The sequence below is a fragment of the Marinobacter sp. genome (genome assembly GCF_048259445.1).
GTDB lineage: Bacteria > Pseudomonadota > Gammaproteobacteria > Pseudomonadales > Oleiphilaceae > Marinobacter.
Window position 1 is genome coordinate 229,352 of sequence record NZ_JBLXHQ010000001.1, and the last position, 57,671, is coordinate 287,022.

Sequence of the window (57,671 nt, forward strand, 5' to 3'; positions counted from 1 at the left end):
TTCGTCGGACATTTTCTTAGGTTTCAACCTCTGGGTATATATCAGTTCGAGTGATTGGTTAGTGTGCGAATTATCCCCCGAACAGCCCCGGATATCTGTACGAGTTAGTGGCTACGGACTTTCCACTACCGAAAAAAAACGCAGCCATATAGGCTGCGTATAAAGGAGAGATCCATTGGTTATCTGGCTGGCAGGTAACCTGGATTGCACAACGTAAAAACACGTGACTGTTGAATTATGAGGATGCTCCCTTCATGCGTCTGTACGGGTTTGCCGAAGCGCCCGACCTATTGCAAACACTGGGCTAATGGATACACTATCCATTCAATTGAAACATCAAAGCCGACTATGACCCGAATGATTTCACAACACATGATGAACACCGCAGCAAATTGCCTTGAAGGGCAGTGCATGCGTGCGCAGGTAAAAGACATCTAACGGCTTTCGGTCAGTTCCCGGGAGCCTTCGCAGCAACCGGGTCAGCATCTCCGCAAAACCCCGGTTGCCCTCGGCTCCGGGGTTTTGTTTTTGCCGTCGCAACACGACAAGGAGATCACCATGAGAAGACAAACGACAGCGCGTGCTGCCAACCAGCCCATGAATACCCGGCCAGGGCCCATCCGTCGCCCGGAAAAATTGCCGTTGCTGGATGCTATCTGCAAAAAACTGAACCAGCGCGTTAACCTTGATGACGAACAAAGGGTGCTTGGCGTCTATGAGCGTGGCTGGATCTTCAACGGCGTGCTGGCCACGCTCGGGGCTGCGGAAGCCCGTTACGTTCGCGCTTTGGCTACGCGCCACAACTCCTGGATCGCGCGCCAGGTGGCCTAGTATGCGCGAGGCTATATAGAAACGTCTGAACCGGTCAATGGTGCCGGTTCAGACCCTGCATTGTTGCCGGGTCGCCGCCATGCACCACCGCATAATTGCTGACCACATCGTGAATTTTTTCCTGGGAATAGGGTTTGACCACATAGCCGTTGGCTCCAGCGCTGATTGCCCGCTGAATGCTGTCGATAGAATCATCCGCTGTAACCAGCACAATATGCTGTCCATCCCGGGCCGCCTTGAACTCCTTCATTAATTCATGCCCGTCACCATCCGGTAAACCGAGATCCAGCAGTACAATCTGGAATTTGCCGGCATCAAATGCCTTGCGGGCTGAAGCCGCACTCTCGCAATCTGTTACGTCAGTAGCTCCTGCCTTGTGCAGCATCTCAACCAGCCGTTCTCGCATCACCGGCTCATCCTCAACAACCAGTACGGTCAGATTACCCATCCATCATCTCCTTTTTTCGCCAGACGTATTGCTACCCGGGCTCCTTGCAAAACCGGAATTACCAGGAGTCGGCACCAGTATGGCGAGGCAGGTCCAGTGGTGCATGCCCGACTCTCGAGGCGCGGGCGATATCCGGCGAATCTCCCTCGATATTAGCGGTATTGGATTCCCGTTCACTGTCACGGGTCAGTATATTGCTGATACTGACCGCTGTTGAATAGAGAGAGATCGCAATGATCAGCAGCACCGGTTGTACAAACGCCACAAATCCCGGCACCTCAGCGCCCCCCGCGATACTCAGCATCAGGATAATGGCGGGCCCCAGAACCACAAAGAGTGTCAGGGCAATAAAGAATACAATACGCTCCTTATAACGGCCAAGATCCCGGTTAGTGACCAGCCCGAGCACAAACTTGCCAATTGCAAGACCGGCAAGAATAGCGGCTGCTATGCTCAAATCTGCATTCATCAGGGTCTCGTAAAGCCGGCCATCCCAAAGGCGTTGCATGCCGATGACAAGAAACGGGAAAAGCACGAACAGAATATCGGCATAGGTGCCGTACATCATGCTCATGGACTGGTTTTCACGGTGTAACTGGCGCTCACTCATTGGCCCGATCCTGTTTTACTCTGTGTTTGTTCACGCTCTATCATCTCATCCAGTATCGCAAGTTCAGTGCGCACCTGGTTCCATTGCGGGCTTGTGACTTTTACGAGTGCCTCCACAATGCCCGCCTGGCGGGTCATTGCTGGATAGCCCATAGCACCCGCAGAGCCTTTAATCTGGTGCGTTTCCGTTTCGAGTACTGCCTGATCACTGCCTGCCAGTGCCTGGTTCATGCGCTGCCGGCGCTCACCCAGCCCGGACAGGAATCTGGCCGCCAGGCGGTCGATATCCTCATCGCTATCAACACCCGTCTCGACTTGCGGCACAGACGTCAGAAAGCGCTCCAACAGCGCTTGCAGACGTTGCTCATCAACCGGTTTATCCAACACCTCGTCGCAACCTGCGTCACGCAATGCATTGATTCCCTGCTGGTCACCGGCGGTGAAGGCGATGATCGGGTGTCGGAAACCCGCCTGCCTGAGCAGCTGTGTAGCCTCCACACCATTCATTTCGGGCATATGCCGATCCATGAGCACCAGCTGCACAGATTCTGAAAGCGCTTTCCGGACAGCTTCCGCACCCGAGGCAACCGCTACAGCATCCAGGCCCAGACGTTTCAGCATCTGTTCTACCTGCTGCCGGTGTTCTTCGTTGTCTTCTGCCACCAGCACACTTCCGTGGTATTGCTGTCGGAGCTCCCCGGCATTGCCGGGCTGAACCTTCAGATAACGGGCCAGAACCTCATAGAATCCGTGCTTGTCGATGGGCTTTGCAAGGTGTTCGTTGCAGCCTGCAAGCCGATAATCAGCAATGTCTTCAGACATGACATTGGCTGTCAGTGCAATTACTGGCGTATTCACCCCCGCCTCTCGCAGTGCGGCGGTGGCATCACGACCGTTCATGACCGGCATCTGAATGTCCATCAGGATCAGATCAAAAGGCTCCCTGACAGCCATCTCAAGAGCTTCTGCGCCGTTACCCACGTGCACAAGCTCAGCACCGGTGCGCCCCACCAGCAACGAAACAAGGCGGCGATTCACATCGTTGTCTTCAGCACAGAGTATTCGCCCTGAAAGCCGAGGCGCCACAACTACCGGCATGGTTCTCCGTCGCCGGCTGAGCTCTGACTCGTTCTGCAGAAAGTGCACATCTTTCAGGGCACCCGTGTGAATCGACAGTTCAAACTCACTGCCTTCACCGTATGTGCTTTTGACCCGGATACTGCCACCCAGCATTTCCGTCAGCCGCCGCGAGATACTCAGGCCGAGACCCGTGCCGCCATACTGTCGGGAAATAGCGGTACTGCCCTGGGCAAAGGGATCAAACAGCCGACCAATCTGCTCCGGCTTCATACCGATTCCCGTATCGACCACCCGGGCAACCAGCAGTTGTTGATCGCAATCACAACGGACGGAAAGGGAGATCGATCCTTTTTCGGTGAACTTGAGAGCATTTCCGCACAGATTAATAATAATCTGGCGCAGACGCGTCGGATCCGTCTGGATCTGTTCGGGCAGCGGGAATTCACAGTCAATGTTGAAGGCCAGACCCTTTTCCCTGGCCCGAGGGGCAAAAAACGCGCGGATTTCATCCAGCAGCTCCGGCAGATTCACCGAAACTACATCCACGTCCAGTTTGTTGGCATCTATTTTAGAGTGATCAAGAATATCATTCACCAGATCAAGGAGATGTCGCCCGCTCCGGACAACGGTCTCCGCGCTACTGCGTTTTTCCTCCTCATCAAGGTCAGGATCCATGAGCGTTTCGCCGTAACCGATTATGGCCGATAGCGGCGTCCGTATCTCATGGCTCATATTGGCAAGGAACTGGCTCTTGGCCTCCGCGGAGTTGCGCGCCAGTTCTTTTTCCAGCCGCTCCTGCTCCCGCTCGCGCTCGATGCGCTGGCGCCGGTGACTTTCTGTGGAATCAACACAGGTCCCTTCCAGGTGCGTAGGCTCACCATCGGCATCGTAAGCCGTATGGAGAGAAATAATGGCCCAGCGTTCTTCCCCTTCATTCGTCAGGTAACGGGCTTCCACTCCTTTTACCGTGCCCCGCGCCTCCAACTGCTCAACTACCAGTTCCCGGAGCTGATTATCTGCAATGCACGCCTCCAGCACATCCAGGTTGCTTTCAAGAAGCTCCTGGCTGTTGCCAAACCCCATCAAACGCGCCATAGCCGGGTTGGCCGTAACAAACTGTCGCCCGGGTGACATCTGGAAAAGGCCTTCAATCGCATTATCAAACAATGACTGGTATCGCTGCAGGTTGGATAACGCCCTCCGGCTCCAGTTCAATGCCTGGCCCTGAACCTGCTTTATCCGATCAGCCAGAGCAAAGGAAAACAGGATAATCTGCGCGGTGAGTCCGACCTGGGGCGCATAGCTGGTAAACGTATTGAGCGGCAGATAGCCCATAACCGTCAGTGCGTATATACCAAAACCTATAAGTGCCAGCGTCCAGGCAAAAAAGTAGGAGCGTGCAGCAGGATTGTAATAGCGCCAGGACAGATAGCTCACCACGATCAGAATAAGGCAAAGCAGCACCGAGCCGATGACAATCCATTCCATGGCAACGTGATACGGAAGAAACAGCGACAACACAAAGGTAAGAAGCACTGAAGAGATGCACATCTTTATTACCCGGTCCAGATCCACAGACCGGGCGCGGGTTTCAAGCAGCGCCCGGGCCATCAACAGGCCCCAGAACCAGGTCGTGATAATCTGAAAGTGCAGGTATTCCTTGTTAAAGATCGCCGGACGACTATCCAGCAACTGAATGCCGTGTACCTGTTCAGTAGCGATAAACACCGCTGCCGATACGAGATAGAGCACGTAGTAGATGTTACTGCGTTCGCGAACCGAAACTGCCACAAACAGGTTATAGGCCAGAATAGCGAGCAGGCTGCCCAGAAGCGCCCCCCGGACAACTTCATCCACGGACACCTTTTCAATATAGCTATCCGGGCTCCAGAGACTGACCGGCAAACGGAATGTGTTGGTATTGATAATACGCAAGTAAACCGAGGTAACACTGCCCGGCTCCAGATGCAGGCGGAACGTGGGGTTGGGCACAGCAAGATCACGTTCTGCCCAGTTGTCCTGATAACCTGCCTTGCGCTGGTCGACCAACTCACCATCGCGCACCAGGTACAGCACCACTTCGTCTACCAGCGGCAAAGCCAGCTCGAGAATCCACTCCGAGCCCGCCTCTTCGGTATCCGCACGCAAGTCAAAGCGCGTCCAGTAAGCAGATTCGGTATAGCCGAAATTCAGCACGCCACTTTCATGCCGGGTAAACCGCTCAGGCTCCATGGCAAGAATATCGGGCAAAAAGTAAAGTTGACCGGCATCCTCCAGGTACGAGATGCAGCCGCCAAAATCACGCACACTCTCGGTGCCGTTTTTCAGAACGATCTGACCATCCCGGCACTGCTCGCGGGCGCTCGCAAGATCGGGCGCCAGAACCGTTACCAGAAGTATCGCGGCAAGCAGCCATTGCGCCACTTTGCCTGAAGCCGATTTGCACCGTTGCTGCAAAATGTGATCTCCGCGAGGGTAGATGCCTGTCTTATGGTTTATTGTCAGCAGTCGGATCGGGGCGGAGCACCCCGCGGGGATTCACTTTAGCCGTTTACGCACAATTGCGCACCTCAGGGCCTTCTGAAATGAGACATTCCTGCTTTTTCGCTGCCATTTCACTCACACTGCTGAACCTGAGCGGTTGCGGGCTGGAGGATACCGGAGAATCGGCGTTTAACCCGGCAACCAATGTCGATCTGGCCTTTTCGACATTTGATCTCGAGAATACAGAGCAAGTGCCCGACAACCTTGAATACACCCGGTTCCGGGATTTCTACCAGGGCATCCAGCCAAGCGGTCCCGACGACAGTGCTGACAATCGTGAAACAGCAGACGAGATTCGCACCCACATAGACAGGTTCATCCAGGCAACCCGTGCCGAAAACAGCAACCGCTATGAAAAAGTGCGCAACCCGCTGGATCTGATCAATCAGGTAATTGCATCCAATCAGGTTACCAACTTCCGGGAAGGCCGAACGTATATCAGCCAACGCATTGCCGCCGGACAGGCAGGCACCTACAACACCAGGGGAAACGGGGCGCTCATCAGATTTACAGATCAGAACGCTGTATTGAACGATACATCACTTAACGAAAAACTGTGGATTTTCCCGACACTGGACTGGAGATACCTTCCAGTCGGCCCTGAAGGCAGCGATCTGGATGCCAAAGTCTATAGAACCGTTCAGTACGTGAGCCGGAGCGTTGAACCTGAAGCAGCTGAGGCCCAGCCGGAATTGATCAGTCTGCTGGCAGGGAGCCGGTTTGATGCCAACAGCTTCGTCACTCTCGGCTATAACAGCGCGGAGTATGCTACTGCAGATTATCTCAGCAGGAACTTCGGCAGTATCGAGCTGAGGCAGGATTTCATTCAGAACAAGGTCGACACACTGTTTATCAAGAATGCAGATAAAACCACACTGAACCTTGACCGGTATGACAGCATCAGCCTGAACGACTCAAGCCCCGATTGTCTGAGAGTCGAGCTGAATTACGCTAACTCTATACTGAGAATATTCTATTCCAATGGGGAACCCGCTGTGCTCAGTACACCAACCGAGGCAGATCCTGAAAAAACCACCGCTAATCAGGCCCATTGCAGCAACCAGCCAGACAGCGACGCAGCTGTCAGCTGGATTGCGACCGGTGCATACGTGCGTCAGTAGCCGCGGCGTTCATCCAGACCCCAGTTCTGTAAAAAGCCTTTTTTGTGACTGATAATTCGCTCATAGGCTGAAATCATGACGGCAACATGGGGGGCTCTGGTCAGGCGCAGAATCTCGATACGGCGCTCCAGCCGTTCTACTTCTGTGCTGACTTGCTGATGTATGTGGCTTCGGACACTGTCGTGGTGATCGAGCCGGACGTTTCTGACCGTCGATGGGTATTCATGATGGGGGTATCCGGGCTTATCCATTGTGTATCTCATCCATTGAGTAGCGGCAGTTCCTTTACCAGAATGCAGTTTGCACAACTGTCTGACAAAGCGCAACAAAATGAATAGAGTTTCATTTTTACACTATAATCACGTGACGAACCCGCCCCCGGAGAATCCCTGTGAATCCGCTGCTATAGTGCCACTTACTGTTTCATTTCCAGCCACCGGGATTGATTATGAGCCAGACATCCGTTGCCGATACACTCAGAGAATACCTCTCGCTGCTTGAACTCCTGGACGATGCCTACTGGGAAGCCGCCAGCATCCAGCACAAAGACATGCTGTACGACATCATCAGTATTTTCAGTCAGGAAGTATCCGAGATAAACAAGCTCAGCATTCAGGACCACCATTACCCCTATGAGGTGATCACTGAAGGCATTCGCCGTGTTGTGCCCAAGCTGGAGCGGTTAGACGAGAGCCGCGAGGAAGTCGTTCAGCGCACTCAGACGCTGACAGACTTTCGCGACATTCTGTCATCCGTGCTCGGCATTCTGGAAGCTCAGCTCAGAACGCTGTAAATCGCTGCCTTCTCAGGCAGCGACCACTGGGCGCTCGCTTTCCGGGCGAAGCGGGAACTGCCGGGCGATGGTATAGACGAACTTGCCGAGTGCAGGTATGTGGTGCCCGACGATGGGAATCCCGGTGTTAAGAAGGCTTACGGAGATATCCCTCGCCGCATCTGCCCAGCAGAGCTTGTTAATCAGCCCTACATGCCCGAATGCATAGCGGCTTTGTTGACCCCACAAGCCAACCGGGTTGCCGCCCAGCATCATCCCGGCACTGAAACGCATGGGGATCATCATAGTGCGATCAATCTGTAACGAGCCGAATTGCTGGATTGCGCGTCGAACGGTGATCTCACTGCAGATACGCTTGCCTTTCCACATGCCGCCATTCAGCATCATCTGGAAGAAGCGCCCCATTTCCTCAGCTGTTCCGCAAAGGTTACCCGCCGGAATCACGGCTTCCTGAAAACGGGGATCGTTGGTTACCTGCTCCACGGTCGCGATATCACCGCCAAGTGCACGGTTGACGATCCAGGACACAGGGAAGCGTGGTGTAGGACCGGTAGCGTAGTTGGTAGCCAGCTCATGAAGGTTCTCCGACTGAATTCCATAGGTAAACCATTTCATGCCCATGGGCTTTCGCAGGTGTTTATCGAGATAGTTTTCAATGGAGTCGCCGGTCACCTTTTCCAGCACTCGCTGCAGGACATAACCACCGGTTATTGCATGGTAGGCTACCTTGGCGCCATTTACCTCAACCGCTCTGGCCTCACAGAGCAGTCGCCAGATCTCGTCCTGATTCCACAGAACATCAATCGGGGTTTCGTTCGGAATAGCAGGAATTCCGCCCCGGTGTGACAGGATCTGGTGCACAGTAATGGTACGCTTCCCGTTTGTCGCAAACTCGGGGCAGTAATAGGACACAGGATCCATCAGGTTAACCAGCCCCTGTTCAACCAGCATATGCATCAGCAAAGCGGTAACCGCCTTGGAGGCCGAGAAGTAACAGATGGGCGTATCTGTGGTCATCGGTACTTTGGGCACACCTGCGGCGTCATGGGGGCCATTACCGCTCGCATGGCCAATTGCACGATGCAGGATCTGCTCACCCTTGTGGCGCACAGATATCTGGATACCGGGGTGGACACCGGTGCGATACAGGGCTTCGACGCTTTTCCAGATAGCATCAACGGTTCGGGTATCAACACCAACCGATTCCGGTCTTTCACCGGCGGCATCGCGGTGAGTAACGGTAGATAGATCTTTAGGTACCTTACAACTGTGCAGTGCACGGCGGGCTATTGGGTTCATCGGGTGCGCCTTGGTAATGGTGGCTGTTTTTATTCTGTATCCGGGTTAGTTAACTCTGAAGTTATCATAGACTGTTGAGCATGAAAAAAACCAATGGTTTCAGGAGCACTCTATGACGCCCGGTATCAATGCGGCCTGTAAAGCCGGCATTACCCACACCATCCACGAGTACCACCACGATCCCGCCAGTACGGGTTACGGCAACGAAGCGGCCGAAAAAATGGGGGTTGATCCGGCACGGGTATTTAAAACCCTGGTTGTCACCGTTGATGGCAAATCACTCGCCGTGGGCGTGGTGCCTGTCACCGACATGCTGAGTATGAAGCTGATTGCCAAGGCTGCAGGCGGCAAGAAGGCCAGCATGGCCGATCCACAGGAAGTCCAGCGTCGCACCGGCTACGTGCTTGGGGGTGTGAGCCCGCTGGGCCAGAAAAACCGCCTTATGACCTTGATCGACGTTTCCGCACAGGACTTCGATACTATCTACGTCAGCGCTGGCCGCCGGGGGCTGGAAATTGAACTTTCACCCGGAGATCTGGCGCGGCTGACCGGGGGCCGTTTTGCCCCACTGCGACAGGAGTAAGGCGTGTCTCACGCAATGGATCTGCTATTGATCGGCGGTATCATGCTGCTGGCCCTGGGTGCTCATACCCTTGGCCAGCGCCTGCACGTGCCGAGAGTAACCCTGCTGCTGGTCGGCGCCTTAGCGGGCCCCGAAGTTCTGGATCTGATGCCTGCCAATTTCAGTGACGGCTTTCGGCTCGTCACAGAACTGACTCTTGCCATGGTGGGCTTTTTGCTCGGCGAACGGATGTCCTTCCGCGATCTGCGCCAGGGCCGTGAAGCACTCATCGTCAGCCTTACGGTGACGCTGGTTACGGCACTACTGATTTTTCTGGCCGTCTGGCTGGTCACCCGAAACATACCGGCTTCATTGCTGCTAGCCGCCATTGCTACCGCTACCGACCCGGCCGCTACGCTGGACGTAATGCGACAAACCGGCTCACGGGGGCCACTGACCCGGGTCGTGGCTCAGGTTGTCGCCATTGATGATGCCTGGGGCGCCATTCTCTTCAGCATTCTTCTGGTAGTTGCCGAGCGCCTCGCCGGAAACGGCGCGAACCTGATCGAAACCCTGGGATATGGTCTCTATGAGGTGGCCGGCGCCCTGGTACTCGGCGTCGTTCTGGGCCTGCCCATGGCCTGGCTGACGGGTCGCCTGAAGCCGGGCGAGCCGATGTTACTGGAGGCCGCCGGTTTCGTGTTTGTGGCTGCCGGGATTGCCGGGGCACTGGAAGTATCCTACCTGCTGACCTGCATGACCCTGGGCGTGGTAGTGGCCAATCGCGCGCGCCACCACGTCCGCCCCTTCCGTTCCATTGAGGGCATTATCGAGCCCTTTCTGGCGACGTTTTTCTTTCTGGCGGGATATGGGCTGGACTGGGAACTATTGCCTACCTTGGGCATTCTGGGCGTGGTGTATGTTATTGCCCGGATAGCCGGTCGGGTTCTGGGTGGTTATGCGGGCGGAGTTCTGGCAGGCTCCGAGTCGCTGGTGCGAAAGCGTAACGGTGCCTGTCTGTTGCCCCAGGCAGGCGTGGCCATGGGCCTGGCATTGGTGGCTACCGACCGTCTCCCGGAACTCACCTTCATACTGCCATTGATTATCGCATCGACGGTGCTGTTCGAGCTGTTCGGCCCGCCAATCACCATGTACCAACTGAGCCGCGCCGGGGAAACCGGAAAAGGCTATGAAGAAGCGGTGGACGAGGACGAATAGCGGCCACAAAAAACCCGGAAGGCCGCAGGCGGCGTTCCGGGTTTTTGTTCAGGACTGCAACGCGGATTACTTCACCGATGCGCGGGCATCTTCCATAATCCGGTTGAGGGTTTCACTTGGCTGCATAACCGCCTTCACCTTGTCTGCAGGTGGGTGGTAATAGCCGCCGATATCCGCTGGTTGACCCTGGATAACGCTCATTTCCTCCAGGATCTTGTCCTTGTTTTCTTCCAGTTGTGCCGACATTTTGGCAAAGAACTCTTTAAGCTCCTTGTCGCTGTCCTGATTTGCCAACTCCTCTGCCCAGTAACGGGCCAGGTGGAAGTGACTGCCACGGTTATCCAGCTCACCGGTCACACGAGAAGGCGACTGGTTGTTTTCCAGCAGGCGCTCGGTGGCTTTGTCGAGAGTCTGACCCAGCAGACGTGCACGATTGTTATCGTGCTTCTCACCCAGCTCATCCAGCGACACGGCAATCGCAAGGAACTCGCCCAGCGAATCCCAGCGCAGATGGTCTTCCTGCAGCAGTTGCTGCACGTGCTTGGGTGCAGAGCCGCCAGCGCCGGTTTCGTAGAGGCCACCACCGTTCAGCAGAGGAACAATCGACAACATCTTGGCGCTGGTCCCCAGCTCCAGAATCGGGAACAGGTCGGTGAGGTAATCACGCAGTACGTTACCGGTTACAGAGATAGTATCCAGGCCACGAATCAGGCGCTCCATGGTCCACCGAATAGCGCGAACCGGCGACTCGATACGAATATGAAGGCCTTCGGTGTCATGATCTTCAAGGTAGGTACGAACCTTCTTGATCAGCTCAGCATCGTGAGCACGCTCGTCGTCCAGCCAGAACACTGCCGGCGTGCCGGTAGCGCGGGCGCGGTTGACGGCCAGCTTGACCCAGTCACGGATTGGCAGATCTTTGGTCTGACACGCGCGCCAGATATCGCCCTGTTCCACGTTGTGCTCGGTCAGCACGGTGCCATCTTCGGCTACAACACGCACAATACCGTCTTCCTTGATTTCGAAGGTCTTGTCGTGGGAGCCATATTCTTCGGCTTTCTGCGCCATCAGGCCCACGTTTGGCACTGTGCCCATAGTGGTGGGGTCAAATGCGCCGTGAGTCTTACAGAAGTTGATCGCTTCCTGATAGATGGTGGCGTAAGTGGACTCCGGCATAACGGCCTTGGTGTCCTTGAGCTTGCCATCGCGGGCCCACATTTTACCGGAGTTGCGGATCATCGCAGGCATGGAAGCGTCAACAATTACGTCGCTCGGCATGTGCAGGTTGGTGATACCTTTGACTGTATCCACCATGGCGATTTCCGGGCGGTGCTCGTAGGTTTTGTGCAGCGCTTCCTGGATTTCTTCCTGCTTGGATTCCGGCAGCAACTTGATCTTCTCAAGTACCGAAGACAAGCCGTTGTTCGGGTTTACCCCGATCTCTTCAAACAGGTCGCCGTACTGGTCAAACAGCTCCTTGTAGTAAATCTTCACCGCGTGACCGAACACGATCGGGTGCGAGATCTTCATCATGGTGGCTTTGACGTGCAGGGAGAACATCACGCCGGTCTTTTCGCAATCTTCGATAGCATCTTCGAAGAATTTGCAGAGCGCTTTCTTGCTCATGAACATGCCGTCGAGCACTTCGCCTTCCAGCAGTGGCAAATCAGATTTCAGTACCGTCTGTTTGCCGCTTTTGTTCTCGAAAACGATTCGGGCGTTGGTCGCCTTGTCGATGGTGAGTGACTGCTCGTTGGAGTAGAAATCGCCGCCATGCATGTGCGCCACGTGAGTGCGTGAAGCCGGGCTCCATTCACCCATGGTGTGGGGGTATTTACGTGCGAAGGCTTTAACGGCCGCGGGTGCCCGACGGTCGGAATTGCCTTCACGCAGAACCGGGTTCACGGCGCTACCCAATACCTTGGCATAGCGGGCCGTGACATCTTTTTCTTCGTCGGTTTCAGGGTTTTCCTTGTATTCCGGAACCTTGTAACCCTGTTCATTCAGCTCCGTTATGGCTGCGCGCAGCTGCGGTATGGAGGCAGAAATATTCGGCAGCTTGATGATGTTGGCGTCGGGGTCTTTGGTATATTCACCCAGTTCTGCAAGGGCATCGGGAACCCGCTGATTCTCTTCCAGGTACTCGGGGAAGGTCGCCAGAATTCTCGCCGCCAGGGATATATCGCTGGTTTCGAATTCAATGCCAGCCGGCTTGGCGTAGGTTTCCAGGATCGGAAGAAGAGACCGTGTTGCGAGGGCAGGCGCCTCGTCGGTCAGTGTGTAGACAATCTTTGCTTTGGATGATGTCATTTTCGTCCTCAGGCTATTTGGTGGATTCAGGACGGTCATGGCGAGTTCCGGCGTCTTGTGGACGACTGACCTGCGCTATGACTGATTTTGGAACTTTTTATAGACCTACTAAGATACCATTTTTTTGTAATCTCTGGTTACGATCTTAGTATAAGAACGGAGTAAAAACTCCTGATCTTCGGTGAGAGTGCGGATATGTGGCGGGAATTTACGAAACTTTCTAACATTTTGCTCTTCGGTCATGGGAGTAAAGCGTCGAAATTAACGCCTCCCAAAACCCGCTCAAGCACATCCTTGTGGCGCTTGGGCTCCGCCATCCATGGCTCCGCACAGTTTTGGGAGGCGTTAATCCCGCTGCTTCTCAAGTTTCCAAGCAGTCCTCCACACTTGAAACTAGCCTTTCGGCAACAAGTTCTCCTCGGCAAGCCGATCCCGAATCTGGTCCAGTGCTTCCGGGTTGCCCAGTGCATCGCGGTTGTCTGCTTTGCTGGAGCCATTGATCAGGCGGGCGACGGCCAGTTCCACTTTTTTGCCGCTGCGGGTGTAGGGAATGTCTGGCACCTGCACGATATGTTTGGGAACGTGGCGTGGGCTGGCGCCTTTGCGGATTCGGACTTTTAGCTGGTTCAGCAGTTCGTCGGTGAGTTCCTGGCCTTCGGCAGGTACTACAAACAGCACAACTTCTACGTCGCCATCAATCTGGCGCCCGACTACCAAACTGTCTTTGATAGCCGCTTCGGTTTCTACCTGACGGTAGATTTCTGCGGTGCCTATGCGCACGCCGCCGGGGTTGAGTGTGGCGTCGGAGCGGCCATAGATTATGGCGCCGCCATGTTCGGTAAATTCAATGAAATCACCATGTGCCCATACGCCGGGGAAAGTGTCGAAGTAGGCGGCGCGATAGCGTTCGCCGTCGGCGTCGTCCCAAAAGGCCACGGGCATGGAGGGTAAAGGCTGACGGCAGACGAGTTCGCCGCGGCCCTGGTCAACGGGCCTGCCGTCGTCTCCGTATGCGACAGCATCGACGCCCAGCAAGCTGCACTGGATCTCGCCCCGGCGCACGGGTAGCAACGGAGTAGAGCCGACAAAACAGCCGCAGATGTCTGTACCACCGGCGATGGAGCCAAGCAGTGCGTCAGGAGCGCCATGACTGTACATCCAGTCGTAGTCTTCCGGAAGCAGGGGCGAGCCTGTTGAGAACACAACTCTCAGGTTACTGAGATCCAGGGTTTCAGCAGGGGCCATTTCAGCCTTGCGACAGCCCGCTATAAATCTTGCGCTGGTGCCGAAGTGGGTAACGCGCTCTTCGGCTACGGTTTCCCACAGGAAGCTCAGGCTGGGGTAGCCCGGTGAGCCGTCTACGGTGATAACCGCTGCGCCGGTGAGCAGGGCGGAGGCCTGCCAGTTCCACATCATCCAGCCACAGGTAGTGAAGTAGAGGAAGCGATCTTCCGGGCCTACGTCGCCGTGCAGCATGAGTTCTTTGGCATGGTTTACCAGCAAGCCGGCGGTTCCGTGCACGATGCACTTGGGCTTGCCGGTGGTGCCGGAGGAATACAGGATATAGACCGGGTGGTCGGGCTCTACCGGGGTATACGAGGGCGTCTGGCCTGTGCAGGAAGCGATGGCCTCGTCCCAGGTGGTCACCAGCTCACCCGGAATCGCTGTTTCTCCCGGGAGTTGCTCAACGCTGACAACGCACTTGAGTGTTGGCAGACCGGCAATCAGTTCCGCAAAGTCGTTCTGGCGGGCGAAGGTCTTGCCTCCGTAGCCATATCCGTTTACTGCGATCAGTGCAGAGGGCTCAATCTGGCCAAACCGGTCAAGAATTGCGCCTATACCAAAGTCCGGCGAGGCGGAGCTCCAGATGGCACCCATACTGGTTGCTGCAAGCATGCCAGCGAGAGCCTCGTAGCCGTTGGTAACAACGCCGGCTACGCGGTCGCCTTTCTTGATACCCTTACCGCGAAGAAACGCTTCCAGAGCACCGACGTCGGCTTTCAGTTCACCGTAGGTGCGGCGCAGAACCGGTCTTGTTTCACAGTAAGTAACGATTGCTTCCTGGCTGGCGTGTTCGCCTTCTGCCAACCGAAGCAGGTTGGCAGCAAAGTTCAGCTTCATGCCCGGGAACCACTCGGCACCCGGCATATCACGCTTGCCCAGCACGGCGCGGGCCGGTGTTTCACAAATCAGGCCGCAATAGTCCCAGACTTTGGCCCAGAAGGTATCCAGGTCATCAACAGACCACTTGTGCAGCGCGTGATAATCGGAAAAGGGGCCATAGCCCTGGCCTTCCAGCCAGGTTTTGAATCGGCCCATCCGGGCGTTGTCCAGCGTATCCTCCGAGGGAGTCCAGACAACGGGTGATTGTTCTGTAAGGCTCATCCGTCGCTCCTGTTGCTTACTGCATGTGCCAGCCGTGGCTGACAACAATCGATTGGCCTGTGAGGGCGGCCGAAGGAAAGGCTGCAAGGTGCACTGCCGTTTCGGAAACATCTTCCAGCGTTGTGAACTTACCGTCCACTGTGTTCTTCAACATGACTTTGCTGATGACTTCCTCTTCAGAAATACCAAGCTCTTTGGCCTGTTCAGGAATCTGCTTGTCTACCAGCGGCGTTCTTACAAAGCCCGGGCAAATAATATTGCTGCGTACGCCGTGTTCAGCACCCTCTTTCGCTACCGCACGGCACAACCCCAGCATACCGTGTTTTGCAGCCACATAAGGCGACTTCAAAGGTGAAGCTTCCAGCGAATGCACGGACCCCATGTATAGCATAGTCCCTCCGCCGCTCGCATACATTTGCTTGAGGGCAGCCCGGGTTACCAGGAAAGCGCCATCCAGATGCACATTTATCACCCGGCGCCAATCTGCATACGCCAGTTTGTGCACCGGGTCTATGTGCTGGATACCGGCATTGGCCACGGCGATATCCAGGCCACCCCAGGCCTCCACAATGGCGGCAACACCGGCATCGACTGCTGCCTCATCGGTAACGTCCATGGCCAGTGCCATTGCCGTGCCGCCCGCTTTTTCAATGGCATCAACGGCTTCTTGTGCGCTTTCCAGCGTGAGATCCGCTACCGCCACTCGGGCGCCTTCACGGCCATAATGTTCGGCGATTGCCCGGCCAATGCCACGCCCCGCACCGGTAATCAGTGCAACTCGATTTTCGAGACGCATAGTGTTTATCTCCCAGTTGTTATTAAAAGAATCTTCGGAAGGTCGCCGCGTCAGGAACCGCCATAGACTTCGTTAGGCAGCCAGGTTGCCAACGGAGCAAACCAGAACACCAGAGCCAGGGCCAGCAACTGCAAGCAAATGAACGGTAATACACCTAGGTAGATATGCCGGGTGGTAATACCCGGCGGGCATACACCTTTGATATAGAAAAGTGAGAAACCGACCGGTGGTGTCAGGAACGAAGTCTGCAGGCACATGGCAAACATGATGGCAAACCACACAGGCTCCACACCCAGTTTGAACAGCACCGGTGCCACCAAGGGCAATACAATAAGAGTAATCTCTACCCAGTCCAGGAAAAACCCGAGCAAAAAGGTGATGAACAGGACCGTCAACAGTACGCCAGTGGTGCCGAACGGCAGACCAGTGATGGCACCTTCAATAACTTCATCACCACCCAGCCCGCGCAATACGGAAGCAAAGACCGTAGCACCAATAAAGATGCCAAAGATAAATGCGGAGGTACGGCTGGTCTGATAAAGCGACTCTTTCAGGGTCTCCATATCCAGCCGCTTGCTGACAAACGCCATGAGCAGGGCTCCGCCAGCACCTACCGCGGAGGCTTCCGTGGTTGTGGCGATACCGAAAAAGATCGAACCGAGTACAGAAATAATCAGCGCCATCGGCGGCAACACCGCCAGGATCACGCCGAGCCAGGCACGGGCGTCAAGGCGCTCACGGTTTTGCGGTGCAGGCGCCAGATCTTTCTTTATGTATGAGGCGATGATGATGTAGAGAATGTAGAGCATCGCGAGCATGACACCGGGAATCAAAGCACCCATGAACAATTTGCCCACAGAGGCGTCCGGAGTACCAAGACGATCGGCCATCAACACCAGCATGATGCTTGGCGGCACCAGAATCCCCAGCGTACCGACGGAGCAAGCCGTTCCCACCGCCAGCGACTTGTTGTAGTTGGCCTGCATCATGGGCCCCAGAGACAGCATACCCAACAATACAACCGAGGCTCCGACAATCCCGGTGGAAGCCGCAAGCAACACGCCAACCAGAACAACAGTGATTGCATAGCCACCGCGCAACCCACCGAGCACCCGTACCAGACTGTGCATCAGCTTTTCGGCGATACCTGAGCGATCAAGCATGATGCCCATGAAAATAAACATGGGCAGCGCAACCATCAACTCATTGGCAACGATGCCATAAATTCTGGCGTCCAGAACGCCGATAGTGCCCTGCCAGGTAAACCACAGGGGCGAATCCAGATACTCGACCATAACGTGGCCGATAATAGCGAATACAAGACCGATACCCGCCAGTGACCAGGCAACCGGGAAGCCCAGTAGCAACAGCACCATAAAGGTAGCGAACATGGCGATAACAAGAATCGCTTCTACACCCATGACGATAGCCTCACGGTTCAGGGATTAGGATGGCCGACAGAGCGCCGGTCATCGTAGGGAGGCGCAATGGCCCTGGGAAAACGGAACAGAAAGGTGGTGCATCGCGAGGCACGGGACACCAGGGCAATCATCACAAACACCATTCCGAGTGGCAGCATGCTTTTGAAGATAAACCGGTAAGGCAGACCACTGGGTGCCTGAGAGTGCTCCATGTAAGTCCACGCCGTCCAGGCGTACGGCACCATTGAGTTAATCATCAATGCGATGACCGGCAGCGCCAGCAGCAAAATCCCCAACACTTCGATAATAGCCTGAGTTCTAGGGCTGAATTTCTCTCTCAATACATCAACGCGGACATGATCATCACGCACTACTGCGTAACCTAACGTCAGCAGGGTCGCCGTTCCAAACAGATGCCAGGATAATTCTTCAAGAGCGATGGAGCCCTGAGACATCACATAGCGGGAGAATACATTGACCAGAATAACAACCAACACTCCGATCCATAACCAGGAGGCAAGGCGGCCAACGGCAACAACCATTCGGTCGAGGTGCCAGGACAACGCATTGGTCGGTAGCGTATCAGTGTCGGATGCCGGGGCCTGATTATCCCCGGAGACATTGGTATCAGTCACAAAAACCTCGGATTTTCCGGATGCGGGGTAGGAAGCGGGTAACGGTTATCCGTTACCCGCAGTTAACATCATCCGTTGATCAATCGTACTTGTAGAAATCCCGTGGCAGGTAGCCATTGGAGTGCCAGATGGAGTGGTGTTCCATGAAGTCACGCTGACTGGTCAGTACGCGATTGAACATCTCGTCACTGGCAGCGATCTCATCCAGTACTTCGTTGGTAATTTCCTGCAGTTCGCGCAGCACAGGCTCGGGGAGAGTCTGGGCGTTTACGCCTTCTTTTTCGTAATCACGAAGTGCCGTTGGCTGCGCCCACTCGCTCTCTGCAAAACCCTTGAGCGTGGCAGATTCGCAGCCCATCTCGATAAGCGCGCGGCTTTGGGGTTCAAGGCCATCCCACACATCCTTGTTAACCAGCAGGTGTGAGGTTGTCAGAGTCTGATGCCAGCCAGGCATAATGTAGTTCTTGATGATCTGATCGAGGCCCAGCATTTTGTCGATGGCCGGCTGCGAGAACTCGGTTGCATCAATAGTCTTACGCTCCAGCGCCTGATAGATCTCGCCGCCGGGCACCATGGTTACCGATGCGCCAAGTTTTTCCAGTACTTTACCGCCGATGCCGGCAAAGCGGATCTTCAAACCGTCAAAATCTTCAACACCTTTGATCGGATTAGCAAACCAGCCTGCACCTTCAGGCCCGATGATGCTGCACAGCATGGGGTGAATGTTGCGCTTGGCGTAGATTTCTTCCAGCAGAGCCCGGCCATCGCCCTGGTAATACCAGGCCAGATAGGCTGGCGGTTCCATGTTGAAAGGGGCACCGGAATAGAGTGGCAGGGCTGGAATAGTGCCCTGGTCGTAGCCCACCCAGGTATAACCCGCCGGATACTTGCCGCTACCGACAGCGTCCATGATTTCAAAGGGAGGTACCAGCTCATTGGGCTCGTAGTAACGCAGCTGAACATCGCCACCTGAAATCGTTTTGAGGTTCTCGGTCAAATGTTTGACCGGCGTTGTCAGGCCCACAAGGTGCGATGGGAACGCCAGAGGCACCTGCCAACGGATTTTTTCAGCTGCCAGAGCATCGCTGCTGATCATGGCACCTGTCATAAGGGTTGCGGCACTAATGCCCAGAGTCAAACCGGAAAGCTTTTGCTTGATAGACATGAAGATGATCCTTCTTGTTGTTGTATACGGCCCGGAGCTCTTTGGCCCGATAGGCCTGGTCTGAAATTCAGCCAGAAAACACAGAAAACGAAACCGACAGTTATAAACCGGGGGTCCTACGTTTAGCGTCAGCATTATTTTCTGTGTTGTTCTGACGTCCTGCGCTCAAAGAGGAGCAGAATCTATGCCAATAATTTTTATTATATTAATCAATAAGATAAAAAAACCAAAAAATCTACCACCCCGAAAACGTCCGAAATTCCGGACAGCATGATGCTATAGTCGTAGGTGATTGTACAGATATCAAGACACCTGTCCGGAAATCAGGACATTTTGGCCAGTTTTTCATACAACACCGAGCGGGAAATACCCAGCAACCGGGCAGCCTTGGTACGATTACCCCTGCTTGCAACCAGCGCTTGTTCCACCGCGTGAGCTTCTGCCTCTGCCAGAGTTTCAGCCAAAGGCCTGACAGGACGTGGCGCAGTATGTGATGCCGGGCGCACCCCGACCCGGGGCAACACCTTGAACATGGCGTCCGCGTCCAGCACGCCACCCTCCTCACTCATGGTGAGTGCGCGCTCCAGAACATTACGCAGTTCGCGGATGTTCCCGGGCCAGTCATAACTCGCAAGGGCCGCCACCCCGGCATCGGTGACCTCCGCTCGCATATCCGGCCCCTCGCTGATTTCCCAAAGCAGAGTTTCACACAGCAATCCGAGGTCAGCGAGTCGGTCTCTTAAAGGTGGTATGGGGATTTCCAGCACATTGAGCCGGTAATACAGATCCGAGCGGAAACTGCCATCGGCAATCATGGCTTCGAGGTTGCGACTGGTTGCTGCAATGACCCGGACATCGACCGATGTCACCTTGTTGGAACCCAGAGGTTCTACTTCCCTTTCCTGAAGGGCCCGTAACAGCTTGGCCTGCAGCGGCAATGGCATATCGCCGACTTCATCAAGAAACAGAGTGCCGCCGTTGGCAAGCTGGAACTTTCCTTCCCGCAGCTTCCGGTCTGCACCTGTGTATGCGCCAGGTGCAACACCAAAAAACTCGGCCTCCAGCAAGTTATCGGGAATGGCCGCCACGTTCACACCCACGAACGGCTTTTCTGCCCGGCTTGAGATGGCATGAATTGCCTGGGCCAGCACTTCCTTACCGGTACCCGTCTCTCCCAGCAACAAAACCGTCATTTCACGGCCTGCAGCCAGGCGTGCGCGGCGCTTGACCTCGAGCGCGCCAGGGCTGGCGCCAACAAAGTCTCCGAGGCTGTATCGTGTGCTTCTTGCTCGTTTTGCCAGGGCCTTGCGGGCTGCAGCGAGATCCTGGTGCAACCGACGGTACTTGCTCACCAACGGCGTGAGTGGCTGCAGATCATCATAGAGCACGAACGCTACAGCGCCCTCAATTTCACCAGCTGCGTCATAAAAGGGTAATCGGGTAACCACCAGTTGCTGTTGCTGATGCTCCATAATATCGAGTAAAAGCGGTTTGCCGGTTTCCACAACTTCCGGCATACGGGTTTCCGGAATCACCTGGCGCACCGGGCGGCCAATGGCATCGGTCGCTTCTTTCAAACCGAGTAGCTGGGCATAGCTACTGTTCATCCAGGTAATTCGGGCCTCGCGATCAACGGCAATGGCGCCTGCACTGGCTTCCTCGAACATGGGGAAAAGTGCTTCGATAAGCTCCCGGGTCAGTCCGTTTTTATTTTTCTCACCGAACAACTGTGTCATGTAACGCGTACCGCCGGGTTCAATATCAATCATTGGAAAGCCCTGCACCCGGCATTGCCGGGTGATTTGTCGGAAGTATATGGCCCTCTCTGCAGAGTGAGCAAATGAGAGGGCCCGCGCGGGGATCAAAACACCCTTATTCCGGGATGCGTAACTCGTCACCAACCAGACTGATAACATCAGCGGCTGCCGGTTGAGGCGCTATCTCAGGCAGATTGATCCCGGCCAGCGGGGTTGCAAGATCTCCCCGCGGAACCGTCCGAACGACCTGACTGGGCGGCAGTTCGGCCCCATTAGTCAAGCGATCCCACACGAGATCAAGGGCCTGGAAATAGTAGTGGTGCAGAGGCACGTAACGGTCACCAATACCTCCCAGACCGTTCAGCACATCCAGGTGGTGGGCATTGAGCACTTCGTAGTAACGAAGTTCGCTACTTACACCTTCCACCCGTTGGTTAAGCCCGTAATAGGGCCGGGAGGTATGGTTGATGGGCAGAATGGCATCCGCGCGGCCCGTCACAAACACCGCCGGCTTGCCACGAAGATCTCCGGTGGCACGAATTTCATCGATTCCCCCGGCAATTGCAGCGGCAAGTTCTGCGTCATTTCCTGACAACGGATCGCCGGTAACGGCATCATAGCCCAACGCGAGACTGTGCAGGCAAAGCAGGGCATCAAGGCCATAATCGGCCGAGCTACTGCTGGGTGACACGCTGGCAGGCATGGCCGTCGGCTGACCTTCAGCATCGTCGTAAACGATAACGACACCTGCGGTCGGTGGAATGCCGTTGCTCGTTGCAAATGCTGCCGCTTCCGCGGCCGAGGCAAACGATGTGACTGCGCCCGCACCATCCACCGCAGCCATACTGAGACCACAGACGCGATCTTCAACGCCAGCGCGGCCATAGGCGTTGGCATAGGTCATTGAAATACTCTGGGCAACGTTGGAAGCGAAGTGCACCGGCGCCAGCAGATTCTGTTCGGGCTGAATGCCGAAGTCTTCGTTCAGAATACGTTGTGCCTCGGTGGCGTAGTCGTCAAGGGTTGCGCTGGCTGCACCGTTGAGCAATCCTTTGTTTGCCAGGGAATTACAGATATTCTCGCGCACCGCTGGTGTGTTGAGAACATTCAGTGGTGCATCATCGCGAGTCGCTGGTGCCTGATTCGCACAACCCTGATAAACCGCCAGCGCCGTGGTGTATTCGAACAGGCTTCTGCTGTGCTCAGTGATGGCTGCGCTGGAACCCTGGTTAATGGTGAACCCGGTATCCACAACCGGGTTAAGATTGGGCTCCGAAACGGCAACGCCATCAATCAGGCCCTGGGTGTCCTGTTCGGCCGCGCGAACCGACGAGCCACCGCCATTGGAAACACTGGAAGCAATAACCAGCGTGTTTTCAGGCGTGATAGGGTCAACGTTGCTGTCGCTGCCGAATTGCTCATTCAACGCCCAGAAACCGAATACGACAGACTGCAACACATGACGCCCCCAATCCGCTTCCGGGTTAACCTTTGAATGGGCGTGTTTCCAGGCGAGCCGGTCCGGCCAGTCAGCATTAAAATCACTGCGTTCTGTATCGCTGAGGTCGGCGCGGAACTGAACGGCTTCGTCAGAGTCTGTCAGAGTGCCATCAATCCGCTGGGCTGTATTGGTTTCCAGATTGTGTGCACCAGTCCCACTACCTTTGTCGGTGTAGACCACGGCGCAGCCCTTTTTCAGGCCCCACTCGCCGGCCGTTCCAATCGCACCGTAGATGCCCCTTGATCCTGAAGAGGGCGCGGTGATCATGCAGGGGCTCTGTGCATCAAAACTGTCTGGTATCTGGGCCATGACTGTAATGGGTACGTCGCCGCCCGGGACCGTCATGAAGGCAATGTATTCACGCCCCGGAATCATTCCTTCGCTGCCATTGCCCACACCGGGGCCAAAGAACTCCCCATAACCACCGCCAGCAGAAGTATCCACCAGCGCCCGGTAATTATTGTAGATCGCGAGCTGACGTAGCTCGGCAGAAGTGGGGCTCAGGGGGTCTGAGAAAGCGGGTGCAGTGGCGCTGCCCAGGCCGGTTGCACCCAGACCCGCGGTCAGCAGATCATCGGTAACGCCATCATATTGGATTTGCTGTATATCGCCCTGAATAAATCCGGGAATCTGGTTTGCGGCAGGCGGGTTATCGTTGTTGCTGTCATTGCAGGCACTCAGACCGAGGCCTGTAACGCCGATCAGCGTACAGATCATGATACGTTTCATGGTCGTTCCTTATTTGTTGTTGTTGAGAACGGGCCGGGACCACGACCCGAAACAACCTTCATGCGCATCCTGTGCCATAATTTTATCCGTATGATTTTATTGACCATTTTCAGCTTTTATTTTGCCCGGCAAGCCACTTGTCCAGATTTCCGGACATGATTACACCGATCGAGCCCAAAGTCCGGATTGAAACGCCGCATTACAAGGGGAGCGGCAATACCATTGTCCTGAAATCAGGACACCGTCGTGATTGGCGGACAGCCGATAAAAGCGACATACATCCAGCCCCACGCACTGTGCGTAAATTCAATGTGTAAAATTGCAGAAAGGATGATTAATCATTGGACACTCAGCGAGCACTGAAAAGCGTTATCGCTTTGGGAACGTTGATGAGCGCCCTGCTACTCGGAGGCTGCGCGACCCATCACAATGCGCCTGCAAAAAACGTCTCCCTGGAGAACACGGCGTTCAGCACTGACTACAGCGTGCGCTTTTCGCCTGAGGACTGGCCGGAGGCACTCTATGGGGATCTCTACCTTCCCAAGGGTGTAACACTTCGTCCGGTTGTGCTGATGGTTCATGGTGGAGGCTGGGAGCGACGTTCCAGAGGCGATATGAGCTGGATTGCCGAGGAACTGGCCAGTCACGGTTTTGCGGTGTTCAATGTCGATTACCGATTCGCTCCCGAATACACCTTCCCGGCACAGCTACATGACCTGCAGATAGCCCGCACCTGGCTGAACCGCCATGCGGACCAGTACCAACTGGATGCATCCCGGGTATACGGATTCGGATTTTCCTCCGGAGCGCATCTGATCGCGCTGTTAGCGCTTGTGTCCAGCTCCGGCGACGCTGAAGCTCTGAATCAACCCTATGGCGGCTCCGATACAGTGCTCAGAGCTGTAGTGGCTGGCGGAACCCCTGCCGACCTGACAACTTTTGGTTCCGGCAAGCTCTTACGGCAGTTCCTGGGAGGCGCGCAGCCAGATATTCCCGACACATACCGCACGGCTTCACCAATCACACACGTTACCGGCGATGCGCCACCGTTTTTCCTGTTTCACGGCAATATGGACAGCCTTGTACCTTTCCGTCAGGCGAAAACATTGCACCAAACCCTGCTGGCCTCCGGAGTTGAAAGCGAATTGTATGAAATGCGCCTGCGCGGCCATGTCACCAGCTTTCTCACTGCTGGTAGCGCTGTGAGCGAAGCGAGCGGGTTTTTAAAGCGGCACAGCAACAGGCGTTGAAATCAGAACGAACGGGAAATTTATCCTATCCGGATAAAAGGCAACAGGCTCAGGCCTGTCATCACCAGAATGGCAAGACAGGCCGCCAGTGTGCGAACCGGCTTGTGCCGGAACATGTGCCAGATCCCACCGATTTCACCACTCAGGCGCCGCGCCTCATAGGCCTCACGCTGGCTTTCCAGCCGCTGGTGCTGATAATCCTGTAATAATGCCCTGGCTCTTTCCGCTTCCTCGGTGTCGTGCACCCAGAAGCCGCCCATGCTGATACCCCAACGGCTTGGCGGTGTCTCATAGAAACGTACATCGTGAGCATCAAACAGGGCCCGTATTTCCTCGGCTTCGTCATCAGGCACGTGGCGCAGATTCATCAGGTGGTGGGGCATGAGGGCTCGTTGTCTGGTATCGGACAGGGTAATACCGATATCCTACCATCAAAGATCAACAGACCGAATTCACAACCGGAAGCGTTCATGACAGACCACCCCCTCCACTTGCTGCTGGAATTTGATGCCTGCGCCCAGAGAGATAAGGGCCAGGCCCCGGCATTTTTGCACCGGCGGGACCGTAAATTTGCATTGACCTGCGAACAACAAGGCGTAACGCCAGGCCCTGAACGCTGGCTGGCCCACATGAACCATCTCAGCGGCCCGGGTGCGGGAACATCCTCCGCTGAACAGACCTTGCGCTTCTGGCGCCGGATCAACAGCGGTTTTATGATCGCGGGTGTGATATTCGGTTTGCTGACCATGCTCGGCCTGCTGTTCTATGACGGCGGCCAGCGCATCAACATTATCGTTATTCTTGCCTTTGTCGCCTTCCAGTTCTTACTGGCACTGCTTACCACTGTGCAGTCTCTGGCTGGCTGGCAACCATGGCGCGTGTTGCTCCGGCGCTTTCGGTCCAGACCCGAACCCGCAGTTTCAATGAGACTCCAGCCGGTTCTGATGGCGCGAGCCGCGCAGCTTGGTGGGCTGTGCTTTACTGTGGCCGGCCTGGTGACCTTGCTGACCATGGTCGTGCTTCAGGATCTTGCTTTTGGCTGGAGTACGACACTCGAGACCGACGCAAGCAGTTATCACCGAATGATGTCTGCGGTTGCAGCACCCTGGGCCTGGCTATGGCCGGCCGCCGCGCCCGACCTTGCACTCGTGGAAGCCACCCGGTTCTTTCGCGCCACCACGGCAGACACCGGCGTCAACCCGGCACGCTGGGGCCAATGGTGGCCGTTCATCGCCATGCTCTGGACAACCTGGGCACTATTGCCCCGGCTTATTCTGTTCTTGTTGGCAAACATGCTGATCCGGCGTAAGGCCCGTCGGCTTCTGGCCCGCCACCCGGCTTTACGCGCATTGATGTACCGCATGGAAACACCGGCTCTTGATACCGGTAACGAACACAATGATGCTTCAGACCTGCCAGACACCGAAACCCACCTGAGCCTGCAACCCTTGCCGGATGCCCGCATCGTGTTGTGCTGGGCCGGCGCCGGTGAACCGGAGCTTCCGGATGCGTTAACCACAGGCAAAAGCCTGATTGCGAAAGCGGGCGGCGGAATGACTCTGCAAGAAGACCGGCAGACACTGGGACAAATTGCCGGCCATCTGGCACAGGGCCCAAGCCTGCCCGTTCTTTTGATTACCCGCAGCTGGGAGCCGCCAACCGGCGAGCTGGAAGATTTTCTTGCCAGCGCCAGGGATCTTTGGCCAAAAGGTACCAGGGTCGCTCTGGTGCCGCTGGCTCCCCGCATAGAGCAGGAACCGGATTCCCACCAGGTTCAGCAATGGCTGAGATTTGCCGAACGCGCAGGGCAGGAGTTTATAACGGTCAGCCTTGTGCCGGTTTACGGAACCGTTCCCGATATGGAAGGGGGAATTATCGAATGAAGAGCGCTCCCATTTTTGCTGTCGTGGGTCATCCGAACAAGGGTAAATCCAGCGTCGTGGCAACGCTGTCGCAGAACGATGCCATCGCCATTGCACTGGAACCAGGCACCACGCGTAAGCGCCAGTCTTACCCACTGAGCGTGGATGGCAAAGTTCTATACACATTGGTTGATACACCCGGCTTTCAGCGGCCCCGGAGGGTTCTGGAATGGCTGGAAGCCCACAGCGTATCGGCATCGGATCACAGCGAAACGGTGCGTGCGTTTGTTCTGCAACATCAGGGCGACGGCCGCTTTACCGACGAGTGCGAATTGCTGACCCCGCTGATTGACGGGGCCGGTATTATTTACGTAGTGGACGGCTCCGCGCCCTACAGCGCCCAGCATGAAGCCGAGATGACGATCTTGCGCTGGACGGGGCAGCCCAGCCTCGCCCTGATCAACAGCATCGGATCCGACGATTACAGCGACACCTGGCAGGCCGCATTGGGGCAGTTTTTTCAGGTTGTGCGCAAATTCGATGCCGTTCGAGCCCCATTTGAGCAACATCTCAGTCTTTTACGAGCCTTTGGCCAGCTTGAGCCGGGCTGGGAAAATTCTCTGGATCAGGCAACACATCATTTGTTGGCCCAGCGCGAGCAGCGCAGGCTCCACGCGGCAGGCATCATCGCCAAAGCCCTGAAGGATATGATGTCATTTCAGGAAAAACGAACCCTGACTCTGGACCAGGCCGCCGGTACCAGTGACAGCACCCTTGCGGACCAGCTCCGGCAACGTTGGTATCAGCACCAGCGTCAGCGGGAACAGTCCCTGAGGGTAGAAATCGAGCACCTTTACCAACATCAAAGCATCCGGCGACAGGAAGCCGAACTGGAATGGCACAGTGATCACGATCTGTTCTCGGAAGACAGCCGCAAACATTGGGCTGTCAGCAAGCGTTATCTTGCCACAGCAGGCTTCGGTGCGGGCGCAGTCAGTGGTGCCGGGCTGGACGCTTTAACGCTGGGCTCGTCACTGGGCACAGGGGCGCTGGTCGGAGGCCTGCTCGGTGCGGCCGGGAGCTATTTCTACGGTGGCAGGTTCACCCTGCCGGTTCTGAACATCGGTTTGCTCCAGGACGGTCTGAAAACAGCTACGTTCGGGCCTGTGCAAGACAGCCAGTTTGGCTACGTAGTGCTGGGACGGGCAGTGGATCACTGGTGGCACATAAGCCACCGCAACCACGCCGGAAGGGAGCTGCTCGATCTGCAGCCAGCAGATCATCACTGGCTCGAACGTCTCGATAAAAAGAGCCGCCAGACGATCCAGAGAACGCTGGACAAATGCCGGAAACAGCAGCCTCTGGATGAAAGCCAGCAGCACCGATTTCATGTTGCCATAGAGCAGTGCATGGCAGTTTATGACGACTGGCGGTTGAACCGAACCTGAATTGAATGTTTATACTGTACGGCTATTCCATCAAATAACGAGGAATGCTCATGAAGATTGTACGAGTCAAGGACATCATCGGTACCGAACGCGAAGTACATGGCCCGGGCTGGACCAGCCGTCGCATGCTGCTGAAAAAAGACGGTATGGGCTTCTCTTTCCACGAGACAATTATCCCTGCAGGCGCCGAACTGAACCTGTGGTACAAGCATCACCTGGAAGCGGTTTACTGCGTAGCCGGCAACGGCACCATTACCGACAAAGCGACCGGTGAAACCCACGAGATCTCCGACGGCACACTGTACGCCCTCGACAAGCATGATCAGCACACCCTGCGCGGCGGAACAGAAGACATGCGCCTGATCTGCTCATTCAACCCTCCCGTCACCGGGCAGGAAGTACACGACGAAGACGGCGCCTACCTGCCGGATACCAGCGAAGACTGACCATTCTTGTCTACCGCTGAACACCCCGCGATACCAGAAACGCCATCGACAGCAAACCTGCTGCCGGTGGCGGTATTACTTTGGCTCGCCGGGGTTTACTTGCGCATCCCGATACTGGTTGCGCCGCCGCTGGCCCCGTTTATTGGCAACGAACTGGCCCTCTCCCAGACCCTCACCGGTGCTCTGACCACACTGCCCATCCTGATGCTTGCCATAGGCGCCATGCCCGGCTCACTGTCCATCTCACGCATAGGCCCGCGCAATACCCTGGCACTGGCCATGCTCATTATGGTCATCGGCTCCGCAGGCCGTGGTTTAGCACCAGATACCGCCACCCTGATGCTCACCAGCGCCGTTATGGGCATCGGTGTGGCCATGATGCAGCCCGCGCTACCGGCCCTGCTTCCACGCTGGCTGGAGCCAAAAAACCTGGCACTCGGCTCGGCCATTTACATGAACGGCATGCTGATGGGCGAATTCATCGGCGCGGGCATCACCCTCCCGGTCATCATGCCCTTGCTCGAAAACAGCTGGCGCGCAACCATGCTGGCATGGTCATTACCCGCACTGCTGGTCGCTGCAGCCCTGTTCCTGCCCAAACGCGACCTGGCCCGGCCCACCCGCAAAGTTGCCTGGCTACCCGACTGGAAAAACCCGCTCACTCTTAAACTGGGCTTATTGCTTGGCGTGTCAGGCTCGCTGTTTTTCGGCGTGAACGCCTACCTCGGTGCCTTGCTGGAGCAAAGAGGCGAGTTCGACAACCTCACCGAAGCCCTGTTCTGGTACAACTTCGCCCAGGTAATCGCTTCACTGCTGATGCTGAAGATGGCCCGCTACTGGGTAGGCAAAAAAGCCCCGCTGATCATCATGCTGATATTCAGCCTGCTGGGGACGATGGGAATGTTGGTATTTACCGGATGGTGGGCAATCGCCAGCGCCACGTTCATGAGTTTCACCGCCGGCGTATTACTAATCATGATGGTGGCCTTGCCACCGCTGCTGGTACCCTCCAGCGAAACCGGAAGGTTATCCGCCGGCAATTTCCTGGTGGGTTATACAATAGCGTTCACCGTACCCATGCTGGGCGGCTTGCTTTCAGACTGGACCGGCGACATAAGACACGCCATAGCCGTAATGATTGCCTACGGGATATTGGTCTCCCCACTGGCAATAAAACTGAACCTGCAACGGCAGTAAAGCGCTCCCACCAATGGCCAAAAGCCGCGGAGCGGGGTGTCTTTTCTGCCGGGAAAAAATGTCTGAGCGAAGCGAGTTGTTTTTCCCAGAAGAAAAGACACCCCGCTTCGCGGCCCACCCCAATTAGAGCAAACCTTCTGGCTTTAGATGTAGTAATCCTTCAACGGAGGAAACCCGTTAAATTCCACTGCGCTGTAGGTCGTGGTGTAGGCACCGGTAGACAACCAGTACATGCGATCGCCGATGGCCAGGTTCAACGGCAACGGATACTTGTGATGCTCATACATGATGTCTGCACTATCACAGGTAGGCCCGGCAATCACACAGTCCTCTCCTTCACCCTTTTTATCGGTCCAGATCGGAAACTTGATCGACTCATCCAGAGTTTCAATCAAACCATTGAACTTGCCGACATCGGTGAACACCCAGCGGTGCAACGCGGTACGGGATTTACGGGCGATCAGCACCACCTCGCTCACCAGAACGCCTGCGTTCGAGATCAGCGACCGGCCCGGCTCGATAATAATCTCAGGCAGATCATCACCAAAGTCTTCCTTCAGGAAACGGGTGATTTCCGAGGCGTACACACCCAGCTCATTCGTCCGGTTAATGTAATTGGCGGGGAAACCACCGCCCATGTTTATCATCTTCAATTCAATGCCGTCTTCTTCTTTCAGACGCTCGAAGATAACCTTCACCTTGTTCAAGGCCGAGTCCCACGCGCCGATTTCACGCTGCTGTGAACCGACGTGGAAAGACACACCATAAGGCACCAGCCCCAGATCACGAGCCAGGATCAGCAGATCCATGGCCATATCGTTCTCGCAACCAAACTTGCGCGAAAGCGGCCAGTCCGCAGTTTGCGTGCCATCAGTCAGAACTCGCACGTAAATCTTCGAGCCAGGCGCCGCCTTGGCAATGTTGCGCAGGTCAGCCTCGGAATCCGTGGCAAACATACGCACACCCTTCTCAAAAAAAGTGCGAATATCCCGCGCCTTTTTGATGGTGTTGCCGTAACTGATCCGGTCAGCAGTCACGCCCAGCCCCATCACCTTGTCCAACTCATACACCGACGCAATATCAAAGTTCGCACCCTTGTCCCGCAGCAAGGTCAAAACCTGCGGAGCCGGGTTTGCTTTTACCGCGTAATACACGCTGGCATAAGGAAAACCATCCACCAGCTCGTCGTACTGACGATCGATGGTAGCGGTATCAATAACCACAAACGGTGTTTCTATGTCATCGGCAAAGGCCTTGATGCGGCTAAAGGTCTCTGCGGTGTAGTAATCGGCGATGTTAGCGTTGGCTGACTCGGTCATGGATGGTGTATCACCTCAGGATAATAGAACGGTGCGTAATAAGAGGAGCCAACATCAGATTTGGCCCCGACGATAATCGCGATAGTCAGGCTTTTTACACCCCGCTGATATGAGCATATCTACCCATAATTCAAACAGGGGCCAGCCTACACCAATGGTCGAAAAGCCGGGGAGCGGGGTGTCTTTTCCGCCGGGAAAAAATGTCTGAGCGCAGCGAGTTGTTTTTCCCAGAGGAAAAGACACCCCGCTCCCCGGCCTGCCCCCAATGACAGCCCCCAGTGCGAGCCTTAGCGAACCCCCTCCAAACCCTCTATAATTCACAAACACAAATCGATCACCACAGGACCCCCCAATGGCGCGACTCATCACAGCAACTCTCCTGGCCCTGCTGTTCCTGGCCGGCTGCGCCGAAAACACCACGCCGCCCACTTTCAAACAGGCGCTGCCCACTGCCACGCAACAACCGGTCAGCTTCAACGAAGACGTGCGCCCCATTGTCGAAGCCAAATGCCTTGCCTGCCACAGCTGCTTTGACGCACCTTGCCAGCTCAAAATGGAATACTCCGACGGCCTGATTCGCGGTGCCCACAAAGACCCGGTATACAACGGTGCACGCTTCGAAACCCAAAATACCACCCGACTGGGCATCGACGCACAAAACGAACAACAGTGGCGAGAAATGGGTTTTTACTCAGTATTGGCCAGAGGCGACCAGACCCGCAGTCTGTTCGAGAACATGATTCGTCTGGGCAAAGAGTATGAATTTGCACCCAACAGCAAACTCCCTGAAGACATAGAACTGGGCCTTTCCCGTTCGAACCAGTGTGTCAGCAACGAAGATTTCTCCGACTATGCCAGCGATCATCCCTACGAGGGCATGCCCCTGGCCATGACAGGCCTCACCGACGACGAATACGCAACACTCACCGGCTGGCTCAATCAGGGCGGCGCAATCAGCCCACTGGTAACCCAAGTCAGCGAAGCTGACCAGAACCACATCCAGCGCTGGGAAACCTGGCTCAACGGAGGCAACCTGCGGCAGCAACTGGTCAGCCGCTGGGTCTATGAACACCTTTATCTTGCACACTTGTACTTCGAAGACGAGGGTGCAGATACTCGCTTCTTCGAGGTTGTACGCTCCCGCACAGCGCCGGGCAACCCCATCGACCTGATTGCAACGCGCCGCCCCAACGATGACCCGAAATCCCGGGTGTATTACCGCCTGCGCCCGGTGGCCGGCAGCATTGTGCACAAGCGCCACATCACCTTTGCCTTTGGCGAACAACCGTTCGAACGCACCCGAGAGCTTTTTGAAGCCGGCGACTGGCAGGTTGAAGCCCTGCCGGACTACAGCCAGGAAAGCCGCGCCAACCCCTTTGCCACCTTTGCAGCCATCCCGGCAAAAGCCCGCTACCAGTTCATGCTGGATAACGCTGAGTACTTTACCCGCACTTTCATTCGCGGGCCGGTATGCCGTGGTCAGATTGCCACCGACGTGATCCGTGACCACTTCTGGGTGGCCTACCACGATCCGGATAACGATCTGTTTATAACCAACGCAGAGTATCGCGACAAGGTGACGCCGTTACTTGCGCTGCCAGGGCAGGACAGCGCACTGCTGGATCTGGGTGAGAACTGGAGCGAGTACAAAGGCAAGCGTAACCAGTATCACGAACTGCGAAACAAAGCCTACCGTGAGGCTTATCCCAGAGGCGCCTCATTCGATCATATCTGGGACGGCGACGGCGACAACCCCAACGCCCTGCTGACGGTTTTCCGCCACCACGACAACGCCTCGGTGCAGCGCGGCCTGATCGGGCAGGTTCCACTCACCAGTTGGTGGATGGATTATCCTCTGTTCGAGCGCACCTATTACGAGCTGGTCGTGAATTTTGATGTGTTCGGCAATGTGGCTCATCAGGCCCAGACACGACTCTATTTTGATCTGATTCGCAACGGAGGTGAGCAAGACTACCTGCGTCTTGTTCCGCCGGGCGAACGCAACCGCGTTCTGCAGAACTGGTATCAGGGCGCAGGTGAGCTGAAACTGGATTACAGCTACGCCCGCATGGACGACACCACGCCTTCTCAGGTGCCTTATGCAACCTCAGCTTTCAACGAAGAGCTTGGAGCGCGCCTGCTGCTTAATTTCCATGAGCTGAACGCGGAGCGGGATGATCCCATCAATCGTTGTGGCGGCAGCAACTGTGGTCGTAAAAACGAGCCGGAATGGATTCGCGATGCAGATCAAGTACTTTCAGAAATGGCCGCCACCCGCGCAGAGTTCCTGCCTGCCATCAACTACCTGCCCAATGTTACCTTCTTAAGGGTTTACAACGAGGAAGGCGAACGCACGGTTTATACCATTATCCGCGACCGCGCCCACAGCAACGTAGCCTTCCTGCTGGGAGAGGATCTACGTTACCAGCCGGAGAACGACAAGCTGACCATCTACCCGGGAATCATCGGTAGCTATCCGAACTTCATGTTTGATATTCCGGCATCACAGCTGGAGCTGTTCAAAGACCGGATGAAGGGCCTGAAAACAGAAGAGCCGAAGGCCTTCGAGGCACTCGTGGGCATATGGGGCGTGCGCCGCACACATCGACACTTCTGGGAAATTCTTCACGACATCACGGCATGGCAAAGAGAGCATCAGCCGCTGCAGGCGGGTGTTTTTGATATCAATCGTTACGAGAACCTCTAACCAATCAAGCCCCGGGTCAGACCGCCACGGGGTGGAGTGGCTCGGGGGTGTTGGTCCCGCCGGGGTCACGGGGCTCACTCTGCTGCTGAAGGTATTCCAGGATGGCGTCCTTGAGATCACTGCCCTGGCCCAGGCCCTGGTTGCCGAATAAGCGGTTAAACTCCAGAACGTAGGGGTAGCCTTCTACCAGGGCAATATCAAAACCGGCGTGATCAACTTCCAGATCCCGGGCAAGCCGCAAAGCCAGGTCTGTCATTACTGCCGGCACGGGGCTGGTGTCGATTTTTCCACCTTTTGAAACGTTGTTATAAAAACCCTGGTCGGCCTGTGTCCGCCAGTAGGCTGTTACGACCTTGTCTCCCACAACCACAACGCGCGCGTCGCGATCCAGCGGCAGATACTCCTGAACGTACAGTACCTCCGTGCGATCACAGTACTTGCGCCAGTCATCACGATTTTCAATCAGCCACACACCTTCACCCATACTGGCCTTGGGCAGCTTCGCTACAAACGGCAGCACCATAACGTTCCATATACGGTCACGCTCTTCTGGCCCGTTGGCTTCAATGATTGTCCAGGGAATATGTTCGGGCGCTACCGCCTCAAAAGCACGGGTCATTTCCACTTTGTCATGGCCAATGCGATAGCTGGCGACGCTCGGGAAAACACGGCATTTCAGGCCATGCACCAGCGCGTTGAGTTGCCAGTATTCGGGGAAAAGCACCCAGTCTGCGTTGCTCAATAATTCTTTATGGCGCAGGAAATGCTCGGGTTTGAGTACGGTCGTATCCGGAAAGCCGAGTGTGCGAAAAACATTAAACGATACAAAGTGCATGGGCGGGGTCGCGCAAATAGAAAGTGGGCAATTTTTAGGCAGTTTTGATCTGCGCGCAAGCTTTTTTATGGGCTAACTTGATCACGGTCATGGTTTATCTTAAACGCATTGATAATAATTCGTATTATATTATTCCTTACGTTACCTGGAGCAATACCATGACCTTTCTTCATAACTTAACTGCTGTAGCTGCCTCCCTGCTGATCGCCGGGCCGGCCCTTGCCAGCGACAATGACCACTTTAAAGGTCACCCCGCAAACACTCTCGAACAAGCGGTTGCCAACTTTTCCGAATACAACAACAAGCTGGAGAAAATGCTGGCTGGCGATCTGACTCCGGAGGCCATGAACGAAGTACACCAGCTCACCTACACGCTGGAAAATGCCCTGCAGAAACTGGATGATGAGATCGATGTCCTTGAGGACACTCTGGAAAAAGTTCACAAGGCTTCCGAACATGCCGACCCGCACACCGTGCGCTCTGCTGGCGAGAAGTACCTCAGCGACAGCCGCAAAATCATCAAATAGTCACTGACGTTGCTTTCTCTTCACACCTTGCTGGGCAATGGCGGTTAAAGGATCTTCCGGCCAGGGATGTTTGGGATAACGGCCACGGGTGTCTTTTCGCACCTGTGGATAGACATTAACCCAGAAACTGGCCAGATCGGCCGTGACCGCCAGTGGACGTTGTGCCGGTGAAAGCAGATGAATCAACACCGGCACTTTGCCTCCGGCCACTTCGGGAGTTTTTGTCCAGCCGAACAGTGCCTGCAACTTGGCCGCCAGGACCGGGCCGTTCTCAACCGCATAATCCAGGACAACCGAGCTGCCGGTGGGAATGGTCAGGCTGGTTGGCGCAAGCTCCGCCAGTGTCTGCTGTTGCGGGTATTCCAGGAGGCTGTTCAGGGCGTTGTGCAGGTTCAACCGCGCCAGGTCAGACCAGCGGCTGATGCCCGTCAGAAAAGGTGCCAACCAATGTTCCAATGATTCCGCCAACGCTTTGTCACCGACATCCGGCCACTGGCCGGGATAGTGCTTGGCAAGCAAAGCAACTCGCGCCTGCCATTGCCGGGCAGAGGGAGTCCAGGGCAGGCTATCCAGCCCCTTGCGCCGCACGGCCGCGAGCAGTCCCTGCTGAATCAACTCGGGCGAGGGTTTCGCCAGCGATTTCTCGGAAATAAGCAGTGCGCCCAGTCGGCGGGTTTTACGGGCGACGACCGTTCCGCGCCTATCATCCCATTCCGCTTCGTTCTGCTCACGGATGTGAGGTGCCAGATCACTTTCGAGGGTTGGCAGATCCACCGGTGCTGCCAGATAGATTCTTGCTTCTCTGGCTTTGCCGTCCAGATCTGCAGCCACCAGCCATTCATGTCGGGCCAGCCCATCGTCTTCCCGCAGCAAAGCGCCTTTGCCGTTACTGAGCTGATAGCGCGGCGTGTCTCCGGGCCGCCGTTTGCAAATGCGGTCAGGATAAGCGAGCGCTAACAAACGACCGACTTCCGAGGCCGTTGGCACCGTTTGCTGCTCGCTTATGCTAAGGGCGTCACGTTCAGACAAGCGCTTGGCCTGCTGGCGCAATGCCTGAAGTCGGTGCGGGTCTATGCGCTGGGAGCCGCGTTCGCCACGAAGAGCGCGAATGCGCTCATGCATATCGGCACCGGCGCCCGGGCCCAGCAAGTCCCGGTCTTCCAGCAGCGCTGCCAGTTCCGCAGCCAGCCTGCCCAACCCCAGCGATCGCCCCAGAACGACCATGTGCGCTAATCGAGGATGGATACCCAGCCCCCGAGCCAATTTACCGTGTTCGGTAATCGCGCCCTCATCATCCAGCATATCCAGCCACTGCAACAGCTCCACGGCCTGTTGCCAGTGAGCAGGCGGCGGTGGGTCGATCCACACCAGCTTATCCGGTGTTCGGGCGCCCCACTGGGCTAGCTCGAGCACCAGCGGTGCCAGATCTGCCCCGCGGATTTCTGGCGGCGTAAATTCCGCCAGCCCGAACTGTTCCGACTCACTCCATAACCGGTAGCACACACCCGGCTCAACTCGCCCGGCGCGACCTTTGCGCTGTTCCGCCGAGGCTTTGGAGACCCTGCCAGTGATCAGCCTCGTCATTCCGCTGTTTGGATCAAATACTGCCCGGCGCTGCTGGCCACTATCAACCACTACACGCACACCCTCAATGGTCAGGCTGGTTTCGGCAATGGCGGTGGCCAGCACCACTTTGCGGATGCCCTCAGCCGCCGGTGCAATGGCCTGATCCTGCTCGGAGGCTTTGAGATTGCCAAACAGGGGCGCAATCACCACGCCCGGGTCCACCAGCCCGGTCAGTGCCTGAGCCACCCGGTGAATTTCTCCGGCGCCCGGCAGGAATACCAGCACCGAGCCTGGCTGCTGCGCCAGGGCTTCGGCAACCACCGCCACTACCTGATCCACCAGCCGGAGATTGCGCTGTGCGGTGGGCGCGGGGCGATAGAATACATCCACCGGAAACGCCCGGCCCTCGCTGCTCAAGACAGGTACATCTCCGAGCAGACGGGCAATGGGCGCGGTATCCAGTGTTGCTGACATCACCAGTATACGCAGATCATCCCGCAGCGCGTCCTGAGTCTCACGTACCAGAGCCAGGCCCAGATCTGCTTGCAGGGAGCGCTCATGGAACTCATCGAATAACACAGCGGCGTAGTCTTCGAGCATGGGGTCGCTCTGGATCAGCCGGGTAAGAATGCCTTCGGTAACCACTTCTATGCGCGTCGTACCCGACACTTTGGTGTCCAGCCTCGTCCGATAGCCGACTGTCTGCCCGGGTTTCTCGCCCAGTTGTGACGCCATGAATCTGGCCGCAGAGCGGGCCGCCAGTCGCCTTGGTTCGAGCATCAGAATTTTACGGCCATATAGCCAGGGTGCATTCAGCAGCGCCATGGGCACCCGGGTGGTTTTGCCGGCACCCGGGGGTGCCTGCAACAAGGCAGTGGTGTTCCGCTCGAGGGTTTGTTCAAGCTCTGGGAGGATATGGTCTATCGGGAGCACTGTTTGTTCTTGCTTGGGTTAATACCGGAAATTTGAAGATGGCGCAGGCGCTAATTTGGCTGCCTCGAGACCGACTCAGGAACGGGCATTTTCCCGGTTGGCTTTGGCCCACTGGTAAATTCGCTCAAAAGCCTCTGCCAGATGCTCAGGGTTATGAGGCGGCTGAATCAAAGCTGCCAACTGGCCTTCCGGGTTTATCAGGGCAAAATGCCCGCTGTGGTCAACCAGGAGCTCGCCATCCACCTGCCGATGCACAAACACCGCACTCAGGCTCGTGGCCAGGGCCCGCAGTGTTTCCAGGTCCCCGGTCAATCCATGAAAGTTCTCACCAAAGAATCCGGTATAGGCTTTCAACTGCTCTGGCGTATCGTGCTCAGGATCCGCGCTGACCAGAAGATAGTCTGGTTGCGGCAGCTCATTTGACAGTAGTTTATCGGTACGGCGCAGGTTCGCCATCGCCGCCGGGCAGATATCGGGGCAGTTTGTATAACCCACAAACGCAAACGTCCACCGCCCCCGTAGGCTCTCCCGGGTTACGGTTTCTCCGTTTTCATTGGTAAGTGTGAACTCTGCCAAAGGCCGAGGTTGGTCGTAGACGTAGGTGTTCATCTCGGCAAGATCCGGAGCCGGAGTTGGCTCTCCGGTATCTACCAAAAACACCTGTCGCCCCAACACCAGGCCAAAAACCAGAACAACGATAAGCAGTAATGCAAATAAGGTAAATTTCAGGGAACGACTCATTATTACTCCAGGCAGCAGTCTCCGCTGTGACGCAGCGACAGTAGGAGGGGTGCCTTTTCCGCCGGGAAAAAATGTCTGAGCGCAGCGAGTTGTTTTTCCCAGAGGAAAAGGCACCCCTCCTGCTGGCGCGTATGCACCAAATCAGAAAAACACAAAGTGATCTACAAGAAGTACCACAAACAGGGCCATCAGGTAAGTGATGGAGTACTTGAAAGTGTTGAGTGCAACCCGGCGATCATCGCCTTTTAACAGGCGTATGGCGTAGTGGAGGAAGCGCAGACCAAGGGCCAGGGCACCGGCCAGATAAATCCAGCCAGACATGCCTGTGACAAAAGGTAGCAGACTGACAGCCAGCAACATCAACGTATAAAGCAGAATGTGCAGTTCGGTGTATTTGTTGCCATGGGTCACTGGCAACATCGGGATTCCTGCCTTTGCATATTCTTCTTTGCGGTGGATCGCCAGGGCCCAGAAATGCGGTGGCGTCCAGGCAAAGATGATCAAAACCAACAAGAGCGCATGGCCTTCCACCTGTCCGGTTACTGCCGTCCAGCCCAGTAGCGGCGGCATAGCTCCGGCAAGGCCACCAATCGTAATGTTCTGGGGCGTCGCACGCTTCAGAAACAGGGTGTATACGCCGGCATAACCCACCAGAGAGGCCAGAGTTAGCCAAGCGGTCAGGTGATTCACCTGCCACATCAATACTACCATGCCAACACTGGCCAGCAGGGCTGCAAACACGATCGCTTCCACCGGGGCGATTTTACCGGTGGCCACAGGGCGCTTGCGGGTGCGGGCCATCACTGTGTCTATCTTCTGGTCGACTACGTGGTTGACCACAGCTGCGGCGCCGGCAAGGAAAGCAATACCAAGGTTACCCCAGATCAGCACGCTCAGGCCGGGTAACCCGGGTGTTGCCAGTAACATGCCAATGGCCGATGTCAGGATCATCAAAGCCACAACGTTGGGTTTGGTCAGTTCCAGATAATCCCTCCAGGAAATGGCCCGTGCGGGCTGGATAGTCATATTCTGGGCCGGCAGTACGTCCACTTGCTCACTCATGCCGTCATCTCCTGGTGCATTATTGTTGTATGTGTTGCTGTTTCAACCCGCGCCTGCATCGGCAGTTGGGAGTACTTCCAGATCAGATAAATCACCGACAGCAGAAGCCCGGCGCCCATGGCGTTGTGAGCAACTGCAATTGGCAGGGGAATATAGAACATAACATTGGCAAGGCCGAGCGTAATCTGGGTCGCAAGCGCGACAGCAACCAGCCCCACCGGGCCGCGCAATTGTCGGTCATTGTCCCGGCGCCAGATCAAGGCCAGCAAAACTGCAAAGTAAGCCAGTACTACCAGGGCACCTACCCTGTGGGTTACGTGAATCGCTACCCGTCCGTCTGCTGTTAACTGCCCACCCAGATAATTCGGGCCAACGTGTTGGGTAATATCAAAGCCGTGCTGGAAGTCCATGCCTTCTGGCCACCACTGGCCCTGACAGGTTGGTAAGTCTGTACAGGCAACAGCCGCGTAGTTTGCAGCCGTCCAGGCGCCCAGCGCGATTTGCATAATAATCAGTAGCAAGCCGCCAAAGATCCAGGGCCGAAAACCCGCGAGGCTGCCAGCCGATGCCTGTAGCTTCACCGATGCCGAGCACACTGGTTCCGGAGCCTCTGCCTGATCGGCTGAGAACTTGCGCAGGCGAAGCACCAGTAATGTGAGCAGGCTCAAAGTAGTGAACCCCCCAAGAAGGTGGAGAGCAACAACCTGGGGCCAGAGCTTCAGAGTAACTGTCCACATCCCGAAGGCCCCTTGCAGAAGGATGAAAGCAGCAATAAACAGAGGTAGTTTGAAAGGCACACCGCTCCGGCGCTGGCGCACCGCGCTCGCGGCGAGACCAAACACCACCAGCCCCAGAGCACCGGCGGCGTAACGGTGGATCATTTCCGGCCAGCCTTTGGCCACATCGACTGGCGTGTCCGGAAACCGGGCATTGGCAATCGCGATGTGTGATTCGCTTTGAGGCACGGTCAGGAAGCCGTAACAACCTGGCCAATCGGGGCACCCCAGGCCCGCATCAACCAGACGGGTCCAGGCACCCAACATGATCACCACGACGGCAAGAAGCACTGAAAATGTCGCCCAGTTCACCATGGCTCTGGCTTTTGGCGGGCAGTCTGTAGATAACATGCTCAAAGCGACTCCTCCGGGACAGCCTCAGCCGACCTGTGACAGTTTGAGCAGGTGCTTCAGATCCTTGAGCATGTCCTTGCCAGAATTTTCCGGACCATAATGCATCATCACGTTTCCAAACGGGTCAATCAGCATAATGCGCGGCTCGGTTTCCGGGCTGATCCCCGCGGGCCAGGCCGGTGTTGTGCCGGGCACGGGCCTCAGGCGCTCCATCAGCCGGTATTCGGTAGGCCAGCGTGCTGCCAGATCCCCGGTAATACCGCCCAGCACTGCTGCTCTGGATACACGGTTGGCGTTTTTACCCAGCGCAATATTGGCTTGCCGGGCCAGATAGAGCAGCTCCTCACAACGACTGTCGCACTCACCCGCTGCAACCACGAGCAACCACTGGGGGTCAGTCTGGCCCGCGCTGAATCGCTTTGCCAGCGGCTCGCCGGAAAGCGTCTCAAGATTAAGATCCGACACAGACACCGTCGGGCTGATCAGAACGCCCTGATTAGTGTGTCCGGCCGGGTTCAGCCAGCCGGTATAGAACATCACTGTGGCCAGAATCATTGGTCCGAAGCCAAGGGCAAACAACAGAATCGCGGTGCGTCGACCTCTGCGGACCTGCTCGGGAGTAGGACCTTCTGATTCTTCCTGTTGGGGTATCCGGTTAGCCATTGTCATTGTCATTATTGGCTCCTGTCTTTCGATAACTCGCTATTACACTCAATATAGCCAGCACAAGGGCAAGCGTAAACCATTGTGCCGCATATCCGTAATGAGTCTGGGGGCCCATAAGATCCGGTTCCCAGTCGGCACGGTATGCTCCCGGCTGCTCGTTGTCCTGCAGGCGGATAATCGCCTCAGGCAGATTCGCAATCTCAACTCTCGCAACCGGCCAGGAAAGCATCTGTACCCGCCGGGGCCAGCTTTCTGACTGCACTGACTTGCTGGACAGAACCGGCGGCTCCGGGTACTGGCTTATCCTGCCAGCCAGACTGAATAGTCCTTCCGGGGGGGTTATATCCGGTAATTCGTTTCGCGTTCTCGGGGCTGCTATCCAACCTCTGTTCACTATAACGGGTGGACCCTCAAGCGGGTAAAACGCTGTCAGCACCTCGTAACCGGCAATCCCGTCGCGAGTCCGGTTATCCAGTAACCAGCTGCGTTCGCCAAACAGCCCGGTAACCGTAACCGGCCGGCCGACCTCCAGCCCGCTGACCACCAACTCAGGCCAATCAAGGTTCTGAGCTTCCTGTTGCCACTGCTCAAGCACGACCTGTTTTTCTTCCGCCCGGTTCAATTGCCAGAGGCCCAGGCCAATCAACAGCGGCAAAAATGCGCCCGTGAATAACATTAACCGCCAATCCACGTGCCATTGACGAGGATGTTTCTTTGCCTCAGTCATGGTCTGCTATAGTAAAACCGGCTGTCACCAGAACAAAAACCAGAGACCTGTTTATGCTCAAAGCCCTTATTATCTTTCTCATGCTCGCCGTCATGGCCAGTCTTTTCAGCGGGCTGTTTTTCCTCATCAGAGATGGCGGCAAAACCAATCGGGTGGTGAATTCTCTCGCGGTACGGGTAGGACTGAGCGTACTGCTGCTAGCTGTTATTCTTCTGTCGCTATGGCAAGGGAGCCTGACTCTGCATCCGACTCCCTGAAGAAAAGCCCTTGTTGCGTCAGATGACATATACAAACACGAACAGTCCCAGCCAGACCACATCCACAAAGTGCCAGTACCAGGCCGTTGCTTCAAACCCGAAGTGGTTATCTGAGGTGAAATGCCCCTTTTGAATACGAACCAGCATGATGATCAGCATCAGGGTGCCCAGCATCACGTGAAAACCATGAAAACCGGTGAGCATGAAGAAGGTGCTGCCGTATATACCGGACTGAAGCGTCAGGTTCAGATCCTGGTAGGCGTGCATGTACTCTTCCGCCTGCAGAAACAGGAACACCAACGCTAACACTATTGTTGCCACCAACCAGATTTTCAGTTTCTTCCGGTTGTCCTCTTTGAGTGCATGATGGGCAACCGTCACAGTAAAGGATGACGTGACAAGAAGAACGGTGTTTATCAGCGGCAAACCCCAGGCACCAATCACTGACTTGGGTGCAGGGAAGGCTTCGGGATCCGGGTTGTTGATTAATGGCCAGGTTGCCTGAAAACCCTCCCAGAGCATGTTAGAGCTGCCCCTGTCGCCTTCACCCCCGAGCCAGGGCACAGCGAAGACGCGGGCGTAAAAAAGAGCGCCGAAAAAGGCCGCAAAAAACATGACTTCCGAGAAAATAAACCAGCTCATACCCCAACGGAAAGAACGGTCCATCTGGGCGCTGTAAAGCCCACTGCGGCTCTCTTTGATTACGCTGCCAAACCAACCGAACAGCATATAGATCATGATCAGTGTACCGACACCGAATATCATCCAGTCGCCGCCCGTGCTCTGGCCCTGATTGCTGCTGACCATAATCGAGGCCGCCCCGAAGAGCATTACCCCCATGCCCACCGTCGCAACAATGGGCCATTTGCTTTGTTCGGGAACGTAATAGGTCTGAAAGTCCGCCATAGCAATCTCCGATGGCTTATCCGTTATTGATTGTTGTTGTTTTCAACGCAGCAGCCTGCGATTCGCCCTGGTCATAAAGCGTATAGGACAGCGTCAGTTTGGTAATGTGGCTGGGCAAATCCCGATCCACAATAAAAACCAGAGGCATTTCTGTGTTTTCGCCAGCCGCCAGTGGCTGCTGGTTGAAACAGAAACACTCCGTTTTATGGAAATACAAAGTCCCTTCCGATGGCGACAGGCTCGGAACCGCCTGCCCCACCATATCCCGGTCGGTCGGGTTCTCGGCATAGAAGTTTACGGTGATAGCCTCGCCGGGATGAACCTCGACACTCCGGGCAACCGGACGGAATATCCAGGGCATATCCGGCCCGTTTTGGGCCAGAAACTGCACTTTGATCGTGCGGTTCATGTCAGCTGTTGTGCGCTCCGTAGACTCGTAGCGGCCACTGGTCTTGCCATTAATGCCCGTGATTTCACAGAAAACGTCGTACAAAGGCACCATGGCAAAACCAAAGGCGAACATGCCAACCACGCTGGCGAGACACCAGCCTACAACCCTGGAATTACTGGGTTTGGAGGCCGCGTTATTTGCCGGTTGCTCAGCCATGTCGCCAGTCTCCTATTTGACCTCAGGCGGAGTGGAAAATGTGTGGTAAGGCGCTGGTGAAGGTACCGTCCACTCAAGCCCCTCGGCGCCTTCCCAGGCCTTGGCAGCTGCTTTTTCACCGCCTCTCACACACTTGACAACAATCAGCAGGAATAACAGCTGAGTTGAGCCGAACATGAACGCCCCAACGCTCGACACCATATTGAAATCGGCAAACTGCAGAGCGTAATCCGGAATTCTGCGGGGCATTCCTGCCAGGCCCAGGAAATGCATGGGGAAGAAGGCCAGATTCATGCCGACAAACGACAACCAGAAATGGGTTTTCGCGAGGGTTTCGTCATACATATGGCCGGTCCACTTGGGCAACCAGAAGTATGCTGAAGCGAAGATGCCGAATATGGCACCCGGCACCAGGACGTAATGGAAGTGAGCAACCACAAAATAGGTGTCGTGGTACTGGAAGTCTGCAGGGGCAATCGCCAGCATCAGGCCGGAGAAGCCGCCGATCGTAAACAGAATCACGAAGGCAATGGCGAAGAGCATGGGGGCCTCAAATGTCAGCGAGCCCCGGAACATGGTGGCCACCCAGTTAAACACCTTCACCCCGGTGGGCACCGCAATCAACAAGGTGGCATACATGAAGAACAATTGCCCCGCCACTGGCACACCTACCGTAAACATATGGTGCGCCCACACCAGGAACGACAGCAAAGCGATCGCTCCCACGGCGTAAACCATCGAAGCGTAACCAAACAGCCGCTTGCGCGAAAACGCCGGAATAATATGCGATATAGCACCAAACGCCGGCAGGATCATGATGTACACCTCCGGATGCCCGAAGAACCAGAACACGTGCTGGAACAGAACCGGGTCACCGCCACCGGCTGCATTGAAGAAGCTGGTGCCAAAGTTGATGTCCATCAGCATCATGGTCACCACGCCCGCCAGTACCGGCATCACCGCAATCAACAAGAATGCTGTGATAAGCCATGTCCATACGAACATGGGCATTTTCATCAGGGTCATCCCGGGCGCCCGCATGTTCAGGATCGTGGCGATTACGTTAATAGCGCCCATGATCGACGATACGCCCATAATATGGATGGCGAAGATAAAGAAGGTTGTGCTCGGCGGCCCATAAGTGGTGGATAGAGGAGCGTAGAACGTCCAGCCGAAGTTGGGTGCACCGCCCTCCATGAACAGGGTTGATACAAGAATCAGGAAGGCACAGGGCAACAACCAGAAGCTCCAGTTGTTCATCCTCGGTAGCGCCATATCCGGTGCGCCGATCATCAGTGGCACCATCCAGTTCGCCAGCCCCACAAACGCCGGCATTACCGCACCAAAGACCATGATCAGCCCGTGCATGGTGGTCATCTGGTTGAAAAATTCCGGCTGGACAATCTGCAAGCCCGGCTGAAACAGTTCAGCCCGGATAACCATTGCCATGGTGCCCCCGAGAAGGAACATGGCAAAACTGAATATCAGGTACATGGACCCGATATCCTTGTGGTTGGTGGTCAGCAGCCAGCGGCTGATGCCACTGGCCGGGCCGTGATGATGATCCTGGGCGTGGGTATCTGCAACCGCACTCATTAAAACCCCCGTTACCGCCAATTATTGTGGCTGGTGATAGCTGTTATCTGGCGTTGTTTACTGTTCGTTCTTGTAGTCGAAGATTTCTTTCGGCGTGACCATGTCACCAACGTTGTTACCCCAGGCGTTACGCTCGTAGGTAATGACGGCCGCAAGATCTGCTTCACTCAACTGGCCGCCGAAGGCCTGCATTGCTGTGCCAGGCTTGCCGTTCACCACAATATCTATGTGTGCGGCTATATCCCCCACAGCAATGGCGCTGCCCTTGAGTGCCGGAAATGCGGGTGGAACGCCACTGCCATCCGCCTGGTGACAGGCGGCACAGGCGGTAGCGTAGGCTTTTTCGCCCCGCTCCATCAGCTCTTCCATGGTCCAGTCTTTCTGGGTCAACTCACGCTCTTTCTCGGCCGCGGCTTTCTGTTCGGCAACCCAGGAGTTGTACTCCTCTTCAGGCACTGCCTTGACGACCACCGGCATAAAACCGTGATCTTTGCCGCACAGCTCGGTGCACTGGCCGCGATAGGTGCCGGGCTTGTCCACGCGGGTCCATGCTTCGTTGATAAACCCGGGGATTGCGTCTTTCTTGACGCCAAAATCCGGAACCCACCAGGAGTGGATCACGTCGTTTGCCGTCAACAGGAACCGAACCTTTTTACCGACTGGAATAACCATGGGGTTATCCACTTCGAGCAGATAGTTTTCGCCTTTGACCTGCCTGTTTCTGATCTGGTCAGAGGGTGTAGACAGGTTGGAAAAGTAGCCGAAATCCTCATTGATATATTCGTACTGCCACTTCCACTGGTAGCCGGTTACCTTGATGTCTATGTCCGACTCAGTGGTGTCATACATGTCTATCAGAGTAGTCGTGGCAGGAATCGCCATGATGACAAGAATAACAAGCGGTATAGTCGTCCAGAGAACCTCGACGAGCGTATTTTCATGAAAGTTTGCTGGTTTGGCGCCCTGGGACTTGCGGTGGGCGAAGATAGACCAGAACATGATTCCGAAAACTACGACACCAATGGCAACGCAGATCCAGAAAATGGTCATGTGAAGGTCAAAAATGTCGTTACTGGTACCGGTCACCCCGGGGGTCATGTTTACCGTCCAGTCCGCCAGGGACAGGGCGGGGAACGACAGACCACCTAACAGGGCACCTGCCCGCTGAGCGTGCACGCGCATACTGTGTCTCCACAGAGTATTATTCTTGTCGGATTTTGCGTTATCCCTCTGATTTTTTTACCGGTGCTCTCGCGTTCACCGGATAAGTCAGAGTGAAAGCCTGCTTATAGATACCTCGTGAAGCAGTATAGACACAGATCAAAAAAACACTAAAAATTGACTAAATCTAAATAACCTAACCGTGGATTTTTAATAAGTAAATCGAATATGACGTTCAGATTGTCACTGACAGACCGGCGTTTGTGGGCCCTGGCGTGGCCTCTTATGCTCACCAACCTCACGGTTCCTTTGTTGGGGCTGGTGGATACGGCCGTACTGGGACACCTGAAAAGCCCCGAATACCTTGGCGCAGTGGCTGTTGGCGCCAATCTGTTCAGCATCCTGTACTGGACCTTCGGCTTCATGCGCATGGGTACAACGGGGCTCGCAGCGCAGGCCTGGGGCAAGCGCGACAGCTTCAGTCAGGTTGCCCTGCTGCTGCGCTCAGTGATGCTGGCGGTAGGTATCGGCTTGCTGCTCATTCTGTGCCATCAACCTCTGATCCGAACCGGCCTGGCACTGATGAACCCCAGCCCGGGCGTTACCGAACTGGCCGCCGAATATGCCGCCTTAAGAATCTGGAGTGCCCCGGCGGTGTTATGCCAATACACGCTTGTGGGGTGGCTGATCGGCACTCAGTTTCCACGCGGCCCCATGATTATGCTGATTGTTGCCAACGGGCTGAATATTGTTCTGGATGTGCTGTTCGTCACAGTACTGGGCTGGAATAGCCGTGGTGTCGCCATTGCCACGGTGATTGCAGAGTACGGTGCGGCGATCATCGGGTTTGCCATTGTGCTGAGCCGTATGCCCGATGGACAAAGACTCACCCGGGAGTTGTTCGGGCAGCTTGCGGACTATCTGGCCATTCTTCAGGTAAACCGCTACATCATGGTTCGAACAATCGCGCTGCTTCTGGTGCTGGCATTCTTTACCGCTCAGGGAGCTCGTCAGGGCGACACCATACTCGCAGCAAATGCCGTGCTGATCACTTTTCTGCTTCTGATTTCAAATGCCCTGGACGGCTTTGCCAATGCCGCCGAAGCCCTGATCGGAGAATCCGTTGGCCAGAACAGTAAACGGCGTTTCTTTGTGGTGTTTCGATGCGCGCTGCGCTGGTCTCTCTGGGGTTCACTGTTGCTGACCATTGTGTTCGTTGTGGGTGGTCGCGGCCTGATCGCCCTGCTGACCGGCATTGAAGGAGTGCGCACCACAGCCTGGCAATATCTGCCATGGCTGTGGCTGCTGCCTTTTGCCTCAGTCTGGGGGTTCCTGTTCGATGGCGTATTCATTGGCGCTACCCGCACCCGCGACATGCAGAACACCATGCTGTTCTCGGCGCTGGGCGTTTTCGCACCTGTGTGGTGGCTGACGACAGGCTGGGGCAATCACGGGCTCTGGTTTTCTCTCATTTGCCTGATGCTCGCCCGCGCCGCAAGTATGGGCTGGCTATGCTGGTCTCACACCCGTAACGATCGGTGGTTCAGCAATCGATAGCCGCGGAGCAACAGTTAACAATATGTGACAGTCCGGAAATCGCAGCTCACTGAATCTCGTCTACACTTGTCAGAAATGACGGGCGCTTCGTGGTAGTAAAGAGCCGCAACCTGGTTTGCCCGGTTATCCATTGCCCGTTACGGGAGGCCCCTTGCGACCTCAACTTGTTCAGACAACGGCATGCCCCCAAATGACGCCACAGGCAGTCCTAGAGATCATTGACCATGCGCGGCGCAATGAGGCCCGCTCAGGAACTTTCCTTCGGCAGCTGCATGAGAAAGCAGCGGCATTGCCGTCTGCTGTCACAATTGAGGGGTTTAAGCCGGCAAACTGCCTTTTCCAGTTTGCCATCGAATACATCGAAATGGCCCCGAGGCTCATTGAATGCGTGGATGCCTGCGCGCGCGAAGCAGGCACTGCGCAGCTGTTTGATCCGTTTGTTAAAGCAGCCATCGGTTACTTCACCGAGCCATCGGCTTTGCTGGTGCGCTATGCCGGGCTGGATGGGCTTCTGATCCGGGCATACCTTTGCCATCGTCTGATGGAAGAAATGCACGAAAATAATCATTCGATCAGAACCGGAGGACTTGTCGACATCGAAGCAACTCGTGCTAACCTGCTGGTTCACGAGCTTATTGGCGAGCCCTTCGCAAACGAACTGGACGATTCAATTACCGTAACGGTGCTGCAGATTGCCGGCACGCCAGACTATTACGAGCTGAACCTCGACCCCTTTGTTGAACAGGTAAACAATGACGCCTGGAATTGGATGCGGCACTATTGGGAGAACCTATTGATCCGTAATAATATCCGCTTTTCTCTGGGCTCTGGCCTGGCCTGATTCCACTTTGCCCCGAAAGGTTCTGCGTCATTGAAAGGTTCATAGCAATAATGAAGAAAAAAACGGTCTTGCTGCTGCTTTGTTGTCTGCTGCCAACTTCTGCTTTCTCAGATGAGCTGACTGTCAGGGTTCAGCTTGCTGATGGTGCCGGCCCAGTGACCGGAGCCGTGGTGTATATAAAGGATGCAAGCCGGGTAGCTCCCTTGCGGGCAGAAGTGATTCAGAAAGACCGCATGTTTCACCCTCACATATCGATCCTGCCCGTAGGCTCCAGCGTGGATTTCCCCAACCGGGACAACACTCAGCATCACGTTTATTCTTTCTCGCCGGCAAAAACCTTTAATCTCGAACTATACGCTGGCAGGCCCGAAGCTCCCGTTGTGTTTGATCAACCCGGCATTGTTGAGCTTGGCTGTAATATTCACGACCACATGCAGGCGTTCATTGTGGTAGCCGATACCCGCGCTATCGGGCAAACCAACGAGCAGGGAGAGGTAACGCTCGCGCTGGACTTCGGCGCCTCGCAGACACCCGGTTCCCTGAACCTGAACATCTGGCACCCCCGTTTGCCGGATAACACCAGGTCTGTGGTTCGGGAAATCGATGGCGCCAGCCTGGCAAACGCGACTACAGAAACCGTCAGCATTGAACTGAAGCCAGAGCCGCGCCACGAAGGCCCTCTGGACCACCTTCAGAAGCGCTTCCGGGAGCTTTGATGGCCAACTGGGCGAACCGCATAGGGTTCCGCGGCCGGCTGGTTACGGCCATGGTCGCGCTGGTTGCTCTGGTGAGCCTGTTGATCGGCGCGTTGTTGATGGTGTACCTGTTCGAAGATGAAAAGCTTCGGGCGCTGGAACAGCTCAGCATAGCCGAGCGTCTGACTAACGAGGTGATCGAGCGCCGCACCGATCTTGAGCTCTCCCGCCTGAGTGTCGTTGTACGAGATTTCGGCTTTCGCTCTGCCATCGCCAGTGGCGACCCTGCAACCCTCAGCAGTGCTCTGGAGAACCACAGCGGGCGCGTCGGGGCCGATTTTGCAATGCTGCTGGACAATCAGGGAAGGCTTCTGGCATCAACGCTGCCCCGTGCTCTGCCCGGTAATGCGTTCACGCAACTCACCAATGCCCGCAGAAACGGGGCAGATCGCTCACTCCTGACCATTGACCAGCGCGGCTACGAGGTACTCGTTGTTCCCGTGGAAGCGCCCGGATTGCGGGCATGGCTGGTCGCCGGCTTCGAGATGGATCAGGAGCTGGCAAATGTCATCGCCAGGCTCAGCGGCAGTTCTGTCATTTTCCGCTCAAACGCGAACAATCCAGACGGGTTCACCAGCTTTGCAGCTTCTTCCGATATCGTCAGCGCCGACGAGCCGGCGCTTATCAGGTCTGCAGGCGGCCAGAACTTCATCGAAAGCAACCGGTACTTCACTCGCACGCTGAACCTTGGCGCTTCCGGCCAAGGTGTCTTCGAAACGGTTCTGATGATCAGCCGGGAAGCCAGCCTGCAGAACTACTACAGCCGGGCTCTGGAAATTGTCCTGCTGGTCACAGTAATCATGGTATTTGCCATAATACTGGCACTGCTGACGGCGAGGTATCTGGGCCGGCCCGTACTGCAGCTTGCCCACTATGCCAGGGCCGTCGGGCGAGGAGATAACCCGCAAGCTCCCGACATTCGATCCGGCGGTGAACTGCGCGAGCTCCGCAACGCGCTGCGCGATACACTTGCCCGGCTCACTCGGCGCGAAGCGGAAATCCGCCATGCCGCAACACACGACGAAGTAACAGGGCTAAGCAACCGTAGCGCCCTGATGCAAGCGGCGAAGGATGGCTTTCATGCGGAAGTATCCTGCAGCTTGATTGGCCTGCGCGTAAGCGACCTTTCCAATATCAACGATACCCTCGGCATCGAGTTCGGCGACAAAGTCCTTCTGGGCCTCTCACAACGGCTGCGGGATGAACTCCCGGATGCCAGCATAATTGCACGCACCGGTGGCGGGGAGTTCCTCGCACTGGTTCCGGAGCAAAACCCCGAGACGCTGACGCAACGGGCTCTGACGTTACATAACGCCGTGGAATTGCCCCTGGACGTCGGCAATACTCCGTTTTCTCTGCGCGCTAACCTCATAACACTGCAACTGCCTGCCGACGCCAGTCAGACCAATGAACTGAGAAGGCGGGTAAACCTTACCTTTGAACAGGCCCTGCAACAGGGTGCTGCGGTCACAAAATACGAGCCCGGGCGGGATGAAAACCACCTGCGCGAACTCAAGCTGGTCTCCGATCTGCACAGCGCCGTTCGCCACGGTGGCCTGCATATGAACTATCAGCCCAAACTGGATAGTCGCACCGGCCAGTTACTCCAGGTGGAGGCTCTGGTGCGCTGGATCCACCCCGAGCTTGGCTTTATATCACCGGAAGAGTTCATCTTCCTGGCGGAGCAGTCGGGGCAGATCAATGATCTTACCGATCATATTCTGCAACGGGTGGCCGATGATGCCCGAGCCTGGTTCAACGCAGGCCTGGATGTAGGCGTTGCGATCAACCTTTCCGCAATGGACCTGACCTGGCCGGCGCTCACCGAACGCATAACAGGCATTTTTGCAGGCTGGCACCACAGCATGGAGCGCATCACTCTGGAAGTAACAGAAAGCGCCCTGATGGACGACCCGGTAGAGGCAATGGCGACACTGAATCGTCTGCGGGATCTGGGCGTCACCCTTTCTGTTGACGACTTTGGTACCGGTTATTCATCACTGTCGCAGCTGCGCAAACTGCCCGTTCAGGAACTTAAAATAGACAAATCCTTTGTGCTCAGGCTGAATGCCGAACCTCAGGACCAGCTGATCGTAAAATCCACCATCGATATGGCCCATGGTCTTGGCCTCAAGGTCGTCGCAGAGGGTATAGAAAACCTGGAAACCTGGAAATTGTTGCAGAGCTGGGGCTGCAACGTCGGCCAGGGTTTCTATCTGAGCCGTCCGGTTTCCAAAGATGACCTGATACAAACTGCCGCAGCCATTGCAGAGCGTCAGCAGGAGCTGGCCGACACTATGCCGGAGCATTCTTCATGACACGTTTTTCCACCAAATCGGGTGCAGCAAGGTTCGCGCCTTTGCTGGCCCTCGGGCTTCTTACTACGCCCTTGGCCATGGCGGATGTTGGAAGCCGCATCTGGGCAACCGGCGGCGTTACTACCATTGAAGGCAGTGCAGGTGGCGGGCTGGTGCCGTGGGCTCTGCTTGGAAGTTACGCCAGCGATGAAGAGTGGGGCGGCACCCTTGCCGTGAGCAGAGCCGAAGTGGACGACTACACTCTCTCCGTCACGGGCGCCGGCCTGAACTGGAAAAACCGGATTGAAGTTACCGTCGCGCGCCAGACTCTGGATCTCGACAGCCTGGTATTCACTCTCAAAGATGGCTTCGGGCTGGAGCAGGATGAACTCAATCAGGACATCTTCGGCGTGAAAGTGCGGTTGGCGGGTGACGCCCTCTATAGCCCCTGGGGACAATGGTCTTTGGGCGCGCAGTACAAACGGCAACGGGATTTCACTGTACCGGAGGCCATCGGCGCGCGGGACGACAGTGGCACGGACGTTTATTTTTCTGGATCGAAAGTATTTTTTGCCGCTGTATTTGGCCGCAACCTGCTGGTGAACGCCACCGTGCGCGGCACCCGTGCCAATCAGGGTGGGCTGCTGGGCTTTGGTGGCGACCTGAATAACGGCTACGAAGTCATGGCTGAAGCCGGTGTCGGTGTGTTTATTAACCGGCAATGGCTGCTGGGCACAGAGTACCGGCAGAAGCCGGATAACCTGAGTTTTGCCCGTGAAGAAGACTGGTGGGACGTGTTTGTTGCCTGGGTACCGGATCGTCGGCTCGCGGTGACTGCGGCCTTCGTCAATCTGGGGGATGTCGCAACCCTGACCGATCAGCAGGGTGTATATCTGTCTCTGCAGGGGAGTTTCTGACAATGCGTCTGAGCAAAACAAAGATTTATGTGACCGCACTCATGATTACGGCAGGCCTCCTTGCGAGCGGCTGCCAGAGCCTTCACAGCGAGCCGGACAACAGCCTGTACCTGCAGCTTGGTGAGCGTGCCGGTATCGCTGATGTGGTGGAAGACCTGCTTTACCTCATCGTGGATGACGAACGCATCAATGAACAGTTCAAAGGTATGGATGTTGCGCAGTTCCATCGCAACCTTACCGATCAGTTGTGTGAACTCAGTGGCGGCCCCTGTCAGTATTCCGGGCGCGAAATGCGCGAACTGCATGCAGCCATGGGGATTACAGATACCCAGTTTAACGCTCTGGCGGAGAATCTTATTCTGGCCATGGAAGATAACCAGGTGCCAACAGCGGCACAGAACCGTCTGATCAAGCAGCTGTTACCTCTTTACCCGGATATTCGCCATCTATGACAATTGGTATGAGTGAAAGCCGGAAACAACCAGAATCGGGAACGATATGACGAGGCACGACACCGGAATGACTGAAAAAAAGAACGAGATCCGCCCGGGCCGCTATCGGCACTACAAGGGCAAGGATTACGAAGTAATCGACATTGCCCGCCACAGCGAAACCGAAGAAAAACTGGTGGTCTATCGTTGCCTTTACGGCGACTACAGCCTTTGGGTCCGTCCTCTCAGCATGTTCCGCGAAACCGTAAACGTTGCAGGGGAGCAGGTTCCACGTTTTGCGCGTATTGATAAAGCCTGACCGTTACACAAGCCCTTTGACTAAGCTTGCCAATTACTGCAAATTACCGCGTTTTCATGATTCCTGCTTTCACAAGAAGGCTGGATAACCCACTACGCGTACCCGGAGTTTCCCCATGAATGCCGTCGTTGCCGCGGTGCTGATCATGCTCGTGCTGAGCCTGGCCCGCATCCACGTTGTTGTTGCCCTTATCGTAGGCGCCGTCTCCGGCGGCCTGATCGCCGGACTGTCCCTGGAAGCCACCATTGAAGCGTTTAACAACGGTCTGGGCGGCGGTGCCACCGTCGCTCTTTCATACGCTACCCTCGGTGCCTTCGCCGTCGCGATCGGCAAATCCGGCCTGGCCCACGCCCTGGCAGATAAAACCCTGGCCATGGTTGGCCAGCAGGAAAACAGCGCGGCGGCCAAAAGCGTACGCTACATGATCATCGGTGTATTGATCCTGATTGCCCTGTCGTCACAGAACATTCTGCCTATCCATATCGCATTCATCCCGCTGGTCGTTCCGCCCATGCTGTATGTGATGGCCAAACTGAAAATGGACCGCCGGCTCATTGCCTGTGCGCTCACCTTCGGTTTGATTACGCCTTACATGTTCCTGCCCATCGGCTTCGGCGGCATTTACCTGAATGAAATCCTGATGGCCAAAATCAGCGCCAACGGCGGCGAAACAGAGGGCCTGAGCGTTATGCACGCCATGGCACTGCCTGCACTTGGCATGCTCTGTGGTCTTCTGGTTGCAGTATTCTTCACCTACCGCGGCGAACGTGAATACAATCTGGAAGCCATTACCCGCACTGAGCGCGTAAACATTGCTTACAGCCCGCGCACACTGGTTATGGCCCTTGCCGCCATTGTCGTCGCCTTTGTGGTTCAGCTCTGGCTCGGCTCGATGATCCTGGGTGCGCTCGCCGGCTTCCTGCTGTTCAACCTTTCCGGAGTAGTGAAATGGAAGGAAGCAGACGACCTGTTTACCGAAGGCATGAAAATGCTCGCCATGATCGGCTTCATCATGATCGCCGCATCGGGTTTTGCGGAAGTAATGCGTGAAACCGGTGAAATCGCCACTCTGGTACAAAGCTCGGTAGACGTGATCGGCAACAACAAACCCATGGCCGCGCTGCTGATGCTGTTGGTGGGCCTGATGATCACCATGGGCATAGGCTCGTCTTTCTCGACCATCCCCATCATCGCTGCCCTCTACGTGCCGCTGGCACTGGAAATGGGCTTCAGCTCCCTCGCCATAGTGGCCCTCGTCGGCACCGCCGGTGCGTTGGGCGACGCCGGCTCCCCGGCCTCCGATTCCACCCTCGGCCCCACCGCCGGCCTGAACGTAGACGGCCAGCACAACCACATCTGGGATTCTGTAGTGCCCACGTTCCTGCACTACAATCTGCCGTTACTCGGGTTTGGGTGGTTGGCGGCTATGGTTCTTTAGCTTTGGAGTTGGCCTTCGTTTTGTAGCCTGCCGGTTTTGGGGGCTACGAGGTTACGGGGGTACTTTTCTTCTGGAAAAAAGCAACTCGCTGCGCTCAGACATTTTTTTTCCGCCAGAAAAGTACCCCCGCACCCTCTCGTTAAACGGTACAGATATCGTAGCGAAAAAATGGGGAAGGGAAGCGTTCTTGGCAACGGTTTTACAGCTGGCAGCTCTCAATACCTGAAACCTGAAACCTGAAACCTGAAACCTGAAACCTGAAACCAAACCATACTGAACGAACTGAACCTGAACCTCTTTATCTTTTAAACCGATCTATCTTCGAAGTAAGAACAAGAGGACGTGGGGAGATGTTTTTCTGCCGGGAAAAAAATGTCTGAGCGAAGCGAGTTGTTTTTTCCCAGAAGAAAAATATATCGCCGCGGCCTCGCACCCCGCCAAGCCAGTAGGCTACAGGCCGTAGTCTTTAATCCTCAGTCCTCAGAAGATCCGGCCTTAAAAAATACAACCTGCTTAACAGTATGATCGTCATCGTTGTCGCGCTTGTTAACCCGGGTCTCCAGCTCAGGCTCCGCAGGCTTCTCCGCATCCGATACCGCATCGGTAAAGCCACAAGCCACACACTCACGAATCTGCTCACCATCATCGTCGGTGAACATCATAATCTTGTCCATCTCAGCACAGCGGGGACAAACCGCACCCGCTATAAAACGTTTCGGGCTCGCCATAACGTAACTCCAGATTAAAGACTCCGGTGGCTATAACGACCACCGGAGAGGATTGGTTCAGGCCGCTTCGTCTGTGATGCCGGTCTGCTTCAGCAGAGCATCCACCTGCGGCTCACGGCCACGGAACGCCTTGAAGAGTTCCATGGGCTCCTGTGATCCGCCTTTTTCCAGAATGTTCTGCAGGAATGCACGCCCGGTTTCCGGGTCGAAGATGCCCTTTTCCTCAAACAGCGAGAAGGCGTCTGCGGCCAGTACTTCCGCCCACTTGTAGCTGTAATAGCCTGCCGCATAGCCGCCCGCGAAGATGTGCGAGAACGAGTTCGGGAAGCGATTGAACTCCGGCGACTCCACCACCGCGATGGTTTCGCGTACTTTGCGATGCATGTGCAGCGGATTGGTAGGGGCCTCTTCGGTGAATTCCGCGTGCAGACGGAAGTCGAACAGGGAGAACTCCAGCTGTCGCACCATGGCCATGCCGGACTGGAAGTTCTTGGCCGCCAGCAGTTTCTGCAGCAGATCTTCCGGTAACGGCTCTCCGGTTTCGTGGTGGCTGGCAATCAGCGCCAGCGAGTCGGGGTTCCAGCACCAGTTTTCCAGGAACTGGCTGGGCAGCTCTACTGCGTCCCAGGCCACGCCATTAATGCCCGAAACGTCCATGACGTCCACCTGGGTCAGCATGTGATGCAGCCCGTGGCCGAATTCGTGGAACAGGGTGGTTACTTCGTCGTGGGTGAGCAGCGACGGTTTGCCATTCACCGGCGGCGTGAAGTTGCAGGTGAGGAAGGCTACCGGCAACTGCAGCTGGCCGCGCAGGTTACGCCAGCGCACCCGGCAGTCTGCCATCCAGGCGCCACCGCGCTTGCCTTGACGGGCAAACAGATCAAGGTAGAACCAGGCAATCGGCTCGCCGTTGCGGCTGATGCAGTAGGCGGTGGCATCTTCGTGCCAGGTTTCCACTTCGGGTTTGGCTTCAATCTGTATATCGAACAGTTTCTCTGCTACCCGGAAAAGGCCAGGCACAACTTTGTCTGCCGGGAACCAGGGGCGGAGTGTTTCGGGCGAGATGTCGTAGCGTTGCTGCCGAAGTTTCTCGCTGTAGTAGCCCACGTCCCAGGCGTTCAGGTCGTCAAGGCCGTGTTCGTCTTTGGCAAACGCCTTGAGCTCGGCGAAGTCCTTCTCGGCAACGGGTTTGGATTTTGCCGCCAGCTCATTGAGAAAACCCAGAACTTCATCGGTATCACGGGCCATTTTGGTGGCCAGTGAGCGCTCGGCGTAATTATTGAAACCCAGCAGCTTGGCAAGCGCATGGCGGCGCTTGAGGATTTCGGCCATCACCTGAGTGTTGTCCCAGGTTCCCGCATCCGGCCCCATGTCCGAGGCTCTGGTAACGAAGGCTTCGTAGACTTCACGGCGGAGTTCGCGGTTGTCACAGTATGTCATGACCGGGAAAAAGCTGGGGAAATCCAGAGTGATCACGTAACCATCCAGCTCTTTCTGGCTGGCGGCCTGCTTCGCCCCTTCAATGGCAGATTCCGGTATGCCAGCGAGTTCGTCCACGTCGACGATGTGCTTGAACCAGTGCTGTGTGGCGTCCAGAACGTTGTCGCTGAAGCTGTTGGACAGTTCAGCCAGCTCCCGGGAAAGATCCGCATACTGCTTTTTCTGATCTTCCGGCAGGTCGACGCCCCCGAGGTGAAAATCTCTCAGCGTGTTGTGTATGGATTTGCGCTGAGCTTCGCTCAATTCATGGAAGTCCTCACGGGCCGCGAGCTTTTTATAGGCTTCGCACAGAGCGGTGTTCTGGCTGATTTCAGTGCTGTATTCGGTGAGCTTTTCCAGGCAGCTTTTGTAGACTTTGCGCAGGTCGTCGTTGTTCATAACACCGTTAAGGTGCGAAATGACAGACCAGGCGTTACTCAATTTATTTTCGAGTGACTGCATGGGCTGTGCCAACGTGTCCCAGTCAGGATCTTCGTTCTGGGCCAGGCTCGCAATTTTCATGCGGTTTTCGCTGAGAATCTGGTCAATTGCCGTTTCCATGTGCTCGGTGCGGACATGATCAAACTTTGGCAGCAAATCGTCTGTCAGTAACGGGTTATTCATGGATCCCCTTCTCAGCAATGAGTTGGTAAAGTAGCGTGACATTGTCAACGCTGGACTATCGGCTCCCGGAAGTGGAGTCCGGAGCAAAAGGCTTTCCAAAACACGCCGTAAATACGTCCATGTAGGCTCGGCTCCGCC

At 55.9% G+C, this 57,671-nt stretch carries 50 protein-coding genes (1 of these 50 cut by a window edge); 21 read left to right on the forward strand and 29 right to left on the reverse strand.

What is annotated here, in order from left to right; all coding sequences use genetic code 11:
* Positions 1 to 12: the 5' end (the start) of a hypothetical protein gene (locus ACN0RL_RS01035; protein WP_417512781.1), read on the reverse strand. Its footprint begins 228 nt before the window's first position; only the first 12 of its 240 coding nucleotides appear in the window; it begins with the start codon at positions 10 to 12; the stop codon falls past the left edge of the window.
* 546 nt (positions 13 to 558) lie between these two features.
* Between ACN0RL_RS01035 and ACN0RL_RS01040 the strand changes: the two genes are divergently transcribed.
* Positions 559 to 831: a hypothetical protein gene (locus ACN0RL_RS01040; RefSeq protein WP_417512782.1), complete on the forward strand. Its 273-nt coding sequence runs from the start codon at positions 559 to 561 to the stop codon at positions 829 to 831.
* A 34-nt stretch (positions 832 to 865) separates the two neighbouring features.
* On the opposite strand, the gene ACN0RL_RS01045 is transcribed toward ACN0RL_RS01040, so the two are convergent.
* Genes ACN0RL_RS01045 through ACN0RL_RS01055 form a run of 3 tightly spaced genes read right to left on the reverse strand, consistent with a single transcriptional unit; the run spans position 866 to position 5,425 of the window.
* The gene (locus tag ACN0RL_RS01045) at positions 866 to 1,279 is read right to left on the reverse strand and encodes a response regulator (protein ID WP_417512783.1); all 414 of its coding nucleotides are present in this window, start codon (positions 1,277 to 1,279) and stop codon (positions 866 to 868) included.
* 58 nt (positions 1,280 to 1,337) lie between these two features.
* Positions 1,338 to 1,889: a hypothetical protein gene (locus ACN0RL_RS01050; RefSeq protein WP_417512784.1), complete on the reverse strand. Its 552-nt coding sequence runs from the start codon at positions 1,887 to 1,889 to the stop codon at positions 1,338 to 1,340.
* Positions 1,886 to 5,425, reverse strand: a complete 3,540-nt coding sequence (locus ACN0RL_RS01055) for a response regulator (RefSeq protein WP_417512785.1) — start codon at positions 5,423 to 5,425, stop codon at positions 1,886 to 1,888. The genes ACN0RL_RS01050 and ACN0RL_RS01055 overlap by 4 nt, the downstream gene beginning before the upstream one ends.
* A 128-nt stretch (positions 5,426 to 5,553) precedes the next feature.
* On the opposite strand from ACN0RL_RS01055, the gene ACN0RL_RS01060 reads away from it, so the two are divergent.
* On the forward strand, positions 5,554 to 6,633 hold the full coding sequence (locus ACN0RL_RS01060; RefSeq protein WP_417512786.1) for a hypothetical protein: 1,080 nt from the start codon (positions 5,554 to 5,556) through the stop codon (positions 6,631 to 6,633).
* Here ACN0RL_RS01060 and ACN0RL_RS01065 read toward each other — a convergent pair.
* On the reverse strand, positions 6,627 to 6,884 hold the full coding sequence (locus ACN0RL_RS01065; protein ID WP_417512787.1) for a hypothetical protein: 258 nt from the start codon (positions 6,882 to 6,884) through the stop codon (positions 6,627 to 6,629). The two genes, ACN0RL_RS01060 and ACN0RL_RS01065, sit on opposite strands and share 7 nt — an antisense overlap.
* 197 nt (positions 6,885 to 7,081) lie before the next feature.
* Between ACN0RL_RS01065 and ACN0RL_RS01070 the strand changes: the two genes are divergently transcribed.
* On the forward strand, positions 7,082 to 7,426 hold the full coding sequence (locus tag ACN0RL_RS01070; RefSeq protein ID WP_417512788.1) for a hypothetical protein: 345 nt from the start codon (positions 7,082 to 7,084) through the stop codon (positions 7,424 to 7,426).
* A gap of 12 nt (positions 7,427 to 7,438) precedes the next feature.
* Here ACN0RL_RS01070 and ACN0RL_RS01075 read toward each other — a convergent pair whose 3' ends face one another.
* A complete protein-coding gene (locus ACN0RL_RS01075; protein ID WP_417512790.1) occupies positions 7,439 to 8,725 on the reverse strand; it encodes a serine hydrolase domain-containing protein in 1,287 nt (428 codons plus the stop codon).
* A gap of 112 nt (positions 8,726 to 8,837) precedes the next feature.
* Between ACN0RL_RS01075 and ybaK the strand changes: the two genes are divergently transcribed.
* Positions 8,838 to 9,308 (forward strand): Cys-tRNA(Pro) deacylase, encoded by a 471-nt coding sequence (ybaK, locus tag ACN0RL_RS01080; protein WP_417512792.1) that lies wholly within the window; start codon positions 8,838 to 8,840, stop codon positions 9,306 to 9,308.
* A 3-nt stretch (positions 9,309 to 9,311) separates the two neighbouring features.
* Positions 9,312 to 10,505, forward strand: a complete 1,194-nt coding sequence (locus ACN0RL_RS01085; protein WP_417512794.1) for a cation:proton antiporter — start codon at positions 9,312 to 9,314, stop codon at positions 10,503 to 10,505.
* A 66-nt stretch (positions 10,506 to 10,571) separates the two neighbouring features.
* Here the strand turns inward: ACN0RL_RS01085 and ACN0RL_RS01090 are convergent, their stop codons facing one another.
* From ACN0RL_RS01090 to ACN0RL_RS01125, 8 genes are all read right to left on the reverse strand, one after another.
* Positions 10,572 to 12,815 carry an NADP-dependent isocitrate dehydrogenase gene (locus ACN0RL_RS01090; RefSeq protein ID WP_417512796.1) on the reverse strand — a complete coding sequence of 748 codons (2,244 nt, stop codon included), beginning with the start codon at positions 12,813 to 12,815 and terminating at the stop codon, positions 10,572 to 10,574.
* 393 nt (positions 12,816 to 13,208) lie between these two features.
* Positions 13,209 to 15,200: an acetoacetate--CoA ligase gene (locus ACN0RL_RS01095; protein WP_417512798.1), complete on the reverse strand. Its 1,992-nt coding sequence runs from the start codon at positions 15,198 to 15,200 to the stop codon at positions 13,209 to 13,211.
* Positions 15,201 to 15,216: 16 nt separating this feature from the next.
* Entirely contained in the window at positions 15,217 to 15,996 is a 780-nt protein-coding gene (locus ACN0RL_RS01100) for a 3-hydroxybutyrate dehydrogenase (RefSeq protein WP_417512800.1), read from the reverse strand.
* Positions 15,997 to 16,046: 50 nt separating this feature from the next.
* Complete coding sequence (locus tag ACN0RL_RS01105; protein WP_417512802.1) at positions 16,047 to 17,417, reverse strand: TRAP transporter large permease; 1,371 nt, start codon at positions 17,415 to 17,417, stop codon at positions 16,047 to 16,049.
* Between the two features lie 17 nt (positions 17,418 to 17,434).
* Positions 17,435 to 18,052, reverse strand: a complete 618-nt coding sequence (locus tag ACN0RL_RS01110; protein WP_417512804.1) for a TRAP transporter small permease subunit — start codon at positions 18,050 to 18,052, stop codon at positions 17,435 to 17,437.
* Between the two features lie 79 nt (positions 18,053 to 18,131).
* On the reverse strand, positions 18,132 to 19,217 hold the full coding sequence (locus ACN0RL_RS01115) for a TRAP transporter substrate-binding protein (RefSeq protein ID WP_417512806.1): 1,086 nt from the start codon (positions 19,215 to 19,217) through the stop codon (positions 18,132 to 18,134).
* 323 nt (positions 19,218 to 19,540) lie between these two features.
* Entirely contained in the window at positions 19,541 to 20,953 is a 1,413-nt protein-coding gene (locus ACN0RL_RS01120) for a sigma-54 interaction domain-containing protein (RefSeq protein WP_417512907.1), read from the reverse strand.
* Positions 20,954 to 21,089: 136 nt separating this feature from the next.
* Positions 21,090 to 23,204 carry a 3-hydroxybutyrate oligomer hydrolase family protein gene (locus ACN0RL_RS01125; RefSeq protein WP_417512808.1) on the reverse strand — a complete coding sequence of 705 codons (2,115 nt, stop codon included), beginning with the start codon at positions 23,202 to 23,204 and terminating at the stop codon, positions 21,090 to 21,092.
* Between the two features lie 341 nt (positions 23,205 to 23,545).
* Between ACN0RL_RS01125 and ACN0RL_RS01130 the strand changes: the two genes are divergently transcribed.
* Positions 23,546 to 24,454: an alpha/beta fold hydrolase gene (locus tag ACN0RL_RS01130; RefSeq protein WP_417512810.1), complete on the forward strand. Its 909-nt coding sequence runs from the start codon at positions 23,546 to 23,548 to the stop codon at positions 24,452 to 24,454.
* A gap of 20 nt (positions 24,455 to 24,474) precedes the next feature.
* Here the strand turns inward: ACN0RL_RS01130 and ACN0RL_RS01135 are convergent, their stop codons facing one another.
* Positions 24,475 to 24,837 (reverse strand): DUF6164 family protein, encoded by a 363-nt coding sequence (locus tag ACN0RL_RS01135; RefSeq protein ID WP_417512812.1) that lies wholly within the window; start codon positions 24,835 to 24,837, stop codon positions 24,475 to 24,477.
* Positions 24,838 to 24,924: 87 nt separating this feature from the next.
* Here ACN0RL_RS01135 and ACN0RL_RS01140 point away from each other — a divergent pair, with 87 nt between their 5' ends.
* Genes ACN0RL_RS01140 through ACN0RL_RS01155 form a run of 4 tightly spaced genes read left to right on the forward strand, consistent with a single transcriptional unit; the run spans position 24,925 to position 29,407 of the window.
* A complete protein-coding gene (locus ACN0RL_RS01140; RefSeq protein WP_417512814.1) occupies positions 24,925 to 26,337 on the forward strand; it encodes a DUF2868 domain-containing protein in 1,413 nt (470 codons plus the stop codon).
* Positions 26,334 to 27,764 carry a GTPase/DUF3482 domain-containing protein gene (locus ACN0RL_RS01145; protein ID WP_417512816.1) on the forward strand — a complete coding sequence of 477 codons (1,431 nt, stop codon included), beginning with the start codon at positions 26,334 to 26,336 and terminating at the stop codon, positions 27,762 to 27,764. Before ACN0RL_RS01140 ends, ACN0RL_RS01145 begins: the two co-directional genes overlap by 4 nt.
* 50 nt (positions 27,765 to 27,814) lie before the next feature.
* Positions 27,815 to 28,210, forward strand: coding sequence for an ectoine synthase (locus tag ACN0RL_RS01150; protein WP_014869413.1), 396 nt, complete (start codon positions 27,815 to 27,817; stop codon positions 28,208 to 28,210).
* Positions 28,211 to 28,216: 6 nt separating this feature from the next.
* Positions 28,217 to 29,407: a CynX/NimT family MFS transporter gene (locus tag ACN0RL_RS01155; protein WP_417512819.1), complete on the forward strand. Its 1,191-nt coding sequence runs from the start codon at positions 28,217 to 28,219 to the stop codon at positions 29,405 to 29,407.
* Between the two features lie 143 nt (positions 29,408 to 29,550).
* Here the strand turns inward: ACN0RL_RS01155 and ACN0RL_RS01160 are convergent, their stop codons facing one another.
* Positions 29,551 to 30,726, reverse strand: coding sequence for a type III PLP-dependent enzyme (locus ACN0RL_RS01160; RefSeq protein WP_417512821.1), 1,176 nt, complete (start codon positions 30,724 to 30,726; stop codon positions 29,551 to 29,553).
* 352 nt (positions 30,727 to 31,078) lie between these two features.
* Between ACN0RL_RS01160 and ACN0RL_RS01165 the strand changes: the two genes are divergently transcribed.
* Positions 31,079 to 33,433, forward strand: coding sequence for a fatty acid cis/trans isomerase (locus tag ACN0RL_RS01165; protein ID WP_417512823.1), 2,355 nt, complete (start codon positions 31,079 to 31,081; stop codon positions 33,431 to 33,433).
* 16 nt (positions 33,434 to 33,449) lie between these two features.
* Here the strand turns inward: ACN0RL_RS01165 and ACN0RL_RS01170 are convergent, their stop codons facing one another.
* Entirely contained in the window at positions 33,450 to 34,268 is an 819-nt protein-coding gene (locus tag ACN0RL_RS01170) for an ATP-grasp domain-containing protein (RefSeq protein ID WP_417512825.1), read from the reverse strand.
* A 158-nt stretch (positions 34,269 to 34,426) separates the two neighbouring features.
* Between ACN0RL_RS01170 and ACN0RL_RS01175 the strand changes: the two genes are divergently transcribed.
* Positions 34,427 to 34,795 carry a DUF6746 family protein gene (locus ACN0RL_RS01175; RefSeq protein ID WP_417512827.1) on the forward strand — a complete coding sequence of 123 codons (369 nt, stop codon included), beginning with the start codon at positions 34,427 to 34,429 and terminating at the stop codon, positions 34,793 to 34,795.
* On the opposite strand, the gene hrpB is transcribed toward ACN0RL_RS01175, so the two are convergent.
* The 6 genes from hrpB to ACN0RL_RS01205 form a co-directional block, all read right to left on the reverse strand.
* Complete coding sequence (gene hrpB, locus ACN0RL_RS01180) at positions 34,796 to 37,294, reverse strand: ATP-dependent helicase HrpB (RefSeq protein ID WP_417512829.1); 2,499 nt, start codon at positions 37,292 to 37,294, stop codon at positions 34,796 to 34,798.
* A gap of 75 nt (positions 37,295 to 37,369) precedes the next feature.
* Positions 37,370 to 38,035: an SCO family protein gene (locus tag ACN0RL_RS01185; protein ID WP_417512831.1), complete on the reverse strand. Its 666-nt coding sequence runs from the start codon at positions 38,033 to 38,035 to the stop codon at positions 37,370 to 37,372.
* Between the two features lie 141 nt (positions 38,036 to 38,176).
* A complete protein-coding gene (cyoE, locus tag ACN0RL_RS01190) occupies positions 38,177 to 39,097 on the reverse strand; it encodes a heme o synthase (RefSeq protein WP_417512833.1) in 921 nt (306 codons plus the stop codon).
* Entirely contained in the window at positions 39,094 to 40,224 is a 1,131-nt protein-coding gene (locus ACN0RL_RS01195) for a COX15/CtaA family protein (RefSeq protein WP_417512835.1), read from the reverse strand. The genes cyoE and ACN0RL_RS01195 overlap by 4 nt, the downstream gene beginning before the upstream one ends.
* A 27-nt stretch (positions 40,225 to 40,251) precedes the next feature.
* Positions 40,252 to 40,902: a hypothetical protein gene (locus tag ACN0RL_RS01200; protein WP_417512837.1), complete on the reverse strand. Its 651-nt coding sequence runs from the start codon at positions 40,900 to 40,902 to the stop codon at positions 40,252 to 40,254.
* A complete protein-coding gene (locus tag ACN0RL_RS01205; protein WP_417512839.1) occupies positions 40,883 to 41,569 on the reverse strand; it encodes an SURF1 family protein in 687 nt (228 codons plus the stop codon). The genes ACN0RL_RS01200 and ACN0RL_RS01205 overlap by 20 nt, the downstream gene beginning before the upstream one ends.
* Before the next feature lie 104 nt (positions 41,570 to 41,673).
* Here ACN0RL_RS01205 and ACN0RL_RS01210 point away from each other — a divergent pair, with 104 nt between their 5' ends.
* Entirely contained in the window at positions 41,674 to 41,877 is a 204-nt protein-coding gene (locus ACN0RL_RS01210; protein WP_417512841.1) for a twin transmembrane helix small protein, read from the forward strand.
* 18 nt (positions 41,878 to 41,895) lie between these two features.
* Here the strand turns inward: ACN0RL_RS01210 and ACN0RL_RS01215 are convergent, their stop codons facing one another.
* From ACN0RL_RS01215 to coxB, 4 genes are read right to left on the reverse strand one after another with little or no spacing between them, the layout of a single operon-like run.
* On the reverse strand, positions 41,896 to 42,783 hold the full coding sequence (locus ACN0RL_RS01215) for a cytochrome c oxidase subunit 3 (RefSeq protein WP_417512843.1): 888 nt from the start codon (positions 42,781 to 42,783) through the stop codon (positions 41,896 to 41,898).
* A 16-nt stretch (positions 42,784 to 42,799) separates the two neighbouring features.
* A complete protein-coding gene (locus ACN0RL_RS01220; protein WP_417512845.1) occupies positions 42,800 to 43,390 on the reverse strand; it encodes a cytochrome c oxidase assembly protein in 591 nt (196 codons plus the stop codon).
* A gap of 12 nt (positions 43,391 to 43,402) precedes the next feature.
* Entirely contained in the window at positions 43,403 to 44,986 is a 1,584-nt protein-coding gene (gene ctaD, locus ACN0RL_RS01225) for a cytochrome c oxidase subunit I (protein ID WP_417512847.1), read from the reverse strand.
* 57 nt (positions 44,987 to 45,043) lie between these two features.
* The gene (gene coxB, locus ACN0RL_RS01230) at positions 45,044 to 46,168 is read right to left on the reverse strand and encodes a cytochrome c oxidase subunit II (protein ID WP_417512849.1); all 1,125 of its coding nucleotides are present in this window, start codon (positions 46,166 to 46,168) and stop codon (positions 45,044 to 45,046) included.
* A gap of 207 nt (positions 46,169 to 46,375) precedes the next feature.
* Here coxB and ACN0RL_RS01235 point away from each other — a divergent pair, with 207 nt between their 5' ends.
* The 8 genes from ACN0RL_RS01235 to ACN0RL_RS01270 all read left to right on the forward strand — a co-directional run bounded on the left by ACN0RL_RS01235 (position 46,376) and on the right by ACN0RL_RS01270 (position 54,702).
* Positions 46,376 to 47,704: an MATE family efflux transporter gene (locus ACN0RL_RS01235; protein WP_417512851.1), complete on the forward strand. Its 1,329-nt coding sequence runs from the start codon at positions 46,376 to 46,378 to the stop codon at positions 47,702 to 47,704.
* A gap of 190 nt (positions 47,705 to 47,894) precedes the next feature.
* The gene (locus ACN0RL_RS01240) at positions 47,895 to 48,545 is read left to right on the forward strand and encodes a hypothetical protein (protein WP_417512853.1); all 651 of its coding nucleotides are present in this window, start codon (positions 47,895 to 47,897) and stop codon (positions 48,543 to 48,545) included.
* A gap of 50 nt (positions 48,546 to 48,595) precedes the next feature.
* Positions 48,596 to 49,261, forward strand: coding sequence for a methylamine utilization protein (locus tag ACN0RL_RS01245; protein WP_417512855.1), 666 nt, complete (start codon positions 48,596 to 48,598; stop codon positions 49,259 to 49,261).
* Positions 49,261 to 51,618: a putative bifunctional diguanylate cyclase/phosphodiesterase gene (locus tag ACN0RL_RS01250; RefSeq protein ID WP_417512857.1), complete on the forward strand. Its 2,358-nt coding sequence runs from the start codon at positions 49,261 to 49,263 to the stop codon at positions 51,616 to 51,618. Before ACN0RL_RS01245 ends, ACN0RL_RS01250 begins: the two co-directional genes overlap by 1 nt.
* Positions 51,615 to 52,514 carry a DUF3034 family protein gene (locus ACN0RL_RS01255; RefSeq protein WP_417512859.1) on the forward strand — a complete coding sequence of 300 codons (900 nt, stop codon included), beginning with the start codon at positions 51,615 to 51,617 and terminating at the stop codon, positions 52,512 to 52,514. The genes ACN0RL_RS01250 and ACN0RL_RS01255 overlap by 4 nt, the downstream gene beginning before the upstream one ends.
* A 2-nt stretch (positions 52,515 to 52,516) precedes the next feature.
* Positions 52,517 to 52,966, forward strand: a complete 450-nt coding sequence (locus ACN0RL_RS01260; protein WP_417512861.1) for a group I truncated hemoglobin — start codon at positions 52,517 to 52,519, stop codon at positions 52,964 to 52,966.
* A gap of 67 nt (positions 52,967 to 53,033) precedes the next feature.
* A complete protein-coding gene (locus ACN0RL_RS01265) occupies positions 53,034 to 53,264 on the forward strand; it encodes a DUF1653 domain-containing protein (protein WP_417512863.1) in 231 nt (76 codons plus the stop codon).
* Positions 53,265 to 53,379: 115 nt separating this feature from the next.
* Positions 53,380 to 54,702 carry a Na+/H+ antiporter family protein gene (locus ACN0RL_RS01270; protein WP_417512865.1) on the forward strand — a complete coding sequence of 441 codons (1,323 nt, stop codon included), beginning with the start codon at positions 53,380 to 53,382 and terminating at the stop codon, positions 54,700 to 54,702.
* 473 nt (positions 54,703 to 55,175) lie between these two features.
* Here ACN0RL_RS01270 and ACN0RL_RS01275 read toward each other — a convergent pair whose 3' ends face one another.
* Together ACN0RL_RS01275 and prlC are read right to left on the reverse strand one after the other, a co-directional pair.
* Positions 55,176 to 55,430: a YheV family putative zinc ribbon protein gene (locus ACN0RL_RS01275; RefSeq protein ID WP_417512867.1), complete on the reverse strand. Its 255-nt coding sequence runs from the start codon at positions 55,428 to 55,430 to the stop codon at positions 55,176 to 55,178.
* Between the two features lie 57 nt (positions 55,431 to 55,487).
* Positions 55,488 to 57,533, reverse strand: coding sequence for an oligopeptidase A (prlC, locus tag ACN0RL_RS01280; RefSeq protein ID WP_417512869.1), 2,046 nt, complete (start codon positions 57,531 to 57,533; stop codon positions 55,488 to 55,490).
* Positions 57,534 to 57,671: the final 138 nt, after the last annotated feature.

Bases quoted from the DNA above. Each gene is read 5' to 3' on its own strand.
- ACN0RL_RS01125 (WP_417512808.1), bottom strand. From the start codon at position 23,204: ATGAAACGTATCATGATCTGTACGCTGATCGGCGTTACAGGCCTCGGT.
- coxB (WP_417512849.1), bottom strand. From the start codon at position 46,168: ATGCGCGTGCACGCTCAGCGGGCAGGTGCCCTGTTAGGTGGTCTGTCG.
- ACN0RL_RS01220 (WP_417512845.1), bottom strand. From the start codon at position 43,390: ATGGCTGAGCAACCGGCAAATAACGCGGCCTCCAAACCCAGTAATTCC.
- cyoE (WP_417512833.1), bottom strand. From the start codon at position 39,097: ATGAGTGAGCAAGTGGACGTACTGCCGGCCCAGAATATGACTATCCAG.
- ACN0RL_RS01195 (WP_417512835.1), bottom strand. From the start codon at position 40,224: ATGTTATCTACAGACTGCCCGCCAAAAGCCAGAGCCATGGTGAACTGG.
- ACN0RL_RS01205 (WP_417512839.1), bottom strand. From the start codon at position 41,569: ATGTTATTCACGGGCGCATTTTTGCCGCTGTTGATTGGCCTGGGCCTC.
- ACN0RL_RS01150 (WP_014869413.1), top strand. From the start codon at position 27,815: ATGAAGATTGTACGAGTCAAGGACATCATCGGTACCGAACGCGAAGTA.
- ACN0RL_RS01235 (WP_417512851.1), top strand. From the start codon at position 46,376: ATGACGTTCAGATTGTCACTGACAGACCGGCGTTTGTGGGCCCTGGCG.
- ACN0RL_RS01250 (WP_417512857.1), top strand. From the start codon at position 49,261: ATGGCCAACTGGGCGAACCGCATAGGGTTCCGCGGCCGGCTGGTTACG.
- ACN0RL_RS01090 (WP_417512796.1), bottom strand. From the start codon at position 12,815: ATGACATCATCCAAAGCAAAGATTGTCTACACACTGACCGACGAGGCG.
- ACN0RL_RS01095 (WP_417512798.1), bottom strand. From the start codon at position 15,200: ATGAGCCTTACAGAACAATCACCCGTTGTCTGGACTCCCTCGGAGGAT.
- ACN0RL_RS01060 (WP_417512786.1), top strand. From the start codon at position 5,554: ATGAGACATTCCTGCTTTTTCGCTGCCATTTCACTCACACTGCTGAAC.
- ACN0RL_RS01115 (WP_417512806.1), bottom strand. From the start codon at position 19,217: ATGTCTATCAAGCAAAAGCTTTCCGGTTTGACTCTGGGCATTAGTGCC.
- ACN0RL_RS01100 (WP_417512800.1), bottom strand. From the start codon at position 15,996: ATGCGTCTCGAAAATCGAGTTGCACTGATTACCGGTGCGGGGCGTGGC.
- ACN0RL_RS01255 (WP_417512859.1), top strand. From the start codon at position 51,615: ATGACACGTTTTTCCACCAAATCGGGTGCAGCAAGGTTCGCGCCTTTG.
- ACN0RL_RS01050 (WP_417512784.1), bottom strand. From the start codon at position 1,889: ATGAGTGAGCGCCAGTTACACCGTGAAAACCAGTCCATGAGCATGATG.
- ACN0RL_RS01165 (WP_417512823.1), top strand. From the start codon at position 31,079: ATGGCGCGACTCATCACAGCAACTCTCCTGGCCCTGCTGTTCCTGGCC.
- ACN0RL_RS01185 (WP_417512831.1), bottom strand. From the start codon at position 38,035: ATGAGTCGTTCCCTGAAATTTACCTTATTTGCATTACTGCTTATCGTT.
- ACN0RL_RS01160 (WP_417512821.1), bottom strand. From the start codon at position 30,726: ATGACCGAGTCAGCCAACGCTAACATCGCCGATTACTACACCGCAGAG.
- ACN0RL_RS01140 (WP_417512814.1), top strand. From the start codon at position 24,925: ATGACAGACCACCCCCTCCACTTGCTGCTGGAATTTGATGCCTGCGCC.
- ctaD (WP_417512847.1), bottom strand. From the start codon at position 44,986: ATGAGTGCGGTTGCAGATACCCACGCCCAGGATCATCATCACGGCCCG.
- ACN0RL_RS01245 (WP_417512855.1), top strand. From the start codon at position 48,596: ATGAAGAAAAAAACGGTCTTGCTGCTGCTTTGTTGTCTGCTGCCAACT.
- ACN0RL_RS01240 (WP_417512853.1), top strand. From the start codon at position 47,895: ATGACGCCACAGGCAGTCCTAGAGATCATTGACCATGCGCGGCGCAAT.
- ACN0RL_RS01275 (WP_417512867.1), bottom strand. From the start codon at position 55,430: ATGGCGAGCCCGAAACGTTTTATAGCGGGTGCGGTTTGTCCCCGCTGT.
- ACN0RL_RS01120 (WP_417512907.1), bottom strand. From the start codon at position 20,953: ATGACACAGTTGTTCGGTGAGAAAAATAAAAACGGACTGACCCGGGAG.
- ybaK (WP_417512792.1), top strand. From the start codon at position 8,838: ATGACGCCCGGTATCAATGCGGCCTGTAAAGCCGGCATTACCCACACC.
- ACN0RL_RS01265 (WP_417512863.1), top strand. From the start codon at position 53,034: ATGACTGAAAAAAAGAACGAGATCCGCCCGGGCCGCTATCGGCACTAC.
- ACN0RL_RS01070 (WP_417512788.1), top strand. From the start codon at position 7,082: ATGAGCCAGACATCCGTTGCCGATACACTCAGAGAATACCTCTCGCTG.
- ACN0RL_RS01065 (WP_417512787.1), bottom strand. From the start codon at position 6,884: ATGGATAAGCCCGGATACCCCCATCATGAATACCCATCGACGGTCAGA.
- ACN0RL_RS01135 (WP_417512812.1), bottom strand. From the start codon at position 24,837: ATGCCCCACCACCTGATGAATCTGCGCCACGTGCCTGATGACGAAGCC.
- ACN0RL_RS01200 (WP_417512837.1), bottom strand. From the start codon at position 40,902: ATGACAATGACAATGGCTAACCGGATACCCCAACAGGAAGAATCAGAA.
- ACN0RL_RS01260 (WP_417512861.1), top strand. From the start codon at position 52,517: ATGCGTCTGAGCAAAACAAAGATTTATGTGACCGCACTCATGATTACG.
- ACN0RL_RS01145 (WP_417512816.1), top strand. From the start codon at position 26,334: ATGAAGAGCGCTCCCATTTTTGCTGTCGTGGGTCATCCGAACAAGGGT.
- ACN0RL_RS01210 (WP_417512841.1), top strand. From the start codon at position 41,674: ATGCTCAAAGCCCTTATTATCTTTCTCATGCTCGCCGTCATGGCCAGT.
- ACN0RL_RS01040 (WP_417512782.1), top strand. From the start codon at position 559: ATGAGAAGACAAACGACAGCGCGTGCTGCCAACCAGCCCATGAATACC.
- ACN0RL_RS01045 (WP_417512783.1), bottom strand. From the start codon at position 1,279: ATGGGTAATCTGACCGTACTGGTTGTTGAGGATGAGCCGGTGATGCGA.
- ACN0RL_RS01215 (WP_417512843.1), bottom strand. From the start codon at position 42,783: ATGGCGGACTTTCAGACCTATTACGTTCCCGAACAAAGCAAATGGCCC.
- ACN0RL_RS01270 (WP_417512865.1), top strand. From the start codon at position 53,380: ATGAATGCCGTCGTTGCCGCGGTGCTGATCATGCTCGTGCTGAGCCTG.
- ACN0RL_RS01075 (WP_417512790.1), bottom strand. From the start codon at position 8,725: ATGAACCCAATAGCCCGCCGTGCACTGCACAGTTGTAAGGTACCTAAA.
- ACN0RL_RS01170 (WP_417512825.1), bottom strand. From the start codon at position 34,268: ATGCACTTTGTATCGTTTAATGTTTTTCGCACACTCGGCTTTCCGGAT.
- prlC (WP_417512869.1), bottom strand. From the start codon at position 57,533: ATGAATAACCCGTTACTGACAGACGATTTGCTGCCAAAGTTTGATCAT.
- ACN0RL_RS01105 (WP_417512802.1), bottom strand. From the start codon at position 17,417: ATGGGTGTAGAAGCGATTCTTGTTATCGCCATGTTCGCTACCTTTATG.
- ACN0RL_RS01175 (WP_417512827.1), top strand. From the start codon at position 34,427: ATGACCTTTCTTCATAACTTAACTGCTGTAGCTGCCTCCCTGCTGATC.